This is a genomic window from Micromonospora sp. WMMD735 (genome assembly GCF_049178995.1).
Classification (GTDB): domain Bacteria; phylum Actinomycetota; class Actinomycetes; order Mycobacteriales; family Micromonosporaceae; genus Micromonospora; species Micromonospora wenchangensis.
This window is the reverse complement of sequence record NZ_JBMHMJ010000002.1, coordinates 5424729-5481218: the sequence shown is the minus strand read 5'-3', so window position 1 is coordinate 5481218 and position 56490 is coordinate 5424729. Positions and strand designations below refer to the sequence as shown.

Below are 56490 nucleotides of genomic sequence, written 5' to 3'. Positions count from 1 at the left end.
GTGGTGCTTCGCCGACAGGGAGCGTGGTGCGCGCCCGTCCGCGAGGCGCCCTTCCTCGAGAGCGCGTGTCGCGACCGACCGCAGGCGACCTGGCTCGTCCCCACACACGGCGACGCCGGCCACTCGGGCCGGGCGTCGCGGCGGCTCCGGCGCGGGGCGGGGAGCCTGGTGGGTCATCACAGTTGCGGGACAGCGCCGGTTTCGCACCGGCTTCGCTGCGGTCGATCGGGTGCCACGGTAGCGCACCACCAGCGAAGATCGTCCGGACGGGAGGGGTGGGTGGGGCCCCGCCGGGGGCTTACGGGACCCCACCCGGAATCACGTCCGGTAACTCAGCAGTAGGTGCTCTGCTTGTTGATCACGCGGTAGGGGCAGTCGGCGTACTCGGACAGGAGCAGCACCGCCTCCTTGTTGCGGGAGGTCTGCGCGGGGATCACCTCGTCGGGCGGGTAGAAGCCGCCGCCGGCCCCGGACGACCCGGGGTACATCTCGAAGGTGTACGCCCAGATCTTGTGGGTCGCCCACATCCAGTCGAGGCTGTCGCCGTCGGTGATGTAGAGGTCGCTGGACTGCTCGGGGGTGTAGCCGTTGGTGGCCGCCATCCGCTGCCCGAGCGTGGCGAAGGTGTTGTACTGGTCGGCGGTCATCCCGCTGGGGGTGTTCGCCGTGGTGTAGCCGAACGGCCAGAGCACCAGCTGCGAGTAGGTGTGCCAGTCGATGTTGGCCTTGATCTGCTGCACCCCGCCGACGACCCGGCTGTTGACGAAGTCCCGCAGCGCCTTGGTCTCCGGCGCGGAGAACGCGGACGGCCCCCGGTAGGTGCTCGACGACGGCGTGCCGGACGAGCCGCCGCAACAGCCCCAGTTGTAGCCCCAGTTGCGGTTCAGGTCGGTGCCGACCGCCGCCGCACCGCTGTTGGGCTGCCGGTTCTTGCGCCAGGACCGGTAGGAGCCGGTGGCGATGTCGTACTCGCTGCCGTCCGGGTTGACCGTGGGGACGATCCAGATCTCCCGGGAGTTGACGATGCTGGTGATCCGCGAGTCACTGCCGTAGCTGTCGGTGAACAGGTTCAGCAGGTAGATCGCCATCTCGACGGTCAGGTGCTCGCGGGCGTGCTGCTGGGAGTTGAACAGGATCTCCGGTTCGGCCTCGTCGGTGCCGACGTTGTCCGAGATCTTCACCGCCATCAGGTCGCGGCCCTCGTACGACCGACCGATGCTGATCTTGCGGGCGATCGCCGGGTGGTCGGCGACCACCTGGTTGACCACGGTGGTCAGCTCGGCGTAGTCGTGGTAGTTCGAGTCGGCCGGCGGGAAGGCGTTGGCGCGGGCACCCTCGGCGGGGGACGGCTCGACCTCCCGTTCCAGCCGGAAGCCGAGCCGGGTGATGGCGGCGGCCTCGGACCGGTTGGCCGAGACGTACAGCACGCCGTGCTCGGCGGAGTCGATGGCCGCGCCGGTGCGGGCGACCGCGTTGCGGTCGGCGAGGGTACGCGGACCCAGCACGCGGTAGCTGACGGCGGTGGGCTCGGGCTCCGGGGCCGGGCGGGCGGAGACCGGCCCGGTGGCGACGGCGGTGAGGCCGAGGCCGGCGACGACGGCGAGCGCCAGGCGACGCCGGAAGGGGGAGGTGCGGAAGGCCATGGACATCCTCCTCGGGGTACGGGGTATCCCGTTGTGCGCCCACTCCACCAGCAGTCACATGGTCATATCAATATCTGTGACTATCTCCAACCATCCCGACCGGATCGTCATGTCGGCAATGGTTTTCCTGATGCAACCCCCTGGCGAAACTTCCTGCCAGGCGGGACAGTGAGCGGCAACGATTCCCCACCCTGCGGAGTTGCCATGTCCAGCAGAGTCCTGCGCACGGTCGCCCTCGTCGGCGTCGCCACCCTCACCCTGCTCGCGAGCACCGCACCCGTCCGGGCCGGCGGTCCGTCACCCACCGGAACGCACCCACCTGCCGGAGACCGTCCGCCCACCGGGGACCGTCCGCCCGCCGGTGGGCACGACGAGCAGATCACCTTCCAGGAGTGGTCCCGGTACCCCGACTGGCGGGCCGGCACCCACCGGGGCACCCACGCCGCACCCGGCCGCCACGCCGGTCTCACCATCGGCCGCCCCGCCGGCACCACCGAGTTCACCGACGAACACACCGGCACCACCCGCACCTGGGAATACGCCACCTGGACCTCGCCGTCCACCCCGATCGGCTTCGACGCCACCGAACTGGTCGCCTCCTGGAACGCCGACACCCCCGCCGGCACCTGGCTCCAGGTCGAACTCCAGGGCACCTACTCCACAGGCGACCACACCCCCTGGTACGTCATGGCCCGCTGGGCCTCCGGCGACCGCGACATCGCCCGGGCCACCCTGGACGGTCAGGGCGACCCCTGGTCCAGCGTGTGGACCGACACGTTCGCCATCGACGACGCGGACGCCGGGGTGCTGCTGCGGTCGTACCAGCTCCGGTTGACCCTCTACCGCGCACCCGGCCAGGCCGCCGCGCCCCGCGTGCGGATGCTCGGCGCGATGAGTTCACACGTGCCCGACCGGTTCACCGTCCCGCCGAGCCGGGGCGGCATCGCCTGGGGCACCGAACTGCCGGTGCCGGCCCGCTCCCAGATGATCCACCGGGGCAGCTACCCCGAGTGGGGCGGCGGTGGCCAGGTCTGGTGCAGCCCGACGTCCACCACGATGGTGCTGGAGTACTACGGCAAGCTCCCGTCGGCGGCCGACCTGTCCTGGATCGACCCCGACCACCCGGACCCGCAGGTCGTCCACGCCGCCCGGATGACCTGGGACAACGAGTACGAGGGCGCGGGCAACTGGCCGTTCAACACCGCGTACGCCGCCAGTTTCCCCGGCATCGAAGCCCGGGTCACCCGGCTGCACTCCCTCGACGAGGCGGAACGCTTCATCCGCGCCGGCATCCCCGTGGTCACCTCGCAGTCCTTCCTCGACACCGAGCTGGACGGGTCGAACTACGGCACCTCCGGGCACCTGTTCGTGATCGTCGGCTTCACCGCCGAGGGCGACGTGATCGTCAACGACCCGGCGTCCGCGTCCAACGCCGAGGTGCGCAACGTCTACCGACGCGACCAGTTCGAGCAGATCTGGCTACGGACCAAGCGGCACCGGGCCGACGGCACGGTGGCCGGCGGCTCGGGCGGCATCGCCTACCTGATCAAGCCGACCGACCGCCCCTGGCCGGTGGTCCCCGGCTCGACCAACTGGTGACCCCCATCCGCCCGCCCGAGATCCCCACGGCCGGGCGGACACGGCCGGGCGGACACGGCCGGGCGGACACAGTCGGCGGGCCCGGTCAGCGGACCCGGCCGGGCGGACACGGTCGGCGGGCCCGGTCGGCGGGCCCGGTCGGGCGGGCCCGGTCAGCGGACCCGGCGGACACGGTCGGCGGGCCCGGTCGGGCGGGATGATCGACTCCCGTGGGCCGAAGTAGGGGCATAACCGCCCGACGACACCCCTGATTCGCCACCACAGGGTGAATCTTGGTCGCCAGAACCCCGATCCACCCAGGTCAGCCTGGAGGCGATCCGCCCAGGGGGCCGAAACAGCGGCATCGCCACTCGGCGATACCGCCACCGGCCCGCCCCTGAGTGGTTCTCTCGCCCGACCAGGCCCAGATCCCCCTCCCCCCGGTCGGCCGAGAGATCCACTCAGGTGAGCCGAAGTAGCGGCATTACTGCTGAGTGATACCGCTACTTCGCCGCACTGGAGTAGATCTCAGGCTCGTCCGGCCGGGCAGCGGGGCGCGCGACCGATACGGGCGGGCAGGGCGCGAACGCGCAGGGTGCGAACGAGTGCGCGGGTCGGGCGGGGGTCAGGGGTCAGGGGCGGGGGTCAGGGGCGGGGGTCACCCTCGACGGGGTGGTCGTCGCCCGCCAGGGCGGAGCGCAGCCGCTCCTTCTCCGCCCGACGTCGCTCGGCGGCGGCGGCCACCTCCTCGGCCATCTGGTCCCGCCAGCCCCGGAGCAGGAAGAACGACGCGGCGGCCGAGAAGATCAACGCCACCATAAGCTTGAGGAACAGGTTCATCCCGACCGGCCACAGTGCCACCACGACCAGCAGGAACAGCCCGATCCGGGCCAATGTGTACTTGACCGCCGCGCTCACCGGACCGCCTCGATCCGCGACTGCGGGGCTCGCACAACCCGCTCACTCCTCGCGCTCACCGGGCCACCTCGACTCGCGACTGCGGGGCTCGCACAACCCGCTCACTCCTCGCGCTCACCGGGCCACCTCGACTCGCGACTGCGGGGCTCGCACAACCCGCTCACTCCTCGCGCTCATGCCTTTCCCCATTCCTGCTTCTGCGTCGGGGCTCCGACACCGGTGGCTCAGCCCGTGCGTCGAGCCAGCCAGTGCACGCCCTGGAACCAGAGGACCGCGTACCCGACGGTGAACGCGAGTGCGGCCAGCCCGCCGGTGAGCAGCGGCGCGAGCCCGGACGCCAGGCCCGCCACCAGCAGCCCGGCGAGCACCGCGACCACCGCGGCGGACAGGGCCGCCACCACCCGGGCCGCCCCGAAGTCCCAGGCCCGGAAGTCGTCCCAGAACAGCCAGGCCGGCAGGATCACCGCCAGCCAGCCGTTGGTACGGCCGAAGTCACCCGCGCCGGCCACGGCGAACGCCCAGTCGAAGAGCACCAGTGCCAGCACGCCGATCACCCAACCGGCCAGGCTCACCCCGAGCAGGTCACCCAGGGTCAGGATGCGTCCCTCGGCGTCCCGGCGGGGAAACCCGCTGCGCTGCTGCGCGGTCGGCTGCTGTCCGGTCATGGTGTGACGAGCATACGGCCGGGTCAGGCCCAGACCTGCTGCGGCTCGGCACGCCGGGACGCCAGTGACGGCGCCCGGTCGTACTCGCGGACCACGTTGTAGCGGGTGTCCCGCTCCACCGGCTGGAAACCGGCGTCCCAGATCAGGTTGAGCAGGTCGTCGCGGTGCATGGTGTTCGGGGTGCCGTACGAGTCGGCGTCGTGCGTGATCTTGTATTCGACGACCGAGCCGTCCAGGTCGTCCACGCCGAAGTTGAGCGAGAGCTGGGCGACCGACAGGCCGTGCATCACCCAGAAGTTCTTCAGGTGCGGGACGTTGTCGAACAGCAGCCGGGAGACCGCGAACGTCTTGAGCGACTCGGCCGGCGACGCCATCGTGGTACGCGCCTGGATCCGGTTACGGATCTTGCCGTCCGCCGAGTCGACGAAGTCGTGCTGGTAGCGCAGCGGGATGAAGACCGCGAACCCGCCGGTCTCGTCCTGCAACTCGCGCAGCCGCAGCACGTGGTCGACCCGGTGCCGGGGCTCCTCGATGTGGCCGTAGAGCATCGTCGCCGGCGTCTTCATGCCCTTGGCGTGGGCCAACGCGTGGATCCGCGACCAGTCCTCCCAGTGGCAGTTGTGGTCGACGATGTGCTGGCGGACCTCCCAGTCGAAGATCTCCGCGCCACCACCGGTCAACGACTCCAGGCCGGCGTCCATCAGCTCGTCGAGGATCTCGTCGGCCGACAGGCCGCTGATCTTCTCGAACCACTGCACCTCGGTCGCGGTGAAGCACTTGAGCTTGACGTTGGGCAGCGCCGCCTTCAGCTCGCGCAGCACCTTGGGGTAGTAGCGCCAGGGCAGGGTGGGGTGCAGGCCGTTGACGATGTGCAACTCGGTGAGCTGCTCGTCCTCCATCTCCTTGGCCTTGCGGACCGCTTCCTCGATCCGCATCGTGTACGCGTCCTTCTCGCCCGGCTTGCGCTGGAACGAGCAGTACGCACACGAGGCGGAACAGACGTTCGTCAGGTTGAGGTGCCGGTTGACGTTGAACATCACCCGTTCGCCGTTCAACTCGGTACGCCGGTGGTGGGCCAGCCGGCCCAGCCAGGTCAGGTCGTCGCTCTCGTAGAGGGCGATCCCGTCCGAGCGGGTCAGTCGCTCCCCCGCGTACACCTTCTCTTCGAGCTCACGCTTGAGTCCGGCGTCCATCGAAAAGCCACGTCCCTTCCACCTGCGGTCCCGATCGAGCCTACGTCGGACGACCGACAGGTCGGCAGGACGGGCACCGCCAGCGACCTACCTCACCCGCACTCCCAGGGTTCTCCAAGCCGCTACCGCATCGACATCGTTGTCCCGGTGCGGTAAGACAGGATGGGACGCGGCGCACACCGGCGGCGTTCCGGGTCGCCGCGCCCCACCTCACGCGGTGGCACCATCACGCGGCACAGGGAGCGGAATGGTCGACAGCGGGCACAGGCGACGGCAGCGACGACGGGTTCCGGTGATCTCCCCGGTGCTGCGTCCGGCGCTCTGGTCGGCCCTGCTCGGCGCGGTCGCCGCGATGGCCCTGGCCACCCCGGTCTACGCCGACCCGGCCCTGCCCAACGCCGTCCCGGACACCGGTTCCCGGCCGGTGGCGACCGGCTCGCTGCAACTGCCCGGCGCGGCGGCCCCCGGCTACCCGGCCGCCGGCCAGCCCGGCTACCCGACCACGCTGCCCGTCGGCGGCCTGCCGACCAGCCCGCTGCTGTCCCAGATCGACACGCTGACCGCGCAGAACGGCCAGCTCGCCGACCAGCTCCTCCAGCTCGAGAAGCAACGCGACGACGCCCGGGTGCAGCTCACCGGCGTGCAGAGCGAGCTGACCCGGGCCCGGGGCGCGCTGACCGTGGCCGAGCAGCAGGCCAACGCCGTCGCCGCGAACGCCTTCAAGGCCGCCGCCGCCCTGCCGCCCGGCGAGTTCGCCCGCGACCTGCACGGGCTGAGCGTCCTGCAACGGGTCTCCCGGGGTGAGCAGGCCGACGGCGAGACCACGGCGGCGTCCGGCGAACTCTCCCGCGCCCGTACGGCCGAGCAGGTCGCCGCCCAGGCGGTCACCGCGGCCACCGACCGGGTCCGGCGCGCCGAGGAACAGTTCGCCGCGGTGCAGAAGGCGCTGCGCGACAACGATGCCAAGATCGCCAAGCTGCGGGCCGACAACCAGGCCCAGCTCATCGCCCTGGAGAAGCAGCAGGAGGCCGCCGAGCAGAAGCTCGGGTCGGCGTACGTCGAGGGGCAGAGCAGCAGCGGCCTGAACGCCAGCCCGCAGGCGCTCGCCGCCGTGCGGTACGCGCTGGCGCAGCTCGGCGACCCGTACCTGTGGGCGGCCGAGGGCCCGGACCGGTTCGACTGCTCCGGTCTGATGTGGGCGGCCTACCGGTCGGCCGGCTACTACGACCTGCCCCGGGTCGCCCGCGACCAGTACTACGCCACCCGCGGCCGGACGGTCTCGCAGAGCGCCCTGCTCCCCGGCGACCTGCTCTTCTTCGCCTCGGGTAGCAGCTGGACGACCATCCACCACGTCGCGATGTACATCGGCAACGGGCGGATGGTGCAGGCACCCCGCAGCGGAGACGTGGTCAAGATCTCCCAGGTGCGGTGGTCCAGCCTCTACGCCTCCACCCGCGTCGTCGGCGCGGTGACCAGCCCCGGGGCCCCGGTCACCCCGCCGCCCACCCCGAAGCCCACCACGGCGTCGCCGAAGCCCACCACCCCCACGCCGAAGCCCACCACGGCGTCGCCGAAGCCGACCACACCCACGCCCCGGCCGACCGGAGGGTCGACCACCGGGCCGACGAAGCCGCCGACCACTCCGAGGCCGCCGGTCACCTCCGCGCCGCCGACCCCCACGCCGACCAGGACCGCCGACCCGACACCGAGCCTCACCGGTTCCGGCACCCCGAGCCCGGAGGACAGCGGCGCGGTGGAGAGCAGCCGGTCGGCGTCCGCCCCGGCGTCGGCGGGTGCCTCGGCGAGCACCGGGAGCTGACCGGCCGGCACCGTCGCGACCGTCCCATCGGCACTCCGGCTGTGCCGACGGGACGAGATGTGGCACGGTGACACGAGGCACATCCGGTCACCGTTCGCGGGACGCGGGTGCGAGGGTGCGCGGAGGGCGAGCATGGGCGAGCAAGAGGTTCCGGTGGGGCACGTCGACCAGGGACCGGTGCCCGACCCGGCCGAACCCGCCGTCCGCACCGACGCCGGGCGGGCCACCCCGGAACCCGTCGACGCCCCGCCTGGCCCCGACCGGGTCACCAGCATCCCGGCCCGGCCCGGCCCGCCCGCCGACGGCACGGCCCGCGCCACGGCCAGCGTACGTACCGTGACCGCCCCGCCCGAGGGCGGCGACCTGCCGGCGGGGCCGGCGACCGCGACCACCTACCGGGCCGGCACCCCGGCCACCGAGCCGGCCGTTCCGGCCTCCCGAACACCCGAGCCGGACGGCTCCGCCAGCGGCGACCCGACCCCGGGCGGCTCCACCCCGGGCGGCTCCACCCCGGGCGACCCGACCCCGGGCAAGTCGACCCCGGGTGGCCCGCTCACCGCCCCGACCTCCCGGGCATCCGACCCGGACGACCCCGCCGACGGCAGCCCGGCCCCGGTCGGGCCGGCGACCGTTCCCGGACAACGCGACAGCTCGGACGGCCGCCCGGCACGGGCCAGCGTCTCCGTCCCCGGGCTCAGCCGGGTCTCCGCCGCCGAGGCGGAGGGTGCGGCGGCCGGCGCGGGCACCCGGCCCGGGGATGCCGCCCCCGGGGTGTACCGGTCGACGCCTGTCAACCCGGAGCCACCCGAGCCCGCGCGGCCCCCGGAGCCGGTCCAGCCCCCCACCCCGCCGACGCCGGAGCCGGAGCCCGCCCCCGAACCGTTGCCGGCCCCCACCCCCGAGCCGGCCCCGGGCCCGGTCACTCCCGAGCCGCCCGCCCCCGGCCCGTTCCCCTCGCCGGTCCCGCCGCTGCCCGGTCCCGTTCCGGTCCCGCCCGGCCCGGTCCCGCCCGTACCGGGGCCGCCGCTGCCGCCCCCGGGCCCGGCGGTGCCCCCACCCCCACCGCCGCCCGGCCCGATGCCGGCGCCCCCGTTCCCCCCGCCCCCGGCCGTGCCGGCCACCCCGACGACCTTCCGGGCCAGCGCGTCCGTCACCGTGCCCGCGGCCGGCGGCACCGTCGCCCCACCCGCCTCGGCACCCCCGGCCGGCAGCAGCCCGGCCTCGGCACCCCCGGCTTCCGCGCCCTCCCCCGTCTTCCGGCCGCCCACCTCCGCACCCCCGGCCGCGACGCCCTCCGCACCGGCCAGCCCCACCCCGTCGGCCTCCGCGCCCCCGGCACCCGCCAGCTTCACCCCGCCGGCCTTCGAGACGCCCTCCGCGTTCACCCCACCGGCCGCTGCATCCCCGGCACCTTCCGCCTTCGCCCCGCCGACGTCGGCGCCCCCGGCGCCCTCCGCCTCCACCCCGCCCCCCGCCCCGGTGGGTACCGGCCGAACGGATGCCGGCAACGTGGGGGCAGGCAGCACGGCAGCCGGTTCGGCGATGCCGACGTTCCGGGCCCCGGTCGTGCCCGACCCGGTGGGCGACGGCGCGACCTCGGCGCTGCCGGTGGTGCCGGCTCCCGCACTGCCCACCTGGCCGACGTCCGGGTCCGCACCACGTCGCACGGCCGGCGGCACGCCCCGCCCCTCCTCCGGCACGCCCTACCAGGGCGGCCCGGACCTGGCCAGCGTCGGCTACGGCGGCACCGACGGCCCTGCGCACGCCACGGTCGCCTTCCCGGCCGGCAACCCGGTGGAGAACTCCGGCTCGCTGACCGGGCACATCCTGGCCCAGGGCTGGTCCGACACGCCGGCCCCGAGGTCCAGGACCACCAGGGTGGTGATCGTGCTGGCCGCCTCGCTGGGGCTGCTGGTGGCGATCAGTGTGCTCGTCGTCCTGCTCGCCAACGACGTGATGGACGGGCTGGTCGGCGGCATGCTGTCCCAGTGAGGCCGGCCGTCGGCCACGCCGGTGCAGGGGACGGCCGGGCAGGTGGGGGATGCCCGGAACGGGTGAGTCCGCCCACTACCGGCTCGGGGCACACTGGCGACGTCGCCGGAGCGCCGTACACTTGTCGGGATCACTGACCCGGCACGCGTGGCGTGCCCCTGGGCGATCTTGCGGGCGATTCGGCGGCGTATCCATGCTGCGGCGGGCCATCGCGAAGATGCGCCCCGCTCGAAAGGCATTTCTTGACCACCTCCGTTGACCCCGGCACCAGTCCGTCCGTCCACGACCTCCCGACCGACGACGTCACCCCGGCCACCCCCGTCGGCTTCGCCGACCTGGGTCTGCCCCGGCAGCTCGTCGACGCTCTCGCCCGGCAGGGCATCACCACCCCGTTCGAGATCCAGCGGGCCACCCTGCCCGACGCGCTCGCCGGCCGGGACGTCCTCGGCCGGGGCCAGACCGGCTCCGGCAAGACCCTCGCCTTCGGCCTGCCGATCGTCGCCCGGCTGGCCGAGCTCAACCGGGCCCGGCCGCTGCACCCGCGCGCCCTGGTCCTCGTCCCCACCCGCGAACTGGCGATGCAGGTCAACGACGCGCTGCTGCCGCTGGGCAAGGCCGTCGGGATCTTCCTCAAGACCGCCGTCGGCGGCGTGCCGTACGACCGGCAGATCGACGCGCTGCGGCGGGGCGTCGAGATCGTCGTGGCCACTCCGGGCCGGCTCGGTGACCTGATCAACCGGGGTGTCTGCGTCCTGGACGACGTCGAGGTGACCGTCCTCGACGAGGCCGACCAGATGGCCGACATGGGCTTCCTTCCCGAGGTCACCGAGCTGCTCGCCAAGACCCCGGCGGGCGCCCAGCGGCTGCTGTTCTCGGCCACGTTGGACGGTGACGTCGACGCCCTGGTCAAGCGGTTCATGACCGACCCGGTGACGCACTCCACCGCGCCGTCGACCGCCTCGGTGTCCACGATGGACCACCACCTGCTGCTGATCCCGCCGCACGACAAGTTCGCCGTGGCGGCGTCGATCGCGGCCCGGTCCGGCCGGACAATGCTCTTCGCCCGTACCCAGCTCGGTGTCGACCGGCTGGTGGAACAGCTCGGCGCGGTGGGCGTACGGGCCGGTGGGCTGCACGGCGGCAAGACCCAGCGGATGCGTACCAAGACCCTCGCCGAGTTCCGCGAGGGACGGATGGACGTGCTGGTCGCCACCGACGTGGCGGCCCGGGGCATCCACGTCGACGGGGTGTCCCTGGTGCTGCACATCGACCCGCCGAAGGACCCGAAGGACTACCTGCACCGGGCGGGGCGCACCGCGCGGGCCGGCGAGTCCGGCGCGGTGGCCACGCTGGTGCTGCCCAAGCAGCGGCGGACCACGCTGGCGATGCTGGAGAAGGCCGGCGTGGAGCCGGCCGAGACCCGGGTGCGGGCCGGCGACGCGGTGCTCACCGAGCTGACCGGTGCCCGCGAGCCCAGCGGTGTCCCGGTCCGCGAGGAGCCCGAGCCGCGCCGGCACGGCGACCGCCCGCGCCGCTTCGGCGACCGGGACGCCCGGGGCTACGGCGGCGACCGGGGCCACGGCGGCAGCCGGGACGGCCGCGGCGGCTACGGCGGGGAACGGCCGAGCGGCAGCTACGGCGGGGAACGCCCGGCCCGGGAGCGGAGCTACGGCGGCCAGGGTGGCGACCGGCCGACCGGGGACCGCCGCTACGGCGACCGGCCGTACGGTGACCGCGCCGCCCGGGACGACCGCCCCACCGGCGACCGGGGCTACGGCGACCGGACCGGGAGCGGCGACCGGGGCTACCGCGACCGCACCGGCGGCTACCGCGATCACGGTGACCGGACCGGTGGCGACCGGGGCTACCGCGACCGCCCCACCGGCGGGCCCGGCTACGGCGAGCGGACCGGCGGCGGGCAGGGCTTCGGTGGGCAGGGCTTCGGCGAGCGGACCGGCGGCGGTCACCGCGAGCGGCCGAGCGGCGAGCGCGGCTACGCGGAGCGTCCCCGGACCGACCGGAGCTACGGCGACCGCGGCGACCGGGGTTACGGCGACCGACGCTTCGGCGAGCGCAGTGAGCCACGCTTCGGCGACCGGGACGCCCGGGGCGAGCAGCGGTCCGGTGAGCGCCGGTTCGGCGGCGGCGAGTCGCGTGGCACCGACCGTCGGGGCGGGTTCCGCACCGAGGGACGGGTCCGGGACGACCGGCCGCGCGACGACCGGCGGGGTTTCGGCGGCCGCCCGCCGGCGCGTACCCACTGATCGGATCGGGAGCGGGCCGTCCCGGCCACGATCCCCGAGGTTTTCCGACGCCGCCCCGGAGCACCGGTTCCGGGGCGGCGTTCGCGCATGCGCTGCCGTCGACGCCCTGCTGGCGTAACGTCCGGACCATGCCGAGGTCACTTTTCTGGAGCCGGACCGACACCGCCGGGACCGAGCACGCCGTCCTCGACGACGGGGCCGGATTCGCCGCGCACGGCACCCAACTGGCCGTCGACCCGGTCCCCTACACCTGCCGCTACCGGTTGGAGACCGGCTCGGACGGGGCCACCACCTCGCTCGCCGTGGAGGTGGAGGGGGCCGGCTGGTCGCGGAGCGTACGGCTGGAACGTGGCGCGGACGGGTGGCGGGTGCGCACCGGCGAGCAGGGTGACCTGGACGCGGCGCTGCGGGCGGCCGGCCAGCCACCGGCCGGGTTGCCCGGCATCGAGGACACCGACCGGCTGCACGCGGCGCTCGACGTCGACCTGGGCGGCTCGGCCCTGTTCAACAGCCTGCCGATCCGTCGGCTGGGGCTGGTGGGGGCCACGTCCAGCACCGAGCACCGGATCACCGTGGCGTGGGTGCTGGTGCCCAGCCTGGAGGTGGTAACCGGCGAGCAGGTCTACACCGCGCTCGGTCCGGGGCGGGTGGGGTTCGCCAGCGACACCTTCCGCACCGAGCTGGAGGTGGACGGCGAGGGGCTGGTCCGGCACTACCCCGGGCTGGCCGACCGGGCCGACCTGGGCTGACGGCGGAACCGGGCGGGCACGGCCGCGCCGGGGTCAGCCGGCCCGGCTCCGGGGGTCAGCCGGGCCAGCTCCCGGTGCTGAGGAACCGGTCGATGGTGGCCAGGTGCGGGGCGAGGTCGAGGCCCTGCGCGGCCACCCAGTCGTCGTCGTAGTAGGTGTCGGCGTACCGGTCCCCGGCGTCGCAGATCAGCGTCACCACCGAGCCGGGCCGCCCCTGCGCGAGCAGTTCGGCGATCAGCCCGAACGCCCCCCACAGGTTGGTGCCGGTGGAGCCACCGACCCGCCGGCCGAGCACCGCCGAGCCGGCCCGCATGGCGGCCAGCGAGGCGGCGTCGGGCACCTGGGTCATCCGGTCGACCACCGAGGGCAGGAAGGACGCCTCGACGGTGGGCCGGCCGATCCCCTCGATTCGCGAGCCCCGGCCGGTGCGTACCGACCAGTCGGCGGCCTGCCACGCCGGGTAGAACGCCGAGTTCTCCGGGTCGACCACGCAGAGTTTGGTGGGCAGCCGCTGGTAGCGGGCGTACCGGCCGATGGTGGCGCTGGTGCCGCCGGTGCCGGCGCCGACCACGATCCAGGCGGGCACGGGGTGCCGTTCCAGGGAGAGCTGGGCGTAGATCGACTCGGCGATGTTGTTGTTGCCCCGCCAGTCGGTGGCCCGTTCGGCGTAGGTGAACTGGTCCATGAAGTGCCCGCCGCTGTCCTCGGCGAGCCACCGCGCCTCGACCACCACCTTGGCCGGGTCGTCGACCAGGTGGCAGCGCCCGCCGTGGAACTCGATCTGGGCGATCTTCTCGGGTGAGGTGGAGGCGGGCATCACGGCGACGAACGGCAGCCCGAGCATCCGGGCGAAGTACGCCTCGGAGACCGCCGTCGAGCCGGACGACGCCTCGATCACCGTGGTCGCCGGCCCGATCCAGCCGTTGCAGAGCCCGTAGAGGAACAGCGAGCGGGCCAGCCGGTGCTTGAGCGAGCCGGTGGGGTGCACCGACTCGTCCTTGAGATAGAGGTCGATCCCCCACTGCCGGGGCAGCGGGAACGGCAGCAGGTGGGTGTCGGCGGACCGGTTGGCGTCGGCCTCCACGGCGGCGATCGCCTCGGTCACCCACACCCGGCTGGCCTCGTCGCACCGGTCGAGATGAGTCACGTCGGCAACGGTACAAGCGAGGTCAGCTCGGGTTCGGGCCGGCCCGGCGTCGTTGCCGGCGCTGCCCTGCCCGGCCCGCCACCCGGATCACCGGGAGCAGCGCCAGCGCCAGCCGGGGGAAGGCGTCCAGCAGGCGTACCTGGGCACCCCGCCAGCGGGGCAGGCTGACCACCGGCCGGGGGCGGCGGGCGAGCCGGGCGACCCGGGCCGCGACCCGTTCCGGGCGCAGCAGGGTGCCGGTGAAGGAGGCCACCGCGCCGTCGTCGTCCAGCCGGTCGTGCAGCATCGGCGTCCAGATGCCGTCCGGGCAGAGGCAGGAGACGTGTACGTCACGCAGCCCGGCCGTCCGCAGGTCGGCGAGGGTGCCGATGCTGAACGCGAGCAGCGCGTGCTTGCTGGCCGCGTAGACGGTTTCGCCGGGGGCGGCGACCAGCCCGGCCAGGGAGACGACGTTGAGCACGTGCCCGTGCCGCTGGGCGCGCATCACGTCGAGGGCGGCGAGGGTGCCGTTCATCGCGCCGAGCGCGTTGACCTCGACCACCTGCCGTCGGGTGGCCGGGTCCTGCGTCCAGGACGGGCCGGTGACCAGGATGCCGGCGTTGTTCACCCACAGCCCGAGCCCGCCGCGACCGGCCGCCTCGGTGGCCACGGCGGCGCAGGCGGCCGGGTCGCGGACGTCCAGCGCCCGGGACCATCCGCCGAGCGGCCCGGCGGCGAGCGCGACCGCGTCGGGGTCCAGGTCGGTCAGGAGTACGGTCCAGCCGTCGGCGTGCAATGCGGCGGCGACGGCCCGGCCGAGCCCACCCGCCGCCCCGGTCACCACGGCGGTGGTGGGCGTCATCGGCGCAAGGTATCGCCGTCGCCCCGCCCGCACCAGCCCGCCCGCACCAGCCCTGCCCGCACCAGCGTCGGTCGGCCGGTCAGGAGGCCGGCGGCTCGATCGGCTGGGGCCGGTTCTCCCACTTGGTCGACAGGGCGATGCCGGTGCGGGTGGAGGCCACCCCGGGGGTACGGCTCAGCCGCACGATCAGCTGTTCCAGCTCGGCGATGGTGCCCACCCGAGCCTTGAGCAGGAAGGATTCGACGCCGGCCATGAAGTAGCAGGACTCGATCTCGGGCATCTGCCGGAACGTCTCCAGCACGTCGTCGGTGTCCCCGCCGGAGTCCTCGACGATGCCGATGAGCGCGGTCACGCCGAGGCCGATCGCCTCCGGCTCGACCTCGGCCCGGTAGGCCCGGATGACGCCGCTCGACTCCAGCTTGCCGACCCGTTCGTGCACGGCCGGCGCGGAGAGGCCGACCTGCCGGGCCAGCTCGGCGTACGACAGGCGGGCGTTACCGCGCAGTAGTTCGACGAGGCTCCGGTCGATCGCGTCCACGGAGGGTGAGCCTATCCGTTGGGGCGTAACGTCCGGCGACCGGCATCCGTTGGATCTGACAGCAGGTGACAGTTCGCAGACCGACGGTCAAGGGAGTCCCGCGCCGGTACCATTTACTAACTTCCCACTCCGTGCGTTTTTCGCGTTTGGCGGACAGGCCAGTTCGCTGGTGCTGTAATTGCCATACGTCCCTCATGACGGCTCTGGGCTCGCACCGGCCGGGGGCAGTGTGTTCAGCCGAGGGCTTCGTCGACGCGAGGAGGGGGCTGTGGACACTGGAGATCGCCTGCTGACACCGGGTGAGGTCGCCGCACTGTTTCGGGTGGACCCGAAGACTGTGACGCGGTGGGCGGCGGCCGGCCGGATAGGCAGCATCCGGACTCCAGGCGGGCATCGCCGGTTTCGGGAATCCGAGGTGCGGGCCCTGCTGGAAGGGGAGGGCATGTTGGACGAGGCGGAAGACATGGGCAAGCCACGTAACGTGGGCCCGGCCGCCTCGACCGGGCCGGGTCCGGCCAATGCCGGGATGTACTGAATGGTGCGAGACGGACGCGCGGGCCGGCCGAAAGGTCCGGCCCGCCGCCGACTGAACGGGCGGCGGACCCGCCGGGACTGACCGTTGCGGCCCGGCTGACCCCGTGGCTCGGCTGACGTGGCTCCGCTGACCGTTGCGGCCCGGCTGACCATTGCGGCCCGGCTGACCCGTTGTGGCCCGGCCGGGCACTCGCCCCGATTGGCGACGGCGGTCGGGCACACACGTCCGGACACAACGGCGGTGGCCGTGGTGGTCAGCGGTCGGCGGCCAACTCGCCCGACCAGCGGCGGAACAGGGTGTGCGGCACGCCCAGGGCGTCCAGCACCTTGCCGGCGACGAAGTCGACCAGTTGCTGCGCGGTGGCGGACGCGCCCGCGCCGTAGAAGCCGGGGCTGGCCGGCAGCACCACCGCGCCAGCGTCGTGCAACGCGATCAGGTGCTCCAGGTGGCTGCGGGTCACCGGGGTCTCCCGGGGCACCAGCACCACCGGGCGTCGTTCCTTGAGGTTGACCTCGGCGGCGCGTTGCAGCAGGTCCTTCGACAGGCCGATGGCGATGCCGGCGCAGGCCGCCGTGCTGGCCGGCACGACCGCCATGCCGCGTACCCGGTAGGAGCCGCTGCTCGGGCCGGCGGCGATGTCGCCGGCCGGCCAGTGCCGCACGTCGTCGTCGGTCAGGTCCCGGCCCAGCCAGCCGGCGAGGTCCTCGGCCCAGTGACCGTCCCGGAACGGCCGGCCGGTCTCGTCGAGGACGGTCAACCGGGCGGCCCGGGACACGATCAGGTCCACCGGATGCCCGGCGTCGAGCAGGCCCCGGACGACGGCCGCCGCGTAGGGGGTGCCGGACGCCCCGGAAACCCCCACCACCCATGGTTCGCGCATACGCCCAGCCTGCCTGGTGTACGCCGACCGCCGACGCCCACCCCCGCAATCGCCCCTGCCAGCACGGTGCGGTACCGGCCGGTCGACCCACCGTCGCCGTACCGGTGGTCCGGGCCTCCCACCGCAGGCCCGGACGGCACGTCGACGCTGGACCTGCGATGCTGCGGACGAATGATCCACACGGTACGGGGGAGACATCGGTAATGGTCGACGAGATCCTCTGGTCGTTACGGTCGGCGTGCCCGATCCCACCCCGGCTCTCCCCGTACGCCGACGGGGTGCAGGAGTGGTTGCTGGAGCTGCTGCCCCGGCTGGGTCTGCCGTTGGGTGCCGAGGCGTTGCACCGGCTCGACCGGGCCGGCTTCGCCAGGTACGCGGGCCGCCTCTACCCCGACGCCAGCGAGCCGGATCTGCGTACCGTGTCGGCCCTGTTCACCTGGTTCTTCCTGGTCGACGACGCCTGCGACGGGCCGGACCGGCTACCGTCGGAGCAGATCCGGGCGCTGCGCCGCGGGACGCTGACCCTGCTGCACGACGGTCCCCGCCGGCGGCACCCGGGGTTCGGGGGGCCGCTGCGCCGGCTGCTGGTCGAGGCGTGGCGGATGCCCCGCCGCCGGATGCCGGCCCGCTGGCGGCTGCGGTTCGCCGACGCGGTCGGTGACCACCTGGACGGCAACTGGCGGGAGGCGGTGGCGAAGGAGAGCGGCCGGACACCCGGCGTGGCCGAGTACGTCGCGTTGCGCCGGGCCACCTCGGCGGCGTACGTGTCGTATCCCCTGATCGAGTTCGTCGGCGGCCGGGCGCTGCCGGACGCGGTCTACCACCATCCGCTGCTGCGCGGGATCGGTGAACTCGGCAACGACCTGCTCTCCTGGTACAACGACCTCGCCTCGATGGAACGGGACCGGACCACCTCCGGCGGGCACAATCTGGTGCTGGCACTCGCCGACGAGCGGGACGTGCCGGTGGAGCGGGCTGCCGAGCTGGTCGCCGACCGCTGGCGGGACACGATGACCCGGTTCCAGGCGCAGTGCGCCGCCGTCCCGTCGTTCGGCCCGGCGCTGGACGGCTCCGTCGCCGCCCACCTCGACGGCATCGCGAACGCCGTCCGGGGCACCATCGACTGGACCCTGGAAAGCGCCCGCTACCCCGTCCACCCCCACCCCTGACACCCGACGCCCCCCGCCCCTGCCCTGCCCCGGCCTGCCCCGGTGATCAAGAGGTTTGCGTCAACTTGAAGATCAAAATTGACGCAAACTTCTTGATCACCTGACGCAAACCTCTTGATCACCGAGGACGGCAGGCAGGACAGAGGCGGAGCAAGGGGCGCAGGACAGGGGCGGGCGGGACGCAGAGCAGGACAACGCCGGCGGCGGGGTGCAGGACACCGCGTGGTGCAGCGCCGCGCGCGGGTGCAGGACACTGCGGGGTGCAGTGCCGGGCGCAGGGTGAGCTAGGAGCGGGGTCAGGCGGCGAGGTCGAGGCGGATCACCAGGTCGAGCAGGGCGAAGACGAACAGGGCGATGCCGACGAAACCGTTGGCGGTGAAGAAGGCCCGGTTGACCCGGCTCAGGTCGGTCGGGGTGACCACCACGTGCTGGTAGCCGAAGGCGACCGCGGTGAACGTCAACCCGATCCACCACGGCCAGCCGAAGCCGACCAGCGCACCGAACCAGATGAACAGCACGAACGTCACCACGTGCGCCACGGTGGAGGCGTGCAGGGCGAAGCGCCGGCCGTAGCGGGCGGGGACGCTGCGTACGCCGATCTGACGGTCGACCTCGTCGTCCTGACAGGCGTAGATCAGGTCGAAGCCGCCGATCCACAGGCCGACGGCCGCGCCGAGCAGCCAGGCCGGCCCCGAGCCGGCGAAGGTACCGGTGACGGCGAGCCAGGCGCCGACCGGGCCGACCGCCTGGGCGACCGCCAGGATGGCGTGTGGCCAGTCGGTGAACCGCTTGCCGTAGGGGTAGACGACCAGCGGGATGACGGCGAGCGGGGCGAGCACCAGGCAGAGCGGGTTGAGCAGGGCGGCGGCGGCGAGGAAGACCACCAGGGCGACGGCCGCGCCGGTCCAGGCCGTCCGCACGCTCACCGCCCCGGTGACCAGTTCCCGCCCGGCGGTACGCGGGTTACGCGCGTCGATCCGCCGGTCGAGGATGCGGTTGGCGGCCATGGCGAACGTCCGTGCGCCGACCATCGCCACGGTGATCAGCAACAGGTCGAGCCAACGCACCCGACCGCCGTTGACCTGCATCGCGGTCAGCGCCGACAGGTACGCGAACGGCAGCGCGAAGACGGAGTGCTCGATCGCGACGAGCTTGAGGAAGGACTTGACCCGGCCGGGGCGGGCGGCCGGGTGGACGGCGGTGGCCATCAGAGCCCGTACTCCTTCCAGCGCTTGTCGACCAGCGAGGTGACCTCCGGCGACATGGTCATCTCCTCCGGCCAGCCCCGGGTGTAGCCCTCGGCGGGCAGCTTGCGGGTGGCGTCGACGCCGACCTTGCCGCCCCAGAACTGCTGGTAGGAGGCGTGGTCGAGGTGGTCCACGGGGCCCTCGGTGAGCAGCAGGTCGCGGGCGTAGTCGACGTTGCCGAAGGCGCGGAACGCGACCTCGTTGTAGTCGTGCACGTCGCAGTCGGCGTCGACGATCACGATCAGCTTGGTCAGCGACATCAGGTGCGCGCCCCAGATGGCGTTCATGACCTTCTGCGCGTGCTTGGGGTAGCGCTTGTTGATCGACACGATCGCGCAGTTGTGGAACACCCCGGCGGCCGGCAGGTCGTAGTCGACGATGTCCGGGATCAGCAGCTTGAGCAGCGGCTGGAAGATCCGCTCGGTGGCCTTGCCGAGGCCGTGGTCCTCCTGGGGCGGCTTGGACGTGACGATCGAGTGGTAGACCGGGTTGCGCTGCATGGTCATCGTCTCGACGTGCAGCACCGGGAACGGCTCGACCGGCGTGTAGAAGCCGGTGTGGTCGCCGAACGGCCCCTCGGGCAGCCGCTCACCGGGTTCCAGGTAGCCCTCCAGCACGATCTGCGCGTGCGCCGGCACCTGCAACGGGACGGTCAGGCAGTCGACCATCTCGACCCGTTCGCCGCGCAGGAACCCGGCGAACAGGTATTCGTCGATGTCACCGGGGAGCGGCGCGGACGCGGCGTAGCTGACCACCGGGTCGCAGCCGATGGCGATGGCGACCGGCAGGCGTTGGCCGAGCCGTTCGGCGACCGCGTGGTGGGCGGTGGAGTCCTTGTGGATCTGCCAGTGCATGCCGAGCGTGTTGCGGGAGTGCTGCTGGAGGCGGTAGAGCCCCAGGTTGCGCTTGCCCGTTTCCGGATGCTTGGTGTGGGTCAGCCCGTAGTTGTGGAAGATCCCGCCGTCGCCGGGCCAGACCTGGAGGCCGGGCAACCGGTCGAGGTCGACGTCGTCGCCGGAGTAGACCACCTCCTGGCAGGGGGCGGTCTTGACCTTGCGCGGCGGCACCGACTTGAGCTGCATGACCTTGCCCAGCCCCTCGCGGATGCCGGACCAGCCGACCGGCAGCTCCGGCTTGATCAACGCGCCGATCCGGTCGCCGATCTCGTCGAGCGATCCGACGCCGAGCGCCATCGCCATCCGCTTCTCGGTCCCGAACAGGTTGATCGCCACCGGCATCTCGCCCCGGGTGGGCCGCTCGAACAGCAGCGCCGGCCCGCCGGCCCGGACCGTCCGGGTGACCACCTCGCTGATCTCCAGCGTGGGGTCCACCGGGACGGTCACCCGCCGCAGCTCGCCCGCGCGCTCCAGCGCCGCGAGGAAGTCCTTGAGATCGGTGTACGGGAAGCCACGAGCCGCCATACGGCCAGTCTCCCGCACCCCCGACGGCAGCGCCCACGCCGGGTACGCCCCGGCGGTGTGCGCCTGCCCACCCGGACCGGAACGCCTCCCCGCGCGGGCGGCCGGCCGCCACGCTCAGAGACACGCGGAGGGACGGCCCTCATGGCGGCCAGCGTCCACCGGCGTCTCTCCCGCCGACAGTTGCTCGTTGCACGGGTGACGGTGGGGCGGGTGCCGGGCGTCGACGTCGGGACGGGGCCGGGGATGGGCGACGGACGGGTTCCAGCGGGGTTCGCCGAGCAGCGGGCGCAGGTCGGTGACGTGACGGTCACTACGTCCGGGGCGGTCGCGGGCCGACCCTGGTGCTGCTGCACGGGCCGGGCCGGCGGTGTGGAACTTCGGCTTCTTCAGCCTCACCAACGGCCTGCCGGAGGAACTGGTCACCGGCCGGGAGGCACGCTGGGTGGACCGCTTCACCGACTCGATCATGGTGCACAAGGGCAGCATCGGCCCGGACGACATCGAGGAGTACGCCCGGCACCTGAGCGACCCGGCCCACCTGCGGGCCAGCTTCAACTATTTCCGGGCCTTCGCGCAGGACGTCAAGGACAACACCGCGTACCGGAAGAGCCCGTTGCCGATGCCGGTGCTGGCCGTCGGCGCGGCGGCCAGCCTCGGCGGCCAGGTCGCCGACCAGGTACGCCGCTACGCCCGCACGGTCGACGGCCAGGTGGTCACCGACAGCGGCCACTGGCTGTTCGAGGAGCGCCCCGCCGAGCTGACCGCCCTCCTGCTCCCCTTCCTGCACGACTGACAGCCCTCGGTCTGGCGAGATCAGGTCGACCCAGAGATGTCGGCGATGGGGCGGAGGCGTTCGTCGAAGGGTTATGCCGTCTCCGTCCGGCCTTCGGCGGTGCGGGCGGTGACGATACGGCGCAGCACGTCGAGGGCGTGTTCGGCTTCTGCGTGGCTCACCGGCTCGGTGCGGGTGGTGACGTACCTGGTCAGAGTGTCGCGGATGATGTCAGAGCGACGGACTGCGGTCTGCTCGGCGAGGCGGTCGAGTTGCTTCACCAGCGCCACCGGCAGCCGGGTGCTGACCAGCGCCATCGGTGTCTCAGGTGCGGTGCCGGAGGCTGGCGTCGCCGTCATGGACCTGATGACCGGCGCCAGGCTGTCGGTGTGCTGGAACCATGCCACGACCTCGTCTTTGGTCATCCGCTCAAAGTCCGGCTCGGTCAAAGGACTCGCCTCCTCCATTCGTCGAGGTCTGCGCCACGCAGGGCCCGAGCCCCGATGATCTTGTATGTGCTCGTCGCACCGATGCGGTCACACAGTGCGGCGATCACTCGACCACTGTCGGCGCCGAAACCGTTGCGGCTGGCGTTGTCCAGACCTTCGTCGGTCCAGACATACTCGCCATCCGATACCTCTCACGCGTAACACGTTGTAATACGACCGCTCAGGATCACTGCGGTCAGGCCACCGGCTCCCAGGCGTACGCGGCCAGGGGCGGGTCGAGCGGGGCCCGGGAGAGCCGGTTGGCGAGGGTCGAGATGGTGTACGTCCCGACCCCGAGCACCACGTCCAGGGCGTGCCGGGGCCGGTAGCCGGCGTCGAGGAAGGCGGTCAACTCGTCGTCCGGCACGTCGCCGGCGTGGTCGAGGACGGCGAGGGTGAACCGGCGCAGCGCCGCCAGCCGGGGTTCGGGCAGGTCGGTGCCGTCGCGCAGCGCGGTGACCAGTTCAGCGGCGGCACCGAGTCGGGTCAGGGTGGCGGTGTGCATCGCCACGCAGAGGTGGCACCGGTTGCGGGTGGCGACCGTCAGCACCACCACCTCCCGTTCGACTGGTGCGAGGTCGGTGGCCTCGAAGGTCGCGGAGGCGGTCAGGAACCCCCTGAGCAGCTCGGGCGATTCGGCCATCAGCCCGACCGCGCCGGGCAGGTGGCCGAGTTTCCGCTGCACGCCGGCCATGGTCGGCCGGGCGGCGTCGGGCGCGGTGTCGAGGGTGTGCGTGGTGAAGCCGGGTCGGGACATGACGGTACCCCTCACGTACGATAGTCAACGTGGTTGTCGAAACAGTAAACCAGGTTGTCGAACATGTCGACGGGTGACCCCGAGCGCCCCGGTTTCGTGCTGCCGCTGCTGCTGCTCGCCGGATTCCGCAGCCTCGTCGACGACCTGCACGCCGAGCTGGCCCGACAGGGGCACCCCGAGCTGCGGCCGGCGCACGGCTTCGTGCTCCAGGCCGTCGGCGTCGCCGGCACCACGGCGTCCGACCTGGGCCACCGCCTCGGCGTGTCGAAGCAGGCCGCCGGCAAGACCGTCGACCGGCTGGTGGCCCTCGGCTACCTGGAACGCGCCGACGACCCGGCCGACGCCCGCCGGAAGCTGATCCGGATGACCGAAAAAGGCGTCGACGGGCTGCGCCGCTCGGCGACGATCTTCGACGCGCTACGGGAGCAGTGGGTGGGCCGGCTCGGCGCGGAGCGGGTGGCCGCCCTGGAGGACGACCTGCGGGCGGTCACCCCGCCGGATTCCTTCCGACTCGACGTCCCCGGCTGGTTCGGTAGCTGAAACGCCCTCCGGGCACACCCTGCCCGACGACCGAAGCGGGAGTCGGAAACGCACCCGACGACCGACCCGGGAGTCACGGGTGGGCCGGCCTGTGCGACGGGAGCGCCCGCCAGTCGGCGGGCGGTCAGCGGCGGCGGGTCTGCGCGACGAAGGCCCGCCAGGCGGCCGGGGCGAAGGTCAGCACCCCGCCGTCGCGGTCCTTGGAGTCCCGGACGTGCACCCGACCGGGCAGGTTGTCGGCGACCTCGACGCACGAGCCGGAGTCGTTGCCGCTGCGGGTGGCCTTGCGCCACCGGGCGTCGGTCAGATCCATGGCTTCACGATCTCCTCAAGCAGGTCGATCGACTGCTGCCGGGGCAGCGCCTCACTGCGCAGAGTTTCCCATTTGCCCAGCAGGGTCGCCACCCCGTCGATGTCGTCCACCACCGTGCCACCGGTCTGCGTGTCGAGAAAGCCCACCCAGTCGCCGTCGGCCGAGCGCCCCAGGATGAACGGGCCGGCAACACCGGGATGCAGGCCGACGGCAGCCGGCAGGACGTGCACGTTGACGTGTGGCCGGCGGGCGCACTCGATCAGGTGCCGGAGCTGACCGGCCATCACCTCGGCGCAGCCCTCGGCGAACCGGCGGAGCGCAGTCTCGTCGATCACTGCGGTGAGCTGCGGCGGATGCTCCCGGTCGAGGATCTCCTGCCGGGCGAGTCGGGCCGCCACCAGCTCCTCGACCCGCTCGGCGGTGTGTCCGAGGTCCAGCCGGAACACCGCCCGCGCGTAGTCGGCGGTCTGCAACAGGCCCGGCACCACCGACACCGCGAAGCAGCGCAGCTGGGTGGCCGTCCGCTCGGCCTCCAGCCACGGGCGGAACCAGACCGGCTCACCGTCGCGCCGCCCCAGCTCGCGCAGGGCGACGAAGAGGCCGCCGCTGTCGAACACGTCGTCGGCGCGCTTCAGGTAGGCGTGGTTCGGCACGACCTGCCCCAACTCCACTGCCGACACCGTCGACGGGGAGTAGTGCACCCGGCGGCCGAACTCCTCCTGGGTCAGGCCGGCGGTCGCCCGCGACCGGCGCAACTGGGCCCGGATCAGCTCCGCCGTCGACACCTGCTCGCTCATCCGGCACTCCTATCGGGACGGCGACCGTCCACCCGGCAGCGGACGGGATCACCGTGTCGCAGAGTAGTCATCAGGAAGCTCCCTGTCAGACCCCGCCGCTCCACAGTCCCGCCAGTGTTCCCCGGCCCCGCTCCGGCACCGCTCCCGAATCCCCGGCATCCAGGGGAGGTCCGGCGGCGCCCGCTCACCGATTCCGGGCTCTGCAATTCGTATAACTACACTTCTAAGAACTGTAGTTATACGTTCCGCAGGCCGTGGGGCGTCGACACAGCCCGCTTCTCCGGCGGAGGATGGGCGCATGGACGACGCGTACACGGTGGGCGATCCGGACGGCCTCTCCCCGCTACAGCGGGAGATCCGCGACGCGGTGGCCCGGGAGCTGCACGCCCAGCTCGCCCTGCGGGCCGAGCGCCTCGACCTGGCCGACGTGCCGGAGGTCGCCTACCAGGTGACCCTGGGTGTCGACCGGGTGCTCACCGGCCGGCTCACTCCACCCCGGCGTACGAGTGCAGGCCGGTGAAGAAGAAGTTCACCCCGAACAGGTTCATCAGCACGGTCAGGAAGCCGAGCACCGCGATCCAGGTCGCCACGTTGCGCCGGACGCTGGGCGTGGCGCGGGCGTGCAGGTAGCCGGCGTAGACCACCCAGGAGATGAACGCCCAGGTCTCCTTCGGGTCCCAACCCCACGCCCGGCCCCAGGCCGCCTCGGCCCAGATCGCGCCCGCGATCACCGCGAACGTGAAGATCGGGAACGAGAAGGCGTGCAGTGCGAAGGTCAGCCGCTCCAGGTCGGCCGCCCCGGGCAGCCGCCGGGCCAACGTGTACGGGAAGCTGCGCCGCCCCTGCTCGTAGCCGTTGCGCAGCAGGAACGACACCGCCGGCACCACGCCCAGCAGGAAGATGCCGGAGGAGAAGACGATCGTCGACACGTGGATGATGAACCAGTACGACTGGAGCGCCGGCATCAGCGGCACCACCGGGACGTAGAGCTTCAGCTCGGCGAAGGCCAGCAGCAGCACCATGACCAGGGTGAGGAACAGCCCGAGCCGGCGCAGTGACGGCCGCTTCCAGAGCACCACGAGCCAGGCGGCGGTTCCGATCCAGGTGACCGTCAGCACGAACTCGTACATGTTGCCCCAGGGCATCCGGTCGGCCGCGATGCCCCGGGTGACCAGCGCGCCGAGGTGCAGCGCGGCGGCGAGCACGGTCAGCCCGGCGGCGATCCGCCCGGCGAGCCTGGCCCGCCCCGCCGACCGGCTCGGCCGGGTCGAGGACGGCGTGCCGGTGCCGGTGTCGCTCGGCACAGGCCCGTCGACCTTGTCGACACCCGCGCCGCCGACGCCCGCGCCGACCAGTTCCCGGGCCGGGGCGACCCGGGCCGACACCGCGCGGACGTTGCCCAGGGCGTACTCGACGGCGTGGCTGATCATCGCGACCAGGTACACCAGGATCGCGAACGTCACCAACTGGTCGGAGACTGCGGACATCACTCGACTCCCTCTCGCGCCCGCCGCTCGGGCCGCCCGTCGTCGCGTACCGCGGCGACGAGGGACGCGAACTCCTCGGCGAACCCCGGATGCTCGGTGCGCGGCAGCCCACCGGCCGACACCAAACTACTACCGCCCGTCGGAGATCCACTGTCGGGGGGCGTCACCCGGAACCAGACCCGCCGCCGACGGCCGAACAGCGAACCCATCAGCCCGACCAGCAGCACCACGCAGGCACCCAGCATCAGCTTCTCGCCCGGGTCGTGCCGGACGGAGAGGGTGACGTACCGCTTGGTGCCGAGGAACTCCAGCTTGCTGCCGTCGTCCAGGGTCCACGTCTCGCCCGGGGCGAGCTTCTTGTCGCCGACCTGCTTGAGCTTGCCGTTGGTCACCTGGCGCTGGTCGAGCTGGTAGACCGAGCCGGGGATGCCGGCGTCCAACCCCAGGTTGCCCCGGTAGGCGGCCAGCACCACGGCCGGGTTGCGTTCCTCGGGGAACCGCGACGAGACGAACGGCGCGGTGTCCGGGGCAGTCGGCAGGTAGAGCCCCTCGAAGGCGACCTGCTGGTCGGCGTCCCGGCGGCCGGTGGCCGGGTCGACGTTGGCGTCCGGGAAGGCGGCCACCCCCTCGCTGGTGAGGTTGGCGTCGCCGCTGGTCAGGAACGGCACCGTGCTGGTCTGGCTGCGGCCGTACCGGTCGGTGAATTTCAGGATCGGGGCGTAGCCGTGGCCCAACAGGTAGACGTTCGCCGAGCCGAGCCGCAGCGGCGAGTTGACCGAGAAGTCGGCGGTCCGCCGGTCCGAGCCGTCAGGCCGGTCCACGGTCACCGTCGCGCGGTAGCTCTCCGGCTGACCGGACGGCAGGAACCGGGCGTCGAAGTTGTCCAGGGTGAGGCAGAACGGCGGCAGGTCGGCGCTGTCGACGCGCGGGCCGAGCTTCGCCTCGGCGTACTGCTGGCGGGTGTTGCAGAAGGCCTCGTCGGCGACGAGCAGGCGGTTGCCGTGCCAGCCGTACCACGAGCCGAGTGCGACGCCGATCAGCACGGCGACCAGCGAGGTATGGAACAGCAGGTTGCCGGTCTCCTTGAGGTAGCCCTTCTCGGCGGAGACCTCGTTGCCGCGCACCTGCACCCGCCACCGGCGGCGACGCAGCACCGCGGCGATGGCCTGCGGGTCGGCGGCCCCGGGCGACTCCAGCACGGTGTGCTGCGGCAGCCGGTCCATCCGCTTGGGCGCGGCCGGCGGCCGGGCCCGCAACGCCCGCACGTGGTCGCGCATCCGGGGCAGGATGCAGCCCACCAGCGAGGTGAACAGCAGCAGGTAGATGGCGGAGAACCAGACCGAGCCGAACACCTCGAACGCGCCGATCCGGTCGAGCCGCGGGGCCAGCTCGGGGTGCTCGACGAAGTACCTGTCGACGTTCTCCGGGTTGACCCCGCGCTGCGGCAGCACCGAGCCGGGGATCGCCGCGACCGCGAGCAGGAACAGCAGGATCAACGCGGTACGCATGCTGGTGAGCTGCCGCCACGAGTTGCGCAGCAGGGCCAGCAGCGGGTTCGGCCGGCGGCGGGGGGCCTCGGCGGGTGGGCTGGCCGGACGGTCCTCGACGGTCGTCATCAGATGCTCACCTCGCCGGGGCCCACTGTCGTCTGCAACCAGATCACGAAGTTCTGCCAGCCGCCGGTGACCAGCGCCAGGCCGATCAGGATCAGCAGCACCCCGCCGATCCGGGTGACCCAGCGGCTGTTGCGCCGGACCGCGCGGAACACCCCGAGCAGCCGGTGGAAACCCAACCCGAAGACCACGAACGGCAACCCCAACCCCAGGCAGTACGCCACCGCCAGCACCACGGCTCGGTCGGTCTGCCCACCGGTGGCGGCCATCCCCAGCACCGCACCCAGCGTCGGGCCGGTGCACGGCATCCAGCTCAGCGCGAACACCGCGCCGAGCACCGGCGCACCGAGCAGCCCGGCGGCGGGCAGCCGCCGGATCCGCAGTTCCCGCTGCATCCCGGGGAGCACCCCCAGGTAGCTCAGCCCGAGCAGGACGATCAGCGCGCCGATGACGACCTGGAAGGTGCGCTCGTAGTCGAAGAAGATCCGGCCGAACCCGGCGAAGAGGATCGCGGTGGCGGTGAAGACGACGGTGAACCCGGCGATGAACAGCAGCGTCCCGGCCAGCACCCGGCCCTTGACCGCCGCCACCGGCCGGGCCGCCGTCCGGGTCGCCGTCGCCACCGTGCCGTCCGCCGGTGCCGAGCCGCCGTCGTCCGGGTCGGGTCCGCCGCCGGCCGGGGTGGTCGGCCGGGCGCGGCCCTCCAGGTCGGTGCCGGCCAGTCCGGTCACATACGACAGGTAGCCGGGCATCAGCGGCAGCACGCACGGGGACAGGAAGCTGACCAGCCCGGCGAGCGCCGCCGCGCCGATGGCCAGCAGCAGCGGGCCGGACTGGGCGAGTTCGCGGAACGTCTCGCCCATCAGCGGGAACCGGTCGACGCCGGCTCTTCGGCGGCGATCCGCTCGACGATCGGCCGCAACCCGTCGGTGGTGACGGCGGCCCGGATCACGGTGGCGATCCGGCCCTGCCGGTCCAGCACGACGGTGGCCGGGATCGTGTTCGGGGGGATGTCCAGGGCCAGCGCCAGCCGGCTGGCCGGGTCGAACAGGCTCGGGTAGGTGACCCGGCCCTCCTCGAAGGCGATCGCCTTGTCCCGGCTGTCCTGCACGTTGATGCCGAGGAAGGTCACCCCGGACGCCCTGGTGGCCTGGTAGGTGGCCTCCAGGTCGTCGGCCTCGGCGCGGCAGGGCGCGCACCAGGAACCCCAGAAGTTGACCACCACCACCTGGCCCCGGGCCTGGGAGGTGTCGTACCGGCCGCCGGTGAGCAGGTCACCGGCGATCGTCGGGGCGGCGGAGCGTTGGTCGGGGGCGCACTCGACGATGCCGCCGTTGTTGGCGCAGCGGCTCTCCTCGGTGCCGGAGGAGCAGCCGACCAGCGCCGCCCCGGCGGTGACGGCGGCGAGCAGGACGGCCAGCGGCCTCCGGGAACGCATCTCAGGCCCCCTTGGCCGTCCGGGCTGTCGCGGACATGGCGATCAGGTGGGCGGCCGGTTCGGAGTACCCGATGCCGACCACCTTCGCCCCGTCGAAGTGGAAGGAGGTGAGGCTGGCCAGTCCGCACTGCCGGCGGCGCGGGTCGTGCCAGAGCCGCTTGCGCTCGACGTAGCGGCGCAGCGTCCAGATGGGGAGCTGGTGGGAGACGATGACCGCCTCGCGTCCCTCGGCGGCCACCCGGGCGGCGTGCAGCCCGGCGAACATCCGCTCGGCGATGGCCCGGTACGCCTCGCCCCAGCTCGGGGTCACCGGGTCGCGCAGCACCCACCAGTTGCGCGGGTCGCGGAACGAGCCGTCGCCGGGCGAGACCTTCTTGCCCTCGAACCAGTTGGCGCTCTCGATCAGCCGCTCGTCCACCCCGACCGGGAGCCCGAACTGGCCGGCGATCGGCTCGGCGGTCTGCTGGGCGCGTTCCAGCGGGCTGGCCACCACGTGCACGATCTCCCGCTCGGCGACCGCCTGGGCGGCGGCCTTGGCCATCTGCACGCCCAGCTCCGACAGCCGGAAGCCGGGCAGCCGGCCGTAGAGGATCTGGTCCGGGTTGTGCACCTCGCCGTGCCGCAGCACGTGGACGACGGTCTTACTCACTGGCGTTCTACCCCCCGTGGCCTGCCGCTGCCGCTGCTGTCGCCGCACCGGGCAGGGCGGCGGCGATGTGCTCCAGGGCGGCGTCGTCGAGCGCCGCCGACACGAACCACGACTCGAACGCGCTCGGCGGCAGGTAGACGCCGGCGGCGAGCATCGCGTGGAAGAACGCCTTGAACGCGGGCACCTGCTGGGTGCGGGCGCTGTCGTAGTCGACCACGTCGGCGTCGGTGAAAAAGATCGAGAACATGCTGCCCGCGTACGACAGGCGGTGCGGGACCCCGGCGGCGGCCAGCGCGTCGGCGGCGAGCTTGCCCACGACGGCGGCCGTGTCGTCGAGCCTGCGGTAGAGGGCGTCGTCGGCGAGCCGCAGGGTGGCCAGGCCGGCGGCGCAGGCCAGCGGGTTACCGGAGAGGGTGCCGGCCTGGTAGACCGGGCCGGCCGGGGCGAGCCGGGACATGATCTCCGTGCGTCCACCGAAGGCCGCGGCGGGCAGCCCGCCCCCCATCACCTTCCCGTACGTCCACAGGTCGGCATCCGACGGGTCGAGGCCGTGCCAGCCGGCGCGGGAGACCCGGAACCCGGTCATCACCTCGTCGACGATGAGCAGCGCGCCGTGGGCGTGGGCGATCGCGGCGAGCCGGGAGTTGAAGCCGTCGCGGGGGGCGACCACGCCCATGTTGCCGGCGGCGGCCTCGGTGATGACCGCCGCGATGTGCGGGCCCTGCGCGGCGAACGCCGCCTCGACGGCGGTGAGGTCGTTGTAGGGCAGCACGATGGTGTCGCCGGCCGCCGCGCCGGTGACCCCGGGCGAGTCGGGCAGCCCGAGGGTGGCGACGCCGGAGCCGGCGGCGGCGAGCAGCCCGTCGGAGTGGCCGTGGTAGCAGCCGGCGAACTTGATGATCTTGGCCCGGCCGGTGAAGCCGCGGGCCAGCCGGATCGCCGACATGGTCGCCTCGGTGCCGGAGTTGACCAGCCGGACCTGCTCGACCGGGGTGCGGTCGACGATCTCGGCGGCCAGCTCCACCTCACCGGGGGTGGGGGTGCCGAAGCTGGTGCCGAGGGTGGCGGCCTCCCGCACCGCCTCGACCACCTCGGGGTGGGCGTGGCCCAGGATCAGCGGCCCCCAGGAACAGACCAGGTCGACGTAGCGTCGCCCGTCGGCGTCGTACAGCCAGGGACCCTCCCCCCGGACCATGAAGCGCGGGGTGCCGCCGACGGCACGGAACGCGCGCACGGGGGAGTTGACCCCGCCCGGCACGATGGCGCGGGCGCGGTCGAACAGGGCCTCGGAGGCCGGCGCGTCGGCGGGGTAACGGCCGGTGCCGGCGGAAAAGGTATCGGTCACGATGCGGCCCATTGTGTCAGCGCCGGCCGGGGAATCCGCAGCCACCCCGGGGCCGGGTTACCCGGCTCACCTCACCCGACGACGGTGGGCGGAGCTGCCGCCCGCACGGTGATCGGCACGGCGGATCGTCTCACCGGGCCAGGTTGGCGGGATCGCGATAGGCTGACCGGGTGGATCGTGCCGAACTGTCCATCACGGTACACCGGACGGGCGACGAAGTGGTGCTGCGCCTGGCCGGTGAGATCGACATGCTCACCGCCGCCCAGCTGTCGACCGTCGTGAACGAGGTGCTCACCGATCCTCCGCCGCGTATCGTGCTCGACCTGGCCGGGGTGACCTTCTGCGACTCGCAGGGGCTGGGCACGCTGGTGGTGCTCAGTCGCAAGGCCAGCCACTCCCAGTGCCTGTTGATCCTCAGCAACGTGGGCGATTTCCTGCTCCGCGTCCTCGACATCACCGGCCTCCGTTCCGCCCTGATGATCCGTAACGAGACCCCCTCCGGCTGACCGGTCAGCCCACCGGAGTGTCGCGGCGGCGGAAGGACACGACGCCGGCCGCGCAGAGCACCCCGGCGAGCGCGGTCAGCGCCAGCAGCGGGGTGACACTCCAGCCCGCCCGCAACACCTGCGGGGTGTGCGTGAACGGCGACAGGTCCAGCAGCCACTGGCTCAACTCCAGCACCGCGCCGAGCTGACCGAGCAGCACCGCCAGCGCGAGCACCGCCCAGGCCGTCGCGGTGAACCGGGGCAGCAGCCCGTACAGCAGCACCGCCAGGCCGGCCAGCACCCAGGCCGCCGGCACCTGCGCCAGGGCGGCACCGAGCATCCGGGGCAGCTCGCCCGGCACGTCACCCACACCGAGCCCGTAGGTCAGGCCGGCCGCCAGACCGGTCAGCGCCAGCGCCACCACCGGCCCCAGCAGGGCGAACACCAGGTGCGCGGCGAGCCAGGCCGACCGGTGCACCCCGGTGGCCAGCACCGGCTCGACCCGCCCGGCGACCTCCTCCGACCGCATCCGCAGCGCCGCCTGGACGCCGTAGCCGGCGGCGGCCAGCCCGGCCACCCCCAGCGACGCCGCCAGGTACGTCTCGGCCAGCCCCGACGCGCCACCCAGCCGGGCCATCACCTGCTCCAGCGCGGCGTTGCCGGCGACCGACCGGCCGGCCGACTCGGCGGCACCGCCGACGACCAGCCCGAGCAGGCCGAAGCCCACCGACCAGCCCAGCAGTTGCCCCCGGTGCAGCCGCCAGGCCAGCCCGAACGGCCCGGACAGCACCCGCCCGGCCCGCGCCGGGCCCGGCCGCGACGGCAGCACGCCGGCACCGAGATCCCGCCGCGCCGACACCGGGTACGTCACCACGGCCAGCAGCACGGTCAGCGCGACCGGCAGCGCCAGCACCCACCAGCGCTCCCCCGCGTAGGCGCGGATGCGCGGGGCCCAGCCCAGCGGGGAGAGCCAGCTCGGCCACCCCTGGTCGGAGGTGTCCCCGACCAGGCGCAGCGCGAACGCCACCCCGAGCACCCCGACGGCGATCCCGCGTGCCCCGGCGGCGGTCTGGGTGAGCTGGGCGGCCAACCCGCCCACCGAGGCGAAGACCACCCCCACCAACGCCACCGACAGCCCGTACGCCAGCGAGCCGGCCACCGGCAGCCCGGTGGCGGCCAGCCCGGCGGCGGTGAGCAGGCCGAGCACCAGGCTGGCCGCGTACGTCACCAGCAGGGCGGCGGTGAGCCCGGCGTGCCGGCCGAGCACTGTCGCGCCGAGCAGTTCCCGTCGGCCGGCCTCCTCCTCGGTACGGGTGTGCCGGATGACGGTGAGCAGGGCGGCCAGTCCGACGACCACCTGGAGGAAGCCGCCCCGCTGGGCGGTCAACGCGCCGATGCTGTCGCCGTAGACCGGGCCGAGCAGGGCCACCACCGACGGGCTGCGGGCGGTGCCGTCGGCGTACGCGGCCCGCTCGGCGGCGGTCGGGAACAGCGCGAGGAAGCTGCCCGCGTACGACACCGGCAGGACGGTCAGCAGCAGCACCCAGAGCGGCAGGACGATCCGGTCCCGGCGCAGGATCAACCGGGCCAGGTGACCGGTGCCGGTGAGGGTGCTCATCGCCGTACCCCCGTCGGCTGGTCGGCGGCCGGGGTGTCGGCGGCCGGCGTCTCGTAGTGGCGCAGGAACAGCTCCTCCAACGTCGGCGGCTGGCTGACCAGGCTGCGCACGCCGATCTCGGTGAGCCGGCGCAGCGCGGTGTCCAGCGCGACGGTGTCGACGGCGAACCGGACCCGCCCGCCGTCGACCCGCAGGTCGTGCACGCCGGGCAGGTCGGCCAGGCCGTCGACCGGGCCGGCGAGTTCGGCGTCGATCGCGGTGCGGTGCAGGTGGCGCAGCTCGGCCAGGGTGCCGGTCTCGACGTTCCGGCCGTTGCGGATGATCGTCACCCGGTCGCAGAGCGCCTCCACCTCGGCGAGGATGTGGCTGGACAGCAGCACCGTGCGGCCGTCGCGCCGGGCCCGGTCGATCCAGTGCTGGAACACCTCCTCCATCAGCGGGTCCAGCCCGGAGGTGGGCTCGTCGAGGATGAGCAGTTCGACGTCGGAGGCGAGCGCGGCGACCAGGCCGACCTTCTGCCGGTTGCCCTTGGAGTAGGTGCGCCCCTTCTTGCGGGGGTCCAGCTCGAACGACTCCAGCAGCTCGGCGCGGCGCTTCGGGTCGAGCCCGCCGCGCATCCGCCCGAGCAGGTCGATCACCTCGCCGCCGGAGAGCTGTGGCCAGAGGGTGACGTCACCCGGCACGTACGCCAGGCGGCGGTGCAGCGTGACGGCGTCGCGCCACGGGTCACCACCGAGCAGTCGGACGGCCCCCGCGTCGGCCCGCAGCAGCCCGAGCAGGACCCGGATGGCTGTCGACTTGCCGGCGCCGTTCGGGCCGAGGAAGCCGTGCACCTCGCCGGCCCGCACGGTCAGGTCGAGCCCGTCGAGGGCCCGGGTGCGGCCGAAGGTCTTCACCAGGCCGGTCACCGCTATCGGGGTTTCCATAGTTCGGAAGCTACACTCGTTTCACAAAGTTGTGAAGCATGTGTCCGGTACGGCACCATCGCCTGCACCACCCCGACCCGGAGGAGCACCGAGCCGATGCCTGACGACCGTCGCCCCGGCCACGACGACGAGGTCCACCTCTTCGTCGAACGGATGGCGATGGCCTGGGCCGACGTCGGCTTCCCCCGGATGGCCGGCCGGGTCCTGTTCACCGTGATGAGCGCCGACGGCCCGCTGACCGCCGCCCAGATCGGCGAGCGGCTCGGCGTCAGCGCGGCGGCCGTCTCCGGCGCGGTACGCCACCTCACCCAGTTCGGCATGCTGGTGCGCGAGCCGGTCCCCCGCTCCCGCCGGGACCACTACCGGCTGCCGGACAACCCCTGGTACGAGGGGACCATCACCAAGACCGGCCTCTACAAGAACTTCATCGACATCGCCGACGCGGGCGTCGACGCGCTGGGCGGCGCGGCCACCCCCGGGGGCGAGCGGGTCAGCGAGATGCGGGACTTCTTCTGCTTCGTCCAGGAGGAACTGGACTCGCTCGGCGAACGGTGGCGGGCCCGTCGGGCCGCCACCGGCCACGCCGAGCCACCCGCCGCCTGACCGTCAGGGGGTGTTGCCCCAGCGGCCCTGCTCCAGGACGTCCAGGGCACGCTGCCGGGCTTCCGGGTCGTCCTCGTCCCGGAGCAGGGCGCTCGCCTCGTCGACCGCGTCGGTGAGCACCCGCCACTGGGCGTCGCGCTCGCGCACCACGTCGGACTGCGCCGCCAACTGCCGGGTCTTCACCCACAGTTCCACGAAGACCGACACCTTGGCCCGCAGCACCCACGGGTCGAACGGCTTGGTGAGGTAGTCGACCGCCCCGACCGCGTAGCCGCGCAACGCCAACTGGGCGTCCCGGTCGGCGGCGGTGAGGAAGATGATCGGCACGTGCCGGGTCCGCTCCCGGCGCTTGATGTGACTGGCCGTCTCGAAACCGTCCATGTCGGGCATCTGGGCGTCCAGCAGGATGACCGCGAAGTCGTCCACCAGCAGTTGCTTCAGCGCCGCCTCACCGCTCTCCACGGCCACCGACTGGACCGGGAGCCCCTGGAGGATCGCCTCCAGCGCCATCAGGTTCTCCCGACGGTCGTCGACCAGCAGCGCCTTGGCCGTCTGCGTCACGAATTCTCCCTGTCTCGGCGGCCGCTGATCCAGGACGCCATCCGCTCGATCAGCCCGTCCAGGTCCACCGGCTTGGTGATGTAGTCGCTACCCCCGGCCGCCAGCGCCGACTCCCGGTCACCGGGCATCGCCTTCGCGGTGAGGAAGACGATCGGCAGATCGGCGAAGCGGTGGTTGCGGCGGATCTGCCGGGTCGTCTCGTAACCGTCCTGGTCGGGCATCATGGCGTCCATCAGTACGATGTCCACCTCCGGATGCTCGGCCAGCACGCGGACCCCGTCCGCGCCGTTGTCCGAGTACAGCACGGTCATCCCGTGCAGTTCCAACGCGCTGGTCAACGCGAACACGTTGCGTACGTCGTCGTCGACGATGAGTACGGTGGCACCGTCCAACTGCCTGGTGGCCGGGGCCTCCGGCGTGGCCAGCAGCTCCACCGGCGGCATCAGCAGCGACGACGGCAGGCCCGCCCGCTCCGGCGACGGCGACTGCGGGGCCACCACCGCGTCCGGCGCCAGCACGTCCGGTACGAACAGGGTGAACGTCGAACCCTGCCCCGGCGCGGAGGTCACCGTGATCGTTCCGCCGATCAACCGCGCCAGGTCCCGGCTGATCGACAGGCCCAGCCCGGTGCCGCCGTACCGCCGGCTGGTGGTGCCGTCGGCCTGCTGGAACGCCTCGAAGATGATGCTCAGCTTGTCGTCGGAGATGCCGATGCCGGTGTCGATCACGGTGAAGGCGATCACCTGCCGGGCGTTGGTCAGCGCCGGCACGTCGAAGACCGCGTTCTCCGCCGCCGGGGCGATCCGCAGGGTGACCGCGCCGTTGTCGGTGAACTTCACCGCGTTGGAGAGCATGTTGCGCAGGATCTGCTGCAACCGCTGGGCGTCGGTCACCAGGGCCGGCGGCAGTTCCTTGGCCACCCGCACCTGGAAGTCGAGGTTCTTGTCCTCCGCCTGCGGGGCGAACGCCTGCTCCACGTAACTGCGGATCTCGGCGAACCGGATCTCCGTCGGCTCGACGTCCATCCGACCGGCTTCGATCTTGGACAGGTCCAGGATGTCGTCGATCAGGCGCAGCAGGTCCGAGCCGGAGCCGTGGATCGTCCGCGCGAACTCGATCTGCTTCGGGGTGAGGTTGCGCTCCGAGTTCTCCACCAGCAGCCGGGCCAGCAGCAGCAGCGAGTTCAGCGGCGTACGCAGCTCGTGGCTCATGTTCGCCAGGAACTCCGACTTGTACGCCGACGCCCGGGTGAGCTGCTGGGCCTTCTCCTCCAGCCCCAGCCGGGCCAGCTCGATCTCCCGGTTCTTGGTCTCGATGTTGCCCTTCTGCTCGCTGAGCAGCTTCGCCTTGTCCTCCAGCTCGGCGTTGGTGCGCTGCAACTCCGCCGACTGGTCCTGCAACTCCAGCGCCAGCCGCTGCGACTGGGCCAGCAGCTCCTCCGTACGCCGGTTGGCCTGGATGGTGTTGACCGCGATGCCGATGGTGAGCACCAGCCGCTCCAGGAACCCCAGGTGCAGCTCCGAGAAGCGGGCCACGCTGGCGAACTCGATCACCCCGAGCAGTTCGCCCTCGAACAGGATCGGCAGCACCACCAGGTCGGACGGGAGCGTCTCGGCCAGCCCGGAGCGCAGGGTGATCCGGCCGTCGGGCAGCGCGTTGAGCCGGATCGTCCGGCGGGAGAGCGCGGCCTGACCGACCAGCCCCTCACCGGGCCCGAAGGTCACGTCGTGCCCCCGCGCCACGTAGCCGTACGACGCGGTCAGCCGCAGCCGCATCACCCCCTCGGAGGTGTCCGCCAGGAAGAACGCGCCGAGCTGCGCGTCGACCAGCGGGGTCACCTCCATCATGATCATGCGACAGACCTCGCCCAGGTCCCGCTGGCCCTGGAGCAGGCCACCGATGCGGGCCAGGTTGGAGTCGAGCCAGCCCTGCTCGGCGTTCTTCTTGGTCGTCTCCCGCAGGGTGACGATCATCTGGTTGATGTTGTCCTTCAGCTCGGCGACCTCGCCCTGCGCCTTGACCGCGATCCGCTGGGTCAGGTCGCCCCGGGTCACCGACGTGGAGACCTGGGAGATCGCCCGGAGCTGGGTGGTCAGGGTCGAGGCGAGCTGGTTCACGTTCTCCGTGAGGTCCCGCCAGGTGCCACTCACACCCTTGACCTGGGCCTGACCGCCCAGTTTGCCCTCGATGCCGACCTCGCGTCCCACCCGGGTCACCTCGTCCGCGAACGACGAGAGCTGGTCCACCATCGTGTTCACGGTGTTCTTCAGCTCCAGGATCTCGCCCTGCGCGTCGACGGTGATCTTCTGGCCGAGGTCACCCTTGGCCACCGCCGTGGTGACCGAGGCGATGTTGCGCACCTGGGACGTCAGGTTCGACGCCATCGAGTTCACGTTGTCGGTCAGGTCCCGCCAGGTGCCGCTCACGCCCTTCACCTGCGCCTGACCACCGAGCTTGCCCTCGGTGCCCACCTCACGGGCCACCCGGGTCACCTCGTCGGCGAACGACGAGAGCTGGTCGACCATCGTGTTGACCGTGTTCTTCAGCTCCAGGATCTCGCCCTGCGCGTCCACGGTGATCTTCTGCGACAGGTCACCCTTGGCCACCGCCGTGGAGACCTGCGCGATGTTACGCACCTGACTGGTCAGGTTCGACGCCATCGAGTTCACGTTGTCCGTCAGGTCCCGCCAGGTGCCGGCGACCCCGCGTACCTGGGCCTGCCCGCCGAGCTTGCCCTCGGTGCCCACCTCGCGGGCCACCCGGGTCACCTCGTCGGCGAACGACGACAACTGGTCCACCATCGTGTTGACAGTCGACTTCAGCTCCAGGATCTCGCCCCGGGCGTCGACGGTGATCTTCTGGCTGAGATCGCCCTTGGCCACCGCCGTGGTCACCGAGGCGATGTTGCGCACCTGGGACGTCAGGTTCGACGCCATCGAGTTCACGTTGTCGGTGAGATCCCGCCAGGTGCCGGAGACGCCCTTCACCTGCGCCTGACCGCCCAACTTGCCCTCGGTGCCCACCTCACGGGCCACCCGGGTCACCTCGTCGGCGAACGACGAGAGCTGGTCCACCATCGTGTTGACCGTGTTCTTCAGCTCCAGGATCTCGCCCTGCGCGTCGACCGTGATCTTCTGCGACAGGTCACCCTTCGCCACCGCCGTGGAGACCTGGGAGATGTTGCGGACCTGGCTGGTCAGGTTGCCGGCGAGCTGGTTGACGTTCTCCGTCAGGTCCCGCCAGGTGCCGGAGACGCCGCGTACCTGGGCCTGACCGCCGAGCTTGCCCTCGATGCCGACCTCGCGGGCCACCCGGGTCACCTCGTCGGCGAACGACGAGAGCTGGTCCACCATCGTGTTCACGGTGTCCTTCAGCTCCAGGATCTCGCCCTGCGCCGCCACCGTGATCTTCTGACTCAGGTCACCCCGGGCCACCGCCGTGGAGACCTGCGCGATGTTGCGCACCTGAGAGGTCAGGTTCGACGCCATCGAGTTGACGCTGTCGGTGAGGTCCTTCCAGGTGCCCGCGACGTTCGGCACGTCGGCCTGCCCACCGAGCTTGCCCTCGGTGCCCACCTCGCGCGCCACCCGGGTCACCTGCTCGGCGAACAGGCGCAGCGTGTCGGTGAGCGAGTTCATCGTGTCGGCCAGCTCGGCGACCTCGCCCCGCGCCCCGACCGTGATCTTCTGCGACAGGTCGCCCCGGGCCACCGCCGTCGCCACCTGGGAGATCGACCGCACCTGGCCGGTCAGGTTCGACGCCATGGTGTTCACCGAGTCGGTGAGGTCCTTCCAGGTGCCGGCGACGCCCCGCACGTCCGCCTGACCACCCAACTTGCCCTCGGTGCCCACCTCCCGGGCCACCCGGGTCACCTCGTTGGAGAACGACGAGAGCTGCCCGACCATCGTGTTGACCGTCCGGCCGATCCGCAGGTACTCACCGCGCAGCGGGCGGCCGTCGATCTCCAGTTCCATGTGCTGGGAGAGGTCACCGTCGGCCACCGCCATGATCACCCGGGCGATCTCGGTGGTCGGCCGGCCCAGGTCGTCGATCAGCGAGTTGACCGCCCGCTGGCCCTCCGCCCAGGAGCCGTCCAGGCCCTCCTCGTCCAGGCGTTCGGTCAGCCGGCCGTCCCGACCCACCACCCGGCTGATCCGGCGCAGGTCCAGGTGCTGCCGCTCCTGGAGCGACACCACCTCGTTGAAGGCGTCCGCCACCTCACCGGCCACGCCCGCCCGCCGGGGCAGCCGCACCTTGAAGTCGCCCCGGCCGACCCGTCGCAGCGCCTCCGACAACTCACCGAGGAGCGCGTCATGCTCGGAAGCGGACCCGTCCGCCGTCACCGACTGTTTCGCGGTCATCATTCCTCGCTCGACTCGGAGGGCTCCCGACGTGCCGACACGCCGACTTCCCCTCATTGTGCCCGGGTCGCCGCCGGACCCCCGGATACGACGTGCCCCCGGGATAGCGTGCCCCCGGGATAGGACGTGCCCAGCGACGGCGGGGCGTCCGCCCCGCCGCACACCGGCGTGTTCCCACCACACCGCCCGCAGACGGGCCCGGCGGAGGGTGATCGGCACCGACGGACCCGTGCGGCGGGTGTGACGGTACGTGGTGCGGCTTGGCACCCGGCCGGTGGCGGTAGAGGATACGGGGGTGTCAACGGAGCCGGGGGCCGGGACAGACGCGGGACGGGACGAGCACGTCCGGCGCGTCCGGCTGCCCGCCGACAACCGCACCCCGGCCGCCGCCCGCGCCGTGGTCCGCTCCGTGCTCGCCGAAGCCGACCTCGACGAACTGCTCAACGAGGCGCTGCTGCTGACCACCGAACTGTCCACCAACGCCGTCGAACACGCCCGCACCGAACTGGACATCGAGGTCGTCGCCGACCAGGTCGGCCTGACCGTCACGGTCTCCGACTTCGCCGCCGGGCCGGTCGACGAGCTGGTCGTCGGCATCCGCAACGACACCGACCAGATCGGCGAGGTCTCCGCGCGGGGGCGGGGACTGCTCCTGGTCGACCACTTCGCCAGCCGCTGGGGCACCACCTACCTGCCCACCGGCAAGGGGGTGTGGTTCCGGCTCGACCGGCACGGCGACCACGGCGACGCGCCGCCCTCCCCGTACCCGCCACCCGGGCGGACCGACAGCGAACCGTCGACCAGCGCGCCGAGCGCCGCCGCGATGAGCGAACTCACCCAGACCCGCCCCGACCCGTACGCCGACGAACCGCTCACCGAGTTCGCCACCGACCTGCTCACCCGGGTCGCCGAGATGGTGGGCGCGGCCGGCGGGGTGATCCGGCTGGACCGGGGCGAGGGCGAGGGCCCGCAGGTGCTGGCCCGCTACGGCCGTCAACCCCGCCCCGGCAACGAGCTGCTCCGGGTGCCGCTGGCCGTGCACCGGCCGTACGTCGGGGAGCTGGAGCTGGACGCCGCACCGTCGGCGTACGCCAGGCCGTTGGCCGTCCTCGCCGCCGAACGGCTCGCGCTGCACCTGGAGAACGACCGGCTGCGCCGGGCCGACGTCCGCCGCTCGGCCTGGCTGACCTTCCTCGCCGAGGCCAGCGAACTGCTCGCCCAGTCACTCGACGTCGATCTGACCATGGCGCTGATCCCGCAGCTGGTGGTGCCCCGCCTCGGCCAGTGGTGCGCGGTGCACACCACCGACGAGTGGGGGCGGCTCAGGCTCGCCGCGGCCAGTCACGCCGACGAGTCGGTCCTGCCCCAGCTGCACAAGGTGCTGGAGGAGTCCGGGCCGGACTCGGTCCAGGCCCGGCTGCGGGAGGCGTCGCGGACCGGCTCCCAGGTGCCGCTCGGCGGGCCGATGGAGGGTTTCGCCGTGCCGCTGACCGCCCGTAGCCAGCGCCTCGGCACCCTGGCCGTGGGACGGCACCAGCGGCACCGGCACGACCCGGACGAGGTCGCGGTGCTGGAGGACGTCGCCCGGCGGGCCGGGCTCGCCATCGAGAACGCCCGCATCCACGCCGAACGGCGTCGGGTGGCGCAGACCCTCCAGCAGTCGCTGCTGCCGCCCGTGCTCCCGGTCGACGAGCGCATCGGCTTCGCCGCCGAGTACGTCCCGACCAGTGACGAGGCCGAGGTCGGCGGCGACTTCTACGACGTGGTGCCGCTGCCGGACGGACGCTGGCTGGTGGTGGTCGGCGACGTGTCCGGCAAGGGCGTGCAGGCGGCGGCGGTGACCGGGCTGGTCCGGGACGTGATCCGGGTGCTGGTCGGGGACGGCAAGCCGCTGCCCGAGGCGCTGGCCCGGCTCAACGACACGCTTGTCGAGCGGGGCGGGGGGCGGTACTGCACGCTGGCCCTGGCGGCGGTCGGGCCGGGCGACGGCGACCGGCTCGACGTCTCGTTGCACCTGGCCGGGCACGACCGGCCGGTCCTGCTGCACGGGGCCGGTGGGGCCAACTTCGTCGGCATCGGCGGCACGGCGCTCGGCCTGCTCGACGCGATCACCTCCCCGGCGGCGGAGATCGTGCTCGCGCCGGGCGATGCGCTGATCTTCTATACCGACGGGGTGACCGAGCGGCGGCGCGGCCGGGAACTCTTCGGCACCGAACGGCTCCGGGAGGCCGCCGCACCGCTGGCCGGCTACTCCGCCGACGTGGTCGCGGCCCGGCTGCGAGCCACCGCGATCAACTTCTCGGTCGAGTCGCCCCGCGACGACATCGCCATCCTGGTGCTGCGCAACGACGCCCTCTGAGCACGCCCCCGCCCCGGTCCTTCCCGCCCCCCCGCTCTCCCTCGCCCGGCCTCTTGATTCACTCCACTTCGCCTCACCAGCGGTGTCGAGCGCGCCGGATACCGCAACGGGGCTGACAACGAGCCATCACCCATCCCGCTCCCGGGCGGGGAGCCGGTCAGAGGCCGCCGGGAAGGCGTCCGGGGGCGAGCCGGCGGTGCGGGTCGAGGTGTTCCTTCGCCTCGCGCAGCCGGGGGATCACCGCTGCCTCACCCCACACGTCGATCTCACGACGCACCGCCGGGGGCGCGGCGACCACCACGCACCGGCCCCGGCGGGTCAACAGCACCCCACGGACGGCGGCGAGGATGCCGGCCACCCGGTCGACCGGGAGCGACCCGGGCAGCGCGGCGTGCACCACGCCCAGCCCGGCGGAACCACGCACCGACAGCGGGGCGCCGGCGGCGTCGCGCAGCGCGTAGACGGCGGCGTGCAGGTCGGCGGCCGGTGCCTCGACCCGCAGCGCGGTGTCACCCGGGGCGAACGGGTAGCGCCGCCACCAGGCCGGGGCGTCCGGAGCGAGGCTTGCCGTGCCGCCGAGCAGGGCGAGCAGGCGCTCGGCCCGCTCGGCCACCTCGGACCGGCCGCCCTCCAGCAGGACGGCCAGCTCACCGGCGCTGCCCCGGGGAGGCGGCGGGGCGGCCCGGCGGCCGGCCATCGCGGGATGGTTGGCGCGGGCCGACGCCTCGGCGGCCGACATCGGGCGACCGCCCGGCCCCGACGTCGCGCCCGCCGCCGGGGCGGTGGGCGGGCGGGGCGGCGACCCGGCGGCCGGCAGGTCCAGCTCGACGGCCGCCGGGTCGAGGTCGGCGGCGAGCACCGCCCGGACCAGGTCGTGCACCTCCAACGGGCTCCACACCGGCCGGGTCACCCACACCCGGCTCGGCGGCAGGGTGTGCGCGCGCAGCGTCGCCGAGACGAGCACGCCCAACCCGCCCTGCGAACCGCAGAGCAACCGGCCCAGGTCGAGGCCGACCGGTGGGGCCGCACCGGCCAGCTCGGCCGCGCTACGCCCGGCGCTGACCAGCTCACCGTCGGCGTCCAGCCAGCGCAGGCCGACGAGCTGCTCGCAGGCGGTGCCGTGCCGGTGCCGCAGCGGACCGGACTCGTCGGCGGCGAGCACCCCGCCGAGGGTGGCCCCGGGCGACGGCGGGTCGAGGGCCAGCCGACGGCCGGTGCGCTCCAGGGTGGCCTGCACGGCCCGCAGCGGGGTGCCGGCACCCACCTCGACGACCGGGGAGGCCGCCGGCCGGTGGCCGACCCCGGCGAGCCGGCCGGTGTCGAGCATGATGTCGACCCGGGCCGGTGCCGCACCCCAGTCGATCTTCGTGCCGGCGCCCCGGGGGACCACCGACAGATCGTGCCGGGCGGCGAGCCGCAGCACCTCGGCCGCCGCCCGGGGCCCACCGGGGACGGCCACCCACCGGGCGAGCCGGCCGGCGACCTCGTCGGCCGCGCCCGCGAACCGGGCGAAGGAGGGACCGCAGATCGCGGCCAACCGCTGGGTGATCTCCGTTGCACCGATCGAACCCGCTCCCGTCGACATGGCAGTCATCGTACACATGTTCTAAAGCGGCGCGTGGTGGTTCGACCGCGCGGCGGAGCGCGACGGGCCGGTAACGTGACGCCGTGACCACCGAGACCACCCCGCCCGTCGCCCGACAGGTCCGCGCGGAGCGCACCCACCACGGCGACACCGTCGTCGACGAGTACGCCTGGCTGGCCGCCAAGGACGACCCGGCGACCATCGCCCACCTCACCGCCGAGAACACCTACACGGAGCAGCGCACCGCGCACCTGGAAGCGTTACGCGGCACGCTGTTCGCCGAGACGAAGCAGCGCACCCAGGAGACCGACCTGTCGGTGCCCACCCGCAAGGGCGGCCACTGGTACTACACCCGCACCGTCGAGGGCCAGCAGTACGGCGTGCACTGCCGCCGCCCCGTCCGCGACGGCGAGACCGACCCGCCGGTCAGCGCGGACGGCGCCCCGCTCGACGGCGAGGAGGTGCTGCTCGACGGCAACCAGCTCGCCGAAGGGCACGACTTCTTCTCCCTCGGCGCGTTCGACGTCAGCCCCGACGGGCGCTGGCTGGCCTACTCGACGGACTTCTCCGGCGACGAGCGCTTCACCCTGCGGATCAAGAACCTGAGCACCGGTGAACTGCTCGGCGACGAGGTGCCCGACACCTTCTACGGCACCGCCTGGTCGGCCGACGCCAGCGTGCTGTTCTACATCACCGTCGACGAGGCGTGGCGGCCCAACCGGGTGTGGCGGCACACCGTCGGCACCCCGTCGGGCGAGGACGTGGTGGTGCACCTGGAGGAGGACGAGCGGTTCTGGGTGGGTGTCGAGCTGACCCGTTCCGAGCGGTTCGTGCTGATCGACAGCACCAGCAAGGTCACCAGCGAGGTGCGGGTCATCCCGGCCGACAACCCGACAGGTGAGCCGGCGGTGATCGCCCCGCGCCGGCAGGGTGTCGAGTACAGCGTCGAGCACCACGGGCACCGCTTCCTGATCCTGCACAACGACGGCGCGGAGGACTTCGCGCTGGCGTACACCTCGGCGGACGCGCCCGGCGACTGGGTGCCGCTGATCCCGCACAGCCCCGGCACCCGGCTGGAGTCGGTCGACGCGTTCGCCGACCACCTGGTCGTCTCGCTGCGCAGCAACGGCCTGACCGGGCTGCGGGTGCTCCCCGTCGGCGGCGGCGACGCCCACGACATCGAGTTCCCCGAGCCGATCCACAGCGTCGGGCTGGACGCCAACCCGGAATACCGCACCCGGCAGCTCCGGTTCCGCTACACCTCGCTGGTCACCCCCGACTCGGTCTACGACTACGACCTGGTCACCCGGGAGCTGACGCTGCGCCGCCGCAAGCCGGTGCTCCCCGGCCCGGACGGCCGCGCGTACGACCCGGACGACTACGAGCAGCACCGCGAATGGGCGCTCGCCGACGACGGCACCCGGGTGCCGATCTCGCTGGTCTGCCGCCGGGACACCCCGCGCGACGGCTCCGCCCCCGCCGTGATCTACGGGTACGGCTCGTACGAGGCCAGCATGGACCCGTGGTTCTCCGTCGCCCGGCTCAGCCTGCTCGACCGGGGCGTGGTGTTCGCCGTCGCGCACATCCGGGGCGGCGGTGAACTGGGCCGCCGGTGGTACGACGAGGGCAAGCTGCTGGCCAAGAAGAACACCTTCACCGACTTCGTAGCCTGTGCCCGGCACCTGGTCAAGTCCGGCTGGACGGCGGCCGACCGGCTGGTCGCCCGGGGCGCCTCGGCCGGGGGCCTGCTGATGGGCGCGGTGGCCAACCTCGCCCCGGACGCGTTCACCGGGATCGTCGCGCAGGTGCCCTTCGTCGACGCGCTCACCTCGATCCTCGACCCGTCGCTGCCGTTGACGGTCACCGAGTGGGAGGAGTGGGGCAACCCGCTCGCCGACCCGGAGGTGTACGCGTACATGAAGTCGTACACCCCGTATGAGAACGTCGCCCCCGTCGACTATCCGGCGATCCTGGCGGTGACCAGCCTCAACGACACCCGGGTGCTCTACCACGAGCCGGCCAAGTGGATCGCCCGGCTACGGGCGGTGGCCCCGCAGGGCGACTACCTGCTCAAGACCGAGATGGGTGCCGGTCACGGCGGCCCCAGCGGCCGGTACGACGCCTGGCGCGAGGAGGCGTTCATCAACGCCTGGATCCTCGACCGGCTGGGCCGGGCCTGAGCGCCGCCCCCGGTCCCCCGCCGGGCCGGGGCCGGTCCCCGGGCCGGCGGGGGACCGGCGGGCCGGCAGGGCTCGGCGGGCGGTTGCCGCTGCGCACCGGCTGATCGCGGTCAGCCGGTGCGGAGTTCCTCGACGGCGGTGCTCGTCCGCAGGAAGAGCAGGCCGACACCGACCGTGACCAGCACGGCGGCCAGGGCACCCGCACCGACCCCGGCGAGTTGCGCCCACGGCAGCTCGGGTGTCACCACGACCTCGGGCACCCACACCTCACGCAGGGCCGACGGGTCGGCGCACCGGACGGCGTCACCCGTGCACACCTGGACGGAGTGCGCCCCGTAGCTGCGTGGGCGGCCCGCGACGCCCCAGATGAGCAGCAGACCGACGGCAAGCGCCAGCACGATGGCCGGCACCGCCGGGGCCAGCGCCTGCCAGACCACCGACCGGCCGATGACGCCCCGGGGAACCCCGGAGGCGACCAGTGCCGCGTACGTGCGGCGGCGGGCGACGATCCCCTCGACCAGGGCGACGACCAGGCCACCAGCGGCCAGCGCCACGGCGACCTGGGCGGCCCGGTCGACCAGGTCCATCGTGTTCAGGTAGAAGTCGTCGCTGCCGGCCAGGCCCTGGCCGGTGGCCTCGTTCGCCGTCATGTCGGCGATCATCGAGGCGCGGAGCCCGGCCGCGCCCGCCCCCACGATCACCGCCGCCAGCAGGGCGGCCAGGGTCCGGCTGCCGGCCCACGGGTCGGCGGTCAACCTTCGGGCGGCCAGCAACACGGCCGCCCCGCGACCCCACCGGTGCAGCAGCCGCCCGGCCGTGTACGACAGCCAGCCGGTGCCGACCACCACCCCGACCAGCGCGGCCAGCCCACCACCGAACATCAGCGCCGGCTCCAGCAGTGCCGGCGGGTCCTGAGCACGCTCGGCGTACCACCTGTTGATCGGGGCGAGCAGGCCGAACGCGGTCGGCCCGGCCAGGATCAGCAGGCCGGCCCACGGCCTCGGGGCACGTTCCCGGCGGGTCCGCCGGACCACGCCGAGCGGGGTCGCGGTGACCCGGCGCAGCAGGACGACACCGACCAGCCCGGCCAGCACCGGCAGGCCGAGCACCACCGCCGCGATCGTCGACGGCGACGGCAGCACGTCGGTCGGCAGCGGCAGGAGCCCCCGGGCGTCGGGCCGGTGCAGCAGCACCCGGCCCACCAGGTACGTCCCCAGCCCGACCAGGGTGCCGAGCAGGCTGGCCAGCCCCGTCTCCACCGCGACCAGCACGGTCACCTGCCCGGGGGTGGCCCCGGCCAGCCGGAACGCGGCCAGTCGCCGGTCCCGGGCCGGCGCGCCGAGCCGGACGCACTGCCCGGCCAGGGCGAGCACCGGGACGGCGAGCAGCAGCAACGCGACCGCCGTCCCGCCGCGCAGGCCGGGCTCGCGCAGCAGCGCGTTGCCGTACTGCTCGGCGTTGTTCGCGCCCCGCCCGCCGGGTGGGGTGGGGATGGCCAGCACGGTGAGGGCGGCCAACGCGGCGAGCGCGGCCAGGGCGGCGCTGAGCGCGGTGAGGACGACCCGGGCGGTGTCGGTGCGGTTGCCGGCCAGGGCGAGCCGCAGCGCGACGACCGGTGTCACCTGGCGACCGCGCCGGGACCGGCCACCGGGGCGAGGGGTTCGTCCAGGCCGAGGCCGGTCGGGTCGACCACGCCGTCGCGGAGCATCACCTCGCGGTCGGCGTACGCGGCGATCCGGGGTTCGTGGGTGACCAGGACGATGGTGGTGCCCTGTTCCCGGGCGAGCTGGACGAGCCGGGTGAGGACCTCCTCGCCGCCGAGCGTGTCGAGCGCGCCGGTCGGCTCGTCGGCGAAGAGCACCCGGGGCCCGGTGACCAGGGCGCGGGCGGTGGCGCAGCGCTGCTGCTGCCCGCCGGACATCGCGCCGGGGCGCACGTCGGCGAGGTGGGCGACGCCGAGCCGGTCCAGCCATTCGCGCGCCACCCGCCCTGCTCCTCGCCGCCCCGTGCCGGCGAGGAGCAGGGGCAGGGCGACGTTCTCCGCCGCGGTCAGCTCGGGGACGAGCTGACCGAACTGGAACAACACCCCGAACTCGGTACGGCGCAGCCGGGACCGCGCCGCCTCGGGCCAGGTGTCGATCCGCTCCCCCCGCCAGTGCACCTCACCCTCGTCGGGGCGCAGGATCCCGGCGAGGCAGTGCAGCAGGGTGGACTTGCCGCAGCCGCTGGGCCCGGTCACCGCGACGATCTCCCCCTCGAAGACGTCGAGGCTGACGCCGCGCAGGGCCGGGGTCGGACCGTACGACCGGACCACGCCGCGTGCCTGGAGTCCGCTCACGGGTGCACCTCCCGGTGCCAGTCGACGACGCGGTTCAGGGTGGTGCGCAGCCACCGCAGGTCGGCGTCGAGGTGGGCGATGACGTAGTCGACGGCGACGACGTCGGCGAGGGTGGACGCGGGCGCCGTCTTGACGGCGGTGAGTTCGCGCAGCCGCTCGGTGTGCGCCCGCGCCTGGGCGATCAGGTAGGACCGGGCCGCGTTGAGATCGGCGACCAGCAACGCCACCGCCACCTTGGTGAAGAGCGCGCTCGTCACGTACGGCATGGGTGGCTCGACGGCGGCGAGCCAGCCGGTGAGCGCGGCCCGGCCCTGGTCGGTGAGGGTGTAGGCGGTCCGGTCGGGGCCGGCCTCGCGTTCCTGGCCGGCGCTGACCACCAGGCCGTCGCGTTGCAGGCGGCCCAGGGTGGCGTAGACCTGCCCGAAGGCGAGCGGCTTGGCCCGGGGCAGCCGGGTGTCGTGGGCCCGCTTCAGCTCGTAGCCGTGCCGGCTGCCGGCAGCCAGCAACCCGAGCAGCACGTGCGACGTGGACACCGGGCTAACTATTCATTCGGCGAATAGCCGCTGTCAAGCAGCTCCGTCGATCCGGCTGGGGGTGGCCCGGCGGGCGGTGGACGGTCCGGCGGGCGGCCCGGCCCACCGGGTGCGGCGACCCGGTGGACGGGAGCGGTCAGCTCGTCCAGGCCGGGTCGCGACCGGTGCGGCCGAGCAGCCGGTCCAGTTCGCTCCCGTCCGCCTCGACCGGCACCTCCGCACCGAAGGCGCCCATCTGCCGGCCCATCGGGCCCATCTCGTCCATGAAGCCGTGCAGCGCCGCGATGCTCTCCCGCGCCGGCTGGAACGGCTGGCCGGTCGCCCGCGCCAGGTCCCAGCCGTGCACCACCATGTCTGCCACTCCCATCAGGCCGAGCGTCGACCGGGGCAGCCCCATCGCCGGCGCGACACCCTCCTCGCTGGCCGGGTCGTCCCAGGCCACGACGAGCTGCTCCACCTCGGCGGCGAACCGGTCCCGCCAGCCCGGCTCCGCCACGTGATCGGTCTTGACCGACCAGTCCGTCTCCTGCCCGACGGCCAGGCGTTGGAAGTTGACCGCCACGTCGTACACGTGGTTGATCAGCCCGCGGACGGTGTACTCCGCGCACGGGGTGGGCAGGTCGAGCTGGTCGTCGCCGACCGCCCGGACCAACTCCACGGTCCTCGGGGCGGCGGCGGCCAGCAGCTCACTAGTCTTCGTTGGCATACGGCCAGCGTATGAAGGTGGTCTTGAACGAATGCGACAGCCACGCGGGGACCACCGGGGCATCCTCGATCCGGCCCGGCTCCGCCGGGAGCTGCGGTTCCGGCGGTACCTGCCGGACCCCGCGCTGCGCCCGTGGGTGGAGCACTACTGGCTGGTCGACTGGGCACTGACCGCGCCGTTCACCCAGCAGGTGGTGCCGCACCCGGCCGTCAACGTGGTGTTCCGCCGCGACGCCGCCGGCCCGGAGACCGCCGAGGTGGCCGGGGTCGGCCGCACCCTGTTCACCGTCACCCTGACCGGCACCGGAACGGTCAGCGGCATCCAGTTCCGCCCCGGGGGTTTCCGCCCGTTCTGGCGTCGCCCGGTCTCCGGTCTCACCGACCGGCACGTCCCGCTCGACACCGACCCGGCCGCCGCCCGCGCCGCCCGGTCCGCCGTCGCGTCACCCCGCTGCGAGGGTACGGACGACGAGCGCCAGCGGGCGTTGGACGCCTTCCTGCTCGCCTGGGCGCCACAGCCCGACCCGGCGACGGCCGAGGCGATCGCCCTGGCCGAGACGATCCGCACCGACCGGAGCGTGCTACGGGTGGACGACCTCGCCCGCCGGCACGGCCTGTCCGTACGGCGGTTGCAGCGGCTCTTCCTGGACCACGTCGGCGTCAGCCCCAAGTGGGTGATCCGTCGCTACCGCCTGCTGGAGGCGATCGAACAGGTCATCATCGGGCTGCCCGACTGGGCCGCCCTCGCCGCCGACCTCGGCTACAGCGACCAGGCCCACCTGGCCCGCGACTTCGCGGCCGTCACCGGTCACACCCCCACCGGCTACGCCCGCTCCCTGCGTTGACCCCCGTGCCGCAGCCGGCGGCGTCGCCCGAGGAGCACGGAGAGTCGGCGGTCCGCACCGCCGCCGACCCTGCTTGCCCACGCCCCGACCCTGCCGGCCTGCGCTTCGATCCTGCTGGCTCCGCCGCTGGATGGCCCAACCCGTCCGAGGGCGGGCCCGACCGCACACTGCCGGACCAACCGGCGACCGCCTCGGTGGCTAGTGGCACGTCTGTGGAGATTTCTTGTCGTCATGGCCGCAAGAACTCTCCACGATCCGGATGCGTGCGCGCCGCACCGTCACCGCTCGCAGGCATCGTGCCGCCGCCCCGACCGATCCTGACACGGGGGCCGGTCCGGCAGCGGCCAAACCCAGCCCGGGATAGTAACTACAAGTAGTTATCATTCCACTCACCCCTGACCCGCCCGCGTCCTTTGCTCTGCTGACATCAAGGCGATAATTACTCAGCGTGGCGGACGGCTGCACAACACCTTCGAAAGTCTTGCGTCATGGCAGTTCAGCGTGCTGGCGCGAACAGGGCAGCAGAGCAAAGGAGGAGGAAGGGAGTTCTCGGGGATCAGTCGGCGATTACGGTGAGCAACATCCAGAGCGGACGGCCGCCTGATCACTCTCAGTAATCACGATACTGGTTGGGGGTGCCAGGGGCGGGTCCGGCGCACGAGGGCCCCTCAGCGGCGACGGACCGCCACCACCGCGACGTCGTCGTGGATCTCCGGCGGGGCCAGCTCCACCAGCAGCCGCTGGCAGAAGCCGTCCAGGTCGTCGTCGACCACCGTCGCGCAGGCCGCCAACGCGGCCAGGCCGTCGTCGATGGTGGTGTCCCGCCGCTCGATCAGCCCGTCGGTGTAGAGCACCAGCGTCGCCCCGGCCGGCAGGGTGAACTCCAGGTCCTCGGGGCGGTCCGCGCGCACCCCGAGCAGCGGGGCCGACTGCTGGACGAACTCCACCCGGCCGTCCACCGTCACCAACGCCGGCAGGTGCCCGGCGCTGGCCAGCCTGATCCGGCCCGTCGACGGGTGCAGCAGCAGGATGCACAGGGTCGCCAGCTCGTTGCGCAGCAGCGTCCGCATCAGCACGTTGAGCCGGTCCACGATCATCCCCGGCTGGTGCCCCTCCACCGCGTACGCCCGCATCGCGTGCCGCAGCTCGGCCATCACCGTCGCCGCGTGCAGCGAGTGGCCGGCGACGTCGCCGATCGCCACCAGCAGGTGCCCGTCGAGCATCACCAGCTCGTAGAAGTCCCCACCCACCTCGGTCTGCGCACTGGCCGGCTCGTAGCGCACCGCCAGGTCGAGGCCGGCGACGTCGGGCAGCCGGCGGGGCAGCAGGCTCCGCTGGAGGGTGACCGCGATCCGGTGCTCCTCGTCGTAGGAGCGCTGCGCCTCCACCGCCGAGGCGACCGCCTGCGCGAGCTGCACCAGCACCGGGGTCCGGGCGGTCTGGGTGGCGGTGGGCACCACCACGTACAGCGGGGCGCGGTCCTCCCTCAGCTTCGCGGCGGCCACCGTCACCGTGTCGTCGGCCGGCCACCGCACCAGCGCCCAGCCGTCGGGGGCGTCCACCCGGACGGTCGCCCCGGTCGGCACGCCGGTGTCGTCCACCACCCACGGCACGATCTCCGCCACCGCGCCCGGCCCGGCGGCGACCCCGGCCAGGCACTCCCCGTCGAAGGTCTCCGCGACCACCGCCGCCGGACTGCGGAAGATCTGGGCCGCACCGGCCGCCGCCTCCAGCAGCAGGCGGGCGAAGGTGGACGCGGCGTGCACCGCCACGGTCGTGTCAGCCAGCCCGGTGAGCCGCTCGGCGAGCAGTTCCGCCCGCTGCCGCGCCTGGTAGTAGCGCAGCACCGCGTGCGCGGTGGCGACCAGCTCCTCCGGCTCGATCGGTTCGGCCAGGTAGGCGTCCGCGCCCCGGGTCAGGCCCTGGGTCCGGTCCACCACGTCGACCGCGTGCGCGGACACGTGGATCACCGGAATGGCCGGATGGTCCGCCTTGATCCGCTCGCAGACCTCGAAACCGCTGAGATCCGGCAGCCGGACGTCGAGGACCACCAGGTCGATCGGGTCCACCCCGACCCGGGCCAGCGCCTCGGTGCCGTTCTCCGCCTCCCGCACGGTGAAACCCGCCCGGGTCAGCCAACTCACCAGCAGGTAGCGCTTGGTGGGGCTGTCGTCGACCACCAGGATCGTCGGCGGGGCGGCGGCCACCTCACCCTCCCGCCACGGGCAGGTCAACCATGAAACTGCTGCCCCGGCCCGGTTCGCTGGTCAGCGTCAGGGTGCCGCCGAGCAGCGTCACCAACCGCCGCGCGTACGGCAGGCCGAGGCCGGTGCCGCTGCGCCGGCTGGTGCCGGGCACCTGGTAGAACTCCTCGAACACCCGTTCGTGCAGCTCGGCGGGGATGCCCGGCCCGGTGTCCGAGACGCAGACGCGGAGCCGGTCGTCGACACGTTCGGCGCGCATCCGCACCTCACCCCGGTCGGTGAACTTCACCGCGTTGTGCAGCAGGTTGCGCAACACCTGGGCCAGCAGCACCTCGTCCGAGCGGAGCACCGTGCCCGGAGGCGGCTCCTCCACCACCAACTCCACCTCGGAACGCAGGGTGAGCGCACGCAGCGTCCCGCGCAGCTGCCCGAACACCGCCCGCAGGTCGACCTGCGCCCACTCCGGCTCGATCCGGCCGGCCTCCGCCTTGGCCAGGTCGAGCAGGTCGTTGACCAGGGAGAGCAGATCGGCGGCCGAGGACCGGATCAGCTCGACCTGCTGGGCCTGTTCGCCGGTGAGCGGGTCCGACGCCGAGTCGGTCAGCAACCGCCCCAGCCCGATGATCGCGGTCACCGGCGCCCGCAGTTCGTGGCTGACGTTGGCCAGGAACCGGCTCTTCGACTCGCTCGCCGCGCGGAGCTGGGCCGACTTCTCGTCCAGCTCGGCGTAGAGCGCCACCACGCCCCGGTTGGTCTCCTCCAGCTCCTCGGAGAGCTGGGTGTAGAGCGCCATCACACCCCGGTTGGTCTCCTCCAGCTCGGCGTTGAGCACGGCCAGCTCGTCACGCTGGCGGCGTACCTCGTCGAGGGCGGCGATGAGCTGCCCGTTCTGGGTGGCCAACTCGTCCAGGGCGCTGGCCGGCGCGCTGGCGCCCAGTTCGGCGCGCAGCTCCGCCAGGCGCTGCGGAGTCAGCGCCGCAGCGGTGTGCGGGACACGTCGGGACATCCTCACGACGGTATCCCCCTGCACGTCCGCCAGCCCCAGGGTGTCCACCAACCGCGCCACCGCGCCGGACTGCGGCTCGTACCGGTTGTCCGGCAACGGGCGCAGCGGGGCGAGGTCGACACTGAGCAGCCGCCGACCGTCCGGCTCCGTCACGCAGGAGAAGGTGACGTCCGCGCCGTCCACCGCGCGCAGCAGGTCCCGGGCCACCTCGCTGAGGGCGGTGGCGAACCGGACCTGGTCCTGGTGCTCCAGCCCGATCGCGGCGGCGACCTCCCGGCCCCGCTGGCGTACGCCGAAGATGTCCTGTTCCACCCGCAACGCCATCCGCAGCAGGGCTTCGCGGGCGGTCACGACGGGATTCTCGCGGCCAGCACGCAGGCGTCGTCCCGGCGTATCCCGGCGTCGCGCAGCAGGGTCGCCGCGACGACGACCGGCGCCCGCCCGAACAGACCCGGATAGTCCTCGGCGCGCCACCGGTCCACCACCCCGTCGCTCTGCATCACCAGCGTCGCGCCGGACGGGAACGGGTAGTCGTACCCGCGTACCGTCGGGCGCTGGTGGCCGGCGATGCCGGGCAGCGAGACCAGCCCCCGCCGGGTGCCGTCGGGGGCCAGCACGGTCCCGGTGATGTTGCCCAGGCCGGCGTAGCGCAGCAGGCCCGCCGCCGGGTCCAGCTCCGCCACCGCCACCGCGGCCCCCCGGGTGTGCGACATCGCCCGGTGCAGGTGCGTCACCACCACGGCGGGCGGCCCGTCCGGTGCGGACCGGAAGGCGGCCACGGCCGCCTCGGCGGCGACGTTGGCCAGCGGCCCGTGCCCCAGGCCGTCGCAGACGAGTACCTGGTGCCGACCGTCCCCGGTACGCACCGCGTGGCTGTCGCCGCTGACCTGCTCGCCGGTGATCGGGCGGGTCAACCCCGCCGCCCAGGCCGGGGTGACCGCGACCTCCTTCGCCCACACCTGCACCGCGAACACGGTGCCGCGTCCCGGCCGGGACCAGGCGTCGTACCAGCTGGCCTGCCGGGTGATGGCACCGAGCCCGATGCCCAGCGTGCCGGTGGTGGAGTGGCCGTCGCGGGAGGACACGGTCAGGTCGGCCATGCCGGGGCCGGAGTCGACGGCGACCAGCTCCACCCCGGCGGCGTCGGCGGTGCGCACCGGCCGCAGCAGCAGGACGCCCTCCTGGGCGTGCTTGACCAGGTTGCTGGTCAGTTCGGCGGCGACGATGGCCAGTTCGGCGACCCGGTTCTCGCCGATGCCGAGCTGACCGCCGAGGCGTTCCGCCGCGCGCCGCACGGTGCTGGCGGCGCTGCCGCTCTCCACCCGGTACCAGTGACCCGCGTCCGGCACCACGTCGTGGGTCATCGGGACCACTTGGTGACGGTGATCCGGGTGCCCTCGCCGGGGGCGGTCTGGATGTCGAAGTCGTCGACCAGCCGGCGGGAGCCGCTCAGACCGAGGCCGAGGCCGCCACCGGTGGTGTAACCGTCGGTGAGGGCGAGGTCCAGGTCGGCGATGCCCGGCCCGGAGTCGGCGAAGACGATCCGCACCCCGCGTCGCCGGCCGTCCTCGACGACCGTCACCTCGGCCGTGCCGCCGCCACCGTAGATGAGGGTGTTGCGGGCCAGCTCACTCGCGGCGGTGACCAGTTTCGTCTGGTCGACGAGGGAGAGCTTGGTGGCCACCGCCACGGTACGTACCAACTGGCGGACCCGGACGACGTCCTCGTCGCTGCCGATCGCCTGGGTCTTCGGGCCCAGGTCGACTCCCGCGGTCATGGCGATGTCGCCGCCGTCCCGGACTCGACGTCCTCGGGGTCGTCGGCGTACCCGGCGTCGTCGTCACGGGTCGCCGCGATCAGCTCCATGCCCCGTTCCACGTTCAGCGCGGTCCGGATGCCGTTGAGCGACAGGCCCAGCTCGACGAGGGTGATGGCGACCGCGGGACGCATCCCGACGACCACCGTCTCGGCGTCGAGCACCTTGGAGATCGAGGCGATGGTGGAGAGCATCCGGCCGACGAACGAGTCGACGATGTCCAGGGCGGTGATGTCGATGATGACGCCGTGGCAGCCGGTCGCCACGATCCGCTCGGCCAGGTCCTCCTGGAGGGTGACCGCCGTCTGGTCGGACATGTCGATCTGGATGGAGACCAGCAGGATGTCGCCGATCTTCAGGATCGGCACCCGTTCCATCACGCCTCCCGGCGCGGGTGCCGGCGGGACGTCTCGACCCCGGTGAGGCGCAGCACGTGCCGCAGGGCGTCGGCCAGGCTCGCCTTGGTGGCGATGTCGCCGAACTCGATGCCGAGGGCGACGATGGTCTGCGCGATCTGCGGGCGGATGCCGGAGATGATGCAGTCGGCCCCCATCAGCCGGGCGGCCACCACCGTCTTGAGGATGTGCTGGGCGACCTGGGTGTCGACCGCCGGCACGCCGGTGATGTCGATGATCGCGTACGGCGAGCCGGTGTCGACCAGGGTCTGGAGCAGCCGTTCCATCACCACCTGGGCGCGCGCCGAGTCGAGGGTGCCGACCAGCGGCACGGCGACCACGCCGTCCCAGATCTTCACCACCGGGGTGGAGAGTTCGAGCAGCTGCTCGGCCTGGTCGGCGATCAGCCCCTCGCGGGCCTGCACGTAGGTCTCGAAGGTGAGCAGCCCCATCCGGTCGACCAGGCCGGTGAAGTCCAGGATGTCCCGCAGCGACAGCTCGACGCCGTCGGTCTCGGCCAGGTCGACCAGGACGTCCTTGAGTGCGTAGATGCTGATCGCGGTCTCGGTGGCGGTGAAGCTCTGCCGGGCCCGGCTGCGGGACAGGTCGGCGAGCACCGCGCGCAGCTCGCCCGCCTCGGGCTTCTGGAGGTCGGCCAGGCCCGCGCCGCCAGCGTTGATCATGCTAGCGTGCAGTTCCTGCACCTGCAGGCGCAGCTCGGCCTGGCTCAGCCGACCGCGCAGCGAGGCGGCGACGAGTTCGGTCCACCGCTGCACGACCCGCTCAGCATGCTCACTCAGCAGCCCGACGAGCCGGTCGCCCCCGTCTGCGGTCAACGCCATGGTTACCTCCTGTGAGCTGGGCCGGCCGGACTCTATCACCGGAGGCAGACCCGGTAGTTGCCGCGCGGCAAAGGAATGATCGCTCCCACCGGAACCGCTCCCGTTCTGCGGGTCCCCCCGTTCGTGGGATACCGTTCCACCGATAACAGGAGGTCTGAATGTCCCTGACGGTGCACACGGAACAGCGCGGCGACGTGGTCGTCGTGTCGGTCGCGGGCGAACTCGACATGGCGACCGCACCGCAGCTGCAGGACCAGATCACCGACCTGCTCGACAAGGGTCGCAGCCGGCTGGTGTTCGACCTGGCCGAGGTGTCGTTCTGCGACTCGA

50 protein-coding genes and 1 pseudogene (1 of these 51 cut by a window edge) are annotated in these 56490 nt (G+C 72.9%); 16 read left to right on the top strand and 35 right to left on the bottom strand.

What is annotated here, in order from left to right; translation table 11 throughout:
- Positions 1-335 precede the first annotated feature (335 nt).
- Positions 336-1643: pseudogene (locus tag ACN268_RS23885) on the bottom strand (M14 family zinc carboxypeptidase); the annotation flags it as partial.
- A gap of 204 nt (positions 1644-1847) precedes the next feature.
- On the opposite strand from ACN268_RS23885, the gene ACN268_RS23880 reads away from it, so the two are divergent.
- The gene (locus tag ACN268_RS23880) at positions 1848-3242 is read left to right on the top strand and encodes a C39 family peptidase (protein WP_421485077.1); all 1395 of its coding nucleotides are present in this window, start codon (positions 1848-1850) and stop codon (positions 3240-3242) included.
- 624 nt (positions 3243-3866) lie between these two features.
- Here the strand turns inward: ACN268_RS23880 and ACN268_RS23875 are convergent.
- From ACN268_RS23875 to mqnE, 3 genes are all read right to left on the bottom strand, one after another.
- Positions 3867-4139, bottom strand: coding sequence for a DUF4229 domain-containing protein (locus ACN268_RS23875; RefSeq protein WP_204925744.1), 273 nt, complete (start codon positions 4137-4139; stop codon positions 3867-3869).
- A gap of 224 nt (positions 4140-4363) precedes the next feature.
- Positions 4364-4804: a hypothetical protein gene (locus ACN268_RS23870; RefSeq protein WP_204925743.1), complete on the bottom strand. Its 441-nt coding sequence runs from the start codon at positions 4802-4804 to the stop codon at positions 4364-4366.
- Positions 4805-4827: 23 nt separating this feature from the next.
- Positions 4828-5997: an aminofutalosine synthase MqnE gene (gene mqnE / locus ACN268_RS23865; protein ID WP_421485076.1), complete on the bottom strand. Its 1170-nt coding sequence runs from the start codon at positions 5995-5997 to the stop codon at positions 4828-4830.
- Between the two features lie 247 nt (positions 5998-6244).
- Here mqnE and ACN268_RS23860 point away from each other — a divergent pair, with 247 nt between their 5' ends.
- The 4 genes from ACN268_RS23860 (at position 6245) to ACN268_RS23845 (ending at position 12821) form a co-directional block, all read left to right on the top strand.
- Positions 6245-7816: an NlpC/P60 family protein gene (locus ACN268_RS23860; RefSeq protein ID WP_421485075.1), complete on the top strand. Its 1572-nt coding sequence runs from the start codon at positions 6245-6247 to the stop codon at positions 7814-7816.
- Positions 7817-7948: 132 nt separating this feature from the next.
- Entirely contained in the window at positions 7949-9808 is a 1860-nt protein-coding gene (locus ACN268_RS23855) for a hypothetical protein (protein ID WP_421485074.1), read from the top strand.
- Between the two features lie 242 nt (positions 9809-10050).
- Positions 10051-12072 carry a DEAD/DEAH box helicase gene (locus tag ACN268_RS23850; protein ID WP_421485073.1) on the top strand — a complete coding sequence of 674 codons (2022 nt, stop codon included), beginning with the start codon at positions 10051-10053 and terminating at the stop codon, positions 12070-12072.
- 128 nt (positions 12073-12200) lie between these two features.
- Positions 12201-12821, top strand: a complete 621-nt coding sequence (locus ACN268_RS23845; RefSeq protein WP_421485072.1) for a putative glycolipid-binding domain-containing protein — start codon at positions 12201-12203, stop codon at positions 12819-12821.
- Positions 12822-12876: 55 nt separating this feature from the next.
- Here ACN268_RS23845 and ACN268_RS23840 read toward each other — a convergent pair whose 3' ends face one another.
- The 3 genes from ACN268_RS23840 to ACN268_RS23830 all read right to left on the bottom strand — a co-directional run bounded on the left by ACN268_RS23840 (position 12877) and on the right by ACN268_RS23830 (position 15347).
- Complete coding sequence (locus ACN268_RS23840) at positions 12877-13968, bottom strand: PLP-dependent cysteine synthase family protein (RefSeq protein ID WP_302739960.1); 1092 nt, start codon at positions 13966-13968, stop codon at positions 12877-12879.
- A 22-nt stretch (positions 13969-13990) separates the two neighbouring features.
- A complete protein-coding gene (locus ACN268_RS23835; protein ID WP_421485071.1) occupies positions 13991-14809 on the bottom strand; it encodes an SDR family NAD(P)-dependent oxidoreductase in 819 nt (272 codons plus the stop codon).
- A 79-nt stretch (positions 14810-14888) separates the two neighbouring features.
- Entirely contained in the window at positions 14889-15347 is a 459-nt protein-coding gene (locus tag ACN268_RS23830; protein WP_088642067.1) for an Lrp/AsnC family transcriptional regulator, read from the bottom strand.
- Positions 15348-15615: 268 nt separating this feature from the next.
- On the opposite strand from ACN268_RS23830, the gene ACN268_RS23825 reads away from it, so the two are divergent.
- The gene (locus ACN268_RS23825) at positions 15616-15882 is read left to right on the top strand and encodes a BldC family transcriptional regulator (RefSeq protein WP_334452084.1); all 267 of its coding nucleotides are present in this window, start codon (positions 15616-15618) and stop codon (positions 15880-15882) included.
- 253 nt (positions 15883-16135) lie between these two features.
- Here ACN268_RS23825 and ACN268_RS23820 read toward each other — a convergent pair whose 3' ends face one another.
- Positions 16136-16762: a UbiX family flavin prenyltransferase gene (locus tag ACN268_RS23820; protein ID WP_421485070.1), complete on the bottom strand. Its 627-nt coding sequence runs from the start codon at positions 16760-16762 to the stop codon at positions 16136-16138.
- Between the two features lie 203 nt (positions 16763-16965).
- On the opposite strand from ACN268_RS23820, the gene ACN268_RS23815 reads away from it, so the two are divergent.
- Positions 16966-17931: a terpene synthase family protein gene (locus ACN268_RS23815; RefSeq protein ID WP_421485069.1), complete on the top strand. Its 966-nt coding sequence runs from the start codon at positions 16966-16968 to the stop codon at positions 17929-17931.
- 296 nt (positions 17932-18227) lie between these two features.
- On the opposite strand, the gene mqnP is transcribed toward ACN268_RS23815, so the two are convergent.
- Together mqnP and ACN268_RS23805 are read right to left on the bottom strand one after the other, a co-directional pair.
- Positions 18228-19139 (bottom strand): menaquinone biosynthesis prenyltransferase MqnP, encoded by a 912-nt coding sequence (mqnP, locus tag ACN268_RS23810; protein ID WP_421485068.1) that lies wholly within the window; start codon positions 19137-19139, stop codon positions 18228-18230.
- Positions 19139-20599: a menaquinone biosynthesis decarboxylase gene (locus ACN268_RS23805; RefSeq protein WP_363790585.1), complete on the bottom strand. Its 1461-nt coding sequence runs from the start codon at positions 20597-20599 to the stop codon at positions 19139-19141. Before ACN268_RS23805 ends, mqnP begins: the two co-directional genes overlap by 1 nt.
- A gap of 367 nt (positions 20600-20966) precedes the next feature.
- Between ACN268_RS23805 and ACN268_RS23800 the strand changes: the two genes are divergently transcribed.
- Positions 20967-21392, top strand: coding sequence for an alpha/beta fold hydrolase (locus tag ACN268_RS23800; protein WP_421485067.1), 426 nt, complete (start codon positions 20967-20969; stop codon positions 21390-21392).
- A 71-nt stretch (positions 21393-21463) separates the two neighbouring features.
- Here the strand turns inward: ACN268_RS23800 and ACN268_RS23795 are convergent, their stop codons facing one another.
- Entirely contained in the window at positions 21464-21820 is a 357-nt protein-coding gene (locus ACN268_RS23795; RefSeq protein ID WP_363650076.1) for a ribbon-helix-helix protein, CopG family, read from the bottom strand.
- Between the two features lie 235 nt (positions 21821-22055).
- Positions 22056-22631 carry a carboxymuconolactone decarboxylase family protein gene (locus tag ACN268_RS23790; protein ID WP_363650074.1) on the bottom strand — a complete coding sequence of 192 codons (576 nt, stop codon included), beginning with the start codon at positions 22629-22631 and terminating at the stop codon, positions 22056-22058.
- 48 nt (positions 22632-22679) lie between these two features.
- Between ACN268_RS23790 and ACN268_RS23785 the strand changes: the two genes are divergently transcribed.
- Positions 22680-23156 (top strand): MarR family winged helix-turn-helix transcriptional regulator, encoded by a 477-nt coding sequence (locus tag ACN268_RS23785; RefSeq protein ID WP_363650072.1) that lies wholly within the window; start codon positions 22680-22682, stop codon positions 23154-23156.
- A gap of 124 nt (positions 23157-23280) precedes the next feature.
- Here ACN268_RS23785 and ACN268_RS23780 read toward each other — a convergent pair whose 3' ends face one another.
- Together ACN268_RS23780 and ACN268_RS23775 are read right to left on the bottom strand one after the other, a co-directional pair.
- Positions 23281-23469 (bottom strand): DUF397 domain-containing protein, encoded by a 189-nt coding sequence (locus ACN268_RS23780; RefSeq protein WP_363650070.1) that lies wholly within the window; start codon positions 23467-23469, stop codon positions 23281-23283.
- Positions 23460-24266 (bottom strand): helix-turn-helix domain-containing protein, encoded by an 807-nt coding sequence (locus tag ACN268_RS23775; RefSeq protein ID WP_363650068.1) that lies wholly within the window; start codon positions 24264-24266, stop codon positions 23460-23462. Before ACN268_RS23775 ends, ACN268_RS23780 begins: the two co-directional genes overlap by 10 nt.
- A 298-nt stretch (positions 24267-24564) precedes the next feature.
- On the opposite strand from ACN268_RS23775, the gene ACN268_RS23770 reads away from it, so the two are divergent.
- The gene (locus ACN268_RS23770) at positions 24565-24786 is read left to right on the top strand and encodes a hypothetical protein (RefSeq protein WP_088642055.1); all 222 of its coding nucleotides are present in this window, start codon (positions 24565-24567) and stop codon (positions 24784-24786) included.
- On the opposite strand, the gene ccsB is transcribed toward ACN268_RS23770, so the two are convergent.
- From ccsB to hemL, 6 genes are read right to left on the bottom strand one after another with little or no spacing between them, the layout of a single operon-like run.
- Entirely contained in the window at positions 24752-25753 is a 1002-nt protein-coding gene (gene ccsB / locus ACN268_RS23765; protein WP_421485066.1) for a c-type cytochrome biogenesis protein CcsB, read from the bottom strand. The genes ACN268_RS23770 and ccsB overlap by 35 nt on opposite strands.
- The gene (gene resB, locus ACN268_RS23760) at positions 25753-27369 is read right to left on the bottom strand and encodes a cytochrome c biogenesis protein ResB (RefSeq protein WP_421485065.1); all 1617 of its coding nucleotides are present in this window, start codon (positions 27367-27369) and stop codon (positions 25753-25755) included. The genes ccsB and resB overlap by 1 nt, the downstream gene beginning before the upstream one ends.
- Positions 27369-28229 (bottom strand): cytochrome c biogenesis CcdA family protein, encoded by an 861-nt coding sequence (locus ACN268_RS23755; protein ID WP_421485064.1) that lies wholly within the window; start codon positions 28227-28229, stop codon positions 27369-27371. Before ACN268_RS23755 ends, resB begins: the two co-directional genes overlap by 1 nt.
- Entirely contained in the window at positions 28229-28804 is a 576-nt protein-coding gene (locus ACN268_RS23750; RefSeq protein WP_357925353.1) for a TlpA family protein disulfide reductase, read from the bottom strand. The genes ACN268_RS23755 and ACN268_RS23750 overlap by 1 nt, the downstream gene beginning before the upstream one ends.
- Position 28805: 1 nt before the next feature.
- The gene (locus tag ACN268_RS23745) at positions 28806-29453 is read right to left on the bottom strand and encodes a histidine phosphatase family protein (protein ID WP_088642050.1); all 648 of its coding nucleotides are present in this window, start codon (positions 29451-29453) and stop codon (positions 28806-28808) included.
- 7 nt (positions 29454-29460) lie between these two features.
- Complete coding sequence (gene hemL / locus ACN268_RS23740; protein ID WP_421485063.1) at positions 29461-30798, bottom strand: glutamate-1-semialdehyde 2,1-aminomutase; 1338 nt, start codon at positions 30796-30798, stop codon at positions 29461-29463.
- A gap of 170 nt (positions 30799-30968) precedes the next feature.
- On the opposite strand from hemL, the gene ACN268_RS23735 reads away from it, so the two are divergent.
- A complete protein-coding gene (locus ACN268_RS23735; protein WP_421485062.1) occupies positions 30969-31304 on the top strand; it encodes an STAS domain-containing protein in 336 nt (111 codons plus the stop codon).
- A gap of 4 nt (positions 31305-31308) precedes the next feature.
- Here the strand turns inward: ACN268_RS23735 and ACN268_RS23730 are convergent, their stop codons facing one another.
- Positions 31309-32901 (bottom strand): ABC transporter permease, encoded by a 1593-nt coding sequence (locus ACN268_RS23730; protein WP_421485061.1) that lies wholly within the window; start codon positions 32899-32901, stop codon positions 31309-31311.
- Complete coding sequence (locus ACN268_RS23725) at positions 32898-33827, bottom strand: ATP-binding cassette domain-containing protein (protein ID WP_421485060.1); 930 nt, start codon at positions 33825-33827, stop codon at positions 32898-32900. The genes ACN268_RS23730 and ACN268_RS23725 overlap by 4 nt, the downstream gene beginning before the upstream one ends.
- Before the next feature lie 96 nt (positions 33828-33923).
- On the opposite strand from ACN268_RS23725, the gene ACN268_RS23720 reads away from it, so the two are divergent.
- Positions 33924-34430, top strand: coding sequence for a GbsR/MarR family transcriptional regulator (locus ACN268_RS23720; RefSeq protein WP_421485059.1), 507 nt, complete (start codon positions 33924-33926; stop codon positions 34428-34430).
- A gap of 3 nt (positions 34431-34433) precedes the next feature.
- On the opposite strand, the gene ACN268_RS23715 is transcribed toward ACN268_RS23720, so the two are convergent.
- Positions 34434-34991: a response regulator gene (locus ACN268_RS23715; RefSeq protein WP_421485058.1), complete on the bottom strand. Its 558-nt coding sequence runs from the start codon at positions 34989-34991 to the stop codon at positions 34434-34436.
- Entirely contained in the window at positions 34988-39355 is a 4368-nt protein-coding gene (locus tag ACN268_RS23710; RefSeq protein ID WP_421485057.1) for a HAMP domain-containing protein, read from the bottom strand. The genes ACN268_RS23715 and ACN268_RS23710 overlap by 4 nt, the downstream gene beginning before the upstream one ends.
- Positions 39356-39647: 292 nt before the next feature.
- On the opposite strand from ACN268_RS23710, the gene ACN268_RS23705 reads away from it, so the two are divergent.
- Positions 39648-41711, top strand: coding sequence for a SpoIIE family protein phosphatase (locus tag ACN268_RS23705; protein ID WP_421485056.1), 2064 nt, complete (start codon positions 39648-39650; stop codon positions 41709-41711).
- A 157-nt stretch (positions 41712-41868) separates the two neighbouring features.
- Here the strand turns inward: ACN268_RS23705 and ACN268_RS23700 are convergent, their stop codons facing one another.
- On the bottom strand, positions 41869-43296 hold the full coding sequence (locus ACN268_RS23700; RefSeq protein ID WP_421485055.1) for an FAD-binding oxidoreductase: 1428 nt from the start codon (positions 43294-43296) through the stop codon (positions 41869-41871).
- An 83-nt stretch (positions 43297-43379) separates the two neighbouring features.
- On the opposite strand from ACN268_RS23700, the gene ACN268_RS23695 reads away from it, so the two are divergent.
- On the top strand, positions 43380-45476 hold the full coding sequence (locus ACN268_RS23695) for a S9 family peptidase (protein WP_421485054.1): 2097 nt from the start codon (positions 43380-43382) through the stop codon (positions 45474-45476).
- A 110-nt stretch (positions 45477-45586) separates the two neighbouring features.
- Here the strand turns inward: ACN268_RS23695 and ACN268_RS23690 are convergent, their stop codons facing one another.
- The 4 genes from ACN268_RS23690 to ACN268_RS23675 all read right to left on the bottom strand — a co-directional run bounded on the left by ACN268_RS23690 (position 45587) and on the right by ACN268_RS23675 (position 49053).
- Entirely contained in the window at positions 45587-47098 is a 1512-nt protein-coding gene (locus ACN268_RS23690; protein WP_421485053.1) for an FtsX-like permease family protein, read from the bottom strand.
- Positions 47095-47814, bottom strand: coding sequence for an ABC transporter ATP-binding protein (locus tag ACN268_RS23685; RefSeq protein WP_421485052.1), 720 nt, complete (start codon positions 47812-47814; stop codon positions 47095-47097). The genes ACN268_RS23690 and ACN268_RS23685 overlap by 4 nt, the downstream gene beginning before the upstream one ends.
- The gene (locus tag ACN268_RS23680; protein ID WP_421485051.1) at positions 47811-48347 is read right to left on the bottom strand and encodes a PadR family transcriptional regulator; all 537 of its coding nucleotides are present in this window, start codon (positions 48345-48347) and stop codon (positions 47811-47813) included. The genes ACN268_RS23685 and ACN268_RS23680 overlap by 4 nt, the downstream gene beginning before the upstream one ends.
- Positions 48348-48483: 136 nt before the next feature.
- Positions 48484-49053: a TIGR03086 family metal-binding protein gene (locus tag ACN268_RS23675; protein ID WP_421485050.1), complete on the bottom strand. Its 570-nt coding sequence runs from the start codon at positions 49051-49053 to the stop codon at positions 48484-48486.
- A gap of 31 nt (positions 49054-49084) precedes the next feature.
- On the opposite strand from ACN268_RS23675, the gene ACN268_RS23670 reads away from it, so the two are divergent.
- Entirely contained in the window at positions 49085-49897 is an 813-nt protein-coding gene (locus tag ACN268_RS23670; protein ID WP_421485049.1) for an AraC family transcriptional regulator, read from the top strand.
- 668 nt (positions 49898-50565) lie between these two features.
- On the opposite strand, the gene ACN268_RS23665 is transcribed toward ACN268_RS23670, so the two are convergent.
- From ACN268_RS23665 to ACN268_RS23640, 6 genes are read right to left on the bottom strand one after another with little or no spacing between them, the layout of a single operon-like run.
- Positions 50566-52131 (bottom strand): SpoIIE family protein phosphatase, encoded by a 1566-nt coding sequence (locus ACN268_RS23665; RefSeq protein ID WP_421485048.1) that lies wholly within the window; start codon positions 52129-52131, stop codon positions 50566-50568.
- Positions 52106-53431 (bottom strand): ATP-binding protein, encoded by a 1326-nt coding sequence (locus ACN268_RS23660; protein ID WP_421486977.1) that lies wholly within the window; start codon positions 53429-53431, stop codon positions 52106-52108. The genes ACN268_RS23665 and ACN268_RS23660 overlap by 26 nt, the downstream gene beginning before the upstream one ends.
- 23 nt (positions 53432-53454) lie before the next feature.
- Positions 53455-54471, bottom strand: coding sequence for a SpoIIE family protein phosphatase (locus ACN268_RS23655; RefSeq protein WP_421485047.1), 1017 nt, complete (start codon positions 54469-54471; stop codon positions 53455-53457).
- The gene (locus tag ACN268_RS23650; RefSeq protein WP_421485046.1) at positions 54468-54884 is read right to left on the bottom strand and encodes an anti-sigma regulatory factor; all 417 of its coding nucleotides are present in this window, start codon (positions 54882-54884) and stop codon (positions 54468-54470) included. The genes ACN268_RS23655 and ACN268_RS23650 overlap by 4 nt, the downstream gene beginning before the upstream one ends.
- Complete coding sequence (locus ACN268_RS23645; protein WP_421485045.1) at positions 54881-55300, bottom strand: STAS domain-containing protein; 420 nt, start codon at positions 55298-55300, stop codon at positions 54881-54883. Before ACN268_RS23645 ends, ACN268_RS23650 begins: the two co-directional genes overlap by 4 nt.
- Positions 55300-56160, bottom strand: coding sequence for an STAS domain-containing protein (locus ACN268_RS23640; protein WP_421485044.1), 861 nt, complete (start codon positions 56158-56160; stop codon positions 55300-55302). The genes ACN268_RS23645 and ACN268_RS23640 overlap by 1 nt, the downstream gene beginning before the upstream one ends.
- 158 nt (positions 56161-56318) lie before the next feature.
- Here ACN268_RS23640 and ACN268_RS23635 point away from each other — a divergent pair, with 158 nt between their 5' ends.
- On the top strand, positions 56319-56490 hold the beginning of the coding sequence (locus ACN268_RS23635) for an STAS domain-containing protein (RefSeq protein WP_088642031.1). The gene runs 185 nt beyond the window's last position; only the first 172 of its 357 coding nucleotides appear in the window; it begins with the start codon at positions 56319-56321; its stop codon lies beyond the right edge, outside the window.

Excerpts from the sequence above, each read along its gene's own strand:
- ACN268_RS23640 (WP_421485044.1), bottom strand. The coding sequence starts at position 56,160 with ATGGCGTTGACCGCAGACGGGGGCGACCGGCTCGTCGGGCTGCTGAGT.
- ACN268_RS23880 (WP_421485077.1), top strand. The coding sequence starts at position 1,848 with ATGTCCAGCAGAGTCCTGCGCACGGTCGCCCTCGTCGGCGTCGCCACC.
- ACN268_RS23860 (WP_421485075.1), top strand. The coding sequence starts at position 6,245 with ATGGTCGACAGCGGGCACAGGCGACGGCAGCGACGACGGGTTCCGGTG.
- ACN268_RS23835 (WP_421485071.1), bottom strand. The coding sequence starts at position 14,809 with ATGACGCCCACCACCGCCGTGGTGACCGGGGCGGCGGGTGGGCTCGGC.
- ACN268_RS23645 (WP_421485045.1), bottom strand. The coding sequence starts at position 55,300 with ATGGAACGGGTGCCGATCCTGAAGATCGGCGACATCCTGCTGGTCTCC.
- mqnE (WP_421485076.1), bottom strand. The coding sequence starts at position 5,997 with ATGGACGCCGGACTCAAGCGTGAGCTCGAAGAGAAGGTGTACGCGGGG.
- ACN268_RS23870 (WP_204925743.1), bottom strand. The coding sequence starts at position 4,804 with ATGACCGGACAGCAGCCGACCGCGCAGCAGCGCAGCGGGTTTCCCCGC.
- ACN268_RS23770 (WP_088642055.1), top strand. The coding sequence starts at position 24,565 with ATGGACGACGCGTACACGGTGGGCGATCCGGACGGCCTCTCCCCGCTA.
- ACN268_RS23855 (WP_421485074.1), top strand. The coding sequence starts at position 7,949 with ATGGGCGAGCAAGAGGTTCCGGTGGGGCACGTCGACCAGGGACCGGTG.
- ACN268_RS23780 (WP_363650070.1), bottom strand. The coding sequence starts at position 23,469 with ATGGATCTGACCGACGCCCGGTGGCGCAAGGCCACCCGCAGCGGCAAC.
- ACN268_RS23820 (WP_421485070.1), bottom strand. The coding sequence starts at position 16,762 with ATGCGCGAACCATGGGTGGTGGGGGTTTCCGGGGCGTCCGGCACCCCC.
- ACN268_RS23725 (WP_421485060.1), bottom strand. The coding sequence starts at position 33,827 with ATGGAAACCCCGATAGCGGTGACCGGCCTGGTGAAGACCTTCGGCCGC.
- ACN268_RS23700 (WP_421485055.1), bottom strand. The coding sequence starts at position 43,296 with ATGTCGACGGGAGCGGGTTCGATCGGTGCAACGGAGATCACCCAGCGG.
- ACN268_RS23785 (WP_363650072.1), top strand. The coding sequence starts at position 22,680 with ATGTCGACGGGTGACCCCGAGCGCCCCGGTTTCGTGCTGCCGCTGCTG.
- ACN268_RS23650 (WP_421485046.1), bottom strand. The coding sequence starts at position 54,884 with ATGACCGCGGGAGTCGACCTGGGCCCGAAGACCCAGGCGATCGGCAGC.
- ACN268_RS23730 (WP_421485061.1), bottom strand. The coding sequence starts at position 32,901 with ATGAGCACCCTCACCGGCACCGGTCACCTGGCCCGGTTGATCCTGCGC.
- ACN268_RS23720 (WP_421485059.1), top strand. The coding sequence starts at position 33,924 with ATGCCTGACGACCGTCGCCCCGGCCACGACGACGAGGTCCACCTCTTC.
- ACN268_RS23750 (WP_357925353.1), bottom strand. The coding sequence starts at position 28,804 with ATGCGTTCCCGGAGGCCGCTGGCCGTCCTGCTCGCCGCCGTCACCGCC.
- resB (WP_421485065.1), bottom strand. The coding sequence starts at position 27,369 with ATGACGACCGTCGAGGACCGTCCGGCCAGCCCACCCGCCGAGGCCCCC.
- mqnP (WP_421485068.1), bottom strand. The coding sequence starts at position 19,139 with ATGGCCACCGCCGTCCACCCGGCCGCCCGCCCCGGCCGGGTCAAGTCC.
- ACN268_RS23655 (WP_421485047.1), bottom strand. The coding sequence starts at position 54,471 with ATGACCCACGACGTGGTGCCGGACGCGGGTCACTGGTACCGGGTGGAG.
- ccsB (WP_421485066.1), bottom strand. The coding sequence starts at position 25,753 with ATGTCCGCAGTCTCCGACCAGTTGGTGACGTTCGCGATCCTGGTGTAC.
- ACN268_RS23775 (WP_363650068.1), bottom strand. The coding sequence starts at position 24,266 with ATGAGCGAGCAGGTGTCGACGGCGGAGCTGATCCGGGCCCAGTTGCGC.
- ACN268_RS23660 (WP_421486977.1), bottom strand. The coding sequence starts at position 53,431 with ATGGCGTTGCGGGTGGAACAGGACATCTTCGGCGTACGCCAGCGGGGC.
- ACN268_RS23710 (WP_421485057.1), bottom strand. The coding sequence starts at position 39,355 with ATGATGACCGCGAAACAGTCGGTGACGGCGGACGGGTCCGCTTCCGAG.
- ACN268_RS23675 (WP_421485050.1), bottom strand. The coding sequence starts at position 49,053 with ATGCCAACGAAGACTAGTGAGCTGCTGGCCGCCGCCGCCCCGAGGACC.
- ACN268_RS23755 (WP_421485064.1), bottom strand. The coding sequence starts at position 28,229 with ATGGGCGAGACGTTCCGCGAACTCGCCCAGTCCGGCCCGCTGCTGCTG.
- ACN268_RS23815 (WP_421485069.1), top strand. The coding sequence starts at position 16,966 with ATGGTCGACGAGATCCTCTGGTCGTTACGGTCGGCGTGCCCGATCCCA.
- ACN268_RS23670 (WP_421485049.1), top strand. The coding sequence starts at position 49,085 with ATGCGACAGCCACGCGGGGACCACCGGGGCATCCTCGATCCGGCCCGG.
- ACN268_RS23845 (WP_421485072.1), top strand. The coding sequence starts at position 12,201 with ATGCCGAGGTCACTTTTCTGGAGCCGGACCGACACCGCCGGGACCGAG.
- ACN268_RS23805 (WP_363790585.1), bottom strand. The coding sequence starts at position 20,599 with ATGGCGGCTCGTGGCTTCCCGTACACCGATCTCAAGGACTTCCTCGCG.